Raw genomic sequence first — 56,221 nt, 5'->3', positions numbered from 1 at the left:
TCAAACCTTCAAACCTTCAAACCTTCAAACCTTCAAACCTTCAAACCTTCAAACCTTCAAACCTTCAAACCTTCAAACCTTCAAACCTTCAAATCTTCAAATCTTCAAATCTTCAAATCTTCAAATCTCGATCTAAATCTGCGTATACTATTTTAAAAATATGAAAACTTCGATGATGAAAGATCAGTCTGAACTTGCGCAAAATATTATTGAAGTTTATAAAAAACATGCACGTGCATGGACAGAATTGCGTGGTCAATTTCTTTATGAAAAAGCATGGTTGGATCATTTTCTTTCGCTCATTCCAGAACATTCAACAATCCTTGATTTAGGCTGTGGTTCAGCGAAACTCATTGCAGCCTATTTAATTGCCCAAGGTCATTCCGTGGTGGGTGTTGATAGTTCTGAGGTCATGATTGAAATGGCACAACAAAACTTTCCTGAACAGCGCTGGATTCAGGCAGACATGCGTCAGATAGATTTAGGACAAAATTTCCAAGGCATTTTAGCTTGGGATAGTTTTTTTCATCTGACTCAAGATGATCAGCGAGCGATGTTTTCAATATTTCAGCAGCATACCAAGCCGGGAGCTGCATTGATGTTTACCAGTGGTCCAAGTCATGGAGAAGCCATTGGAGATCTGTTTGGTGAGGCTTTATATCACAGCAGTTTATCGCAAGATGAATATCGACAATTATTAAAAGATTATGGTTTTGAAGTGGTGAAGATGGTCGCGGAAGATCAGGACTGTGCAGGACATACCGTATGGTTGGCAAAGAAAATTGATGAAAAATTCTAAATAAAAATGTGGAACAATAATTAAATAAAGAGCAGTTGGCATGATTAGAATATTATTATTAGGCTACATAACTTTTGGCTTGTTATATTTATTTGTTAAGTTTTGGCCGATTTATTTAGATAAGCCTTTTGATAAAGCACTCCATATATACTGGAATCTAAAGATATTAGATCAACCGTTGAAAGTAAGCTCAATATTTCCTTATAGTGACACCGTTTGTATATTAGGGTCTTATCAAAGTCTCACTGACCCGAAATATCATAAATATTTTTCGAAAAAAATACTCAACGATAACCAAAAGTATTTGGAAAAAACACCCTCCTATCCCGATCAGAGTCTTTACCTAGTAGGCTTTAGAAACAATAAAATTCAGCAAATTTTTAGGTCAAGTTTTTTTGACGCTAACAGTAAAATTCCCTGTATAAAATCTGATGGAAATATTTCTCTCGTTAAAACGAATGATCCAACTATAAGAAAGATAAGAGTCGCCTTAACCGATTAATTTCAGCTAAATCATCCGCTATTTAAAATAATGGTTGTTATATGGAATCCACATAAAAAAACCACCCAATTTTTCAATCAGGTGGCATGGAGAACTTGGTTTTAAGGATTATTGAACTTCTTGCTGTTCCGCTTGAATCGCAGTCAAAGCAATCGTGAACACGATGTCATCTACCAATGCACCACGTGACAAGTCATTCACCGGTTTATTTAGACCTTGCAACATTGGTCCCACACTCACCACATTCGCAGCACGTTGTACGGCTTTGTAGGTGGTGTTACCGGTATTTAAGTCAGGGAAAATAAACACATTGGCACGACCGGCAACAGGTGAGCCAGGTGCTTTGGATTGACCTACGCTTTCAACCGATGCGGCATCATATTGCAATGGACCATCAATCAACAAATCAGGGCGACGCTCTTTAGCAATGCGTGTTGCTTCAGCCACTTTCTCTACATCTGCACCCGTACCAGAAGTACCAGTGGAGTAAGAAATCATGGCAATACGTGGGTCAATACCAAAGGCTTTGGCTGAATCGGCAGATTGAATTGCGATTTCAGCCAGCTGTTCAGCATCCGGATCCGGATTGATTGCACAGTCACCGTAAACGTAGACTTCATCTGGCAACAACATAAAGAACACAGAGGATACCAGTGAGTAATCAGGTGCAGTCTTAATCAGCTGGAATGCAGGACGAACTGTATTCGCAGTGGTGTGTACTGCGCCAGAGACCAGTCCATCAACTTGATCGAGAGCAAGCATCATGGTACCGAGTACAACGGTATCTTGCAGTTGTTCACGTGCCTGTAATTCGTTGATTTTACCTTTGCGCAATGCCACCATCTTTTCAACGTAATTGATACGAATCAGATCCGGATCAATAATTTCAAGATCATGCGGCAATTCGATATTACGTGCTTTGGCAACCTCAATCACAACTTCAGGTTTCGCCAATAAAACACAGTGCGCGATACCACGCGCTTGACAAATTGCAGCCGCTTGAATGGTACGTGGTTCATCACCTTCAGGCAGGACAATACGTTTTTTCGCCGCAATTGATTTTTGAACCAATTCGTGGCGGAAAGCAGAAGGGGATAAACGTGGTTTGTATGAACCATTCAGGATTTGTACCAGCCAATCCAGATTAATGTGACTGGATACGAAACGCGTCACTTGTTCTGCACGTTCAGTATCATCGACTGGAATTTCATTACTTAAATTTGACAAACTTTGAGCAGTTTCAAAGGTGCTTAATGAAGTATGCAGAATCGGTAGGCCATTTTTAATTGCAGCTTGGCAGAACTCTAGAACAGTTGCATTCGGTTCATGGCGTTCTGTCAATACCAATCCTGCTAGGGGAATACCATTGCAACTTGCCAAACTACTTGCCAATAAAACATCAATACGGTCAGATGCGCTAATGATCAGTTCACCGGCCACAAATTTATTCAGTTCATGTTCAATATTTGAAGCAATTAAACTGCTGTGTAATACACGACGCTGTGATGCTTCACCCTTATTAATCCATTCTGCTGAAATATGAGCGGCTAGATCAGAGATGCGCGGAACACTCAGAGTGTTACTAAACGGCACTAAACCAACCACTGGAAGATGTTCAGAACCAATATGCGCATGGGTTTTTTGAATCTCCGCAACAAATTTATTGGTGTCGCTAATTAAGCGGATACTTGGATCAAGCGTGACAGGAATTTGTGCAGAATCTTCTGGCAAACCTTTGGTGCGCATAAAGAGCACACCGGCAGTGCGGTCATTCGCAGCACCGCCTAAATGGCGTAATTGCGTATCCACTTTGTCCGCAGTCGCGACAGGGTGATTCACATCTGCATTGCTCACCACAATAACTTGGGCATCCAAGGCTTTGGCTAAAGTTGCATTAAATTCTGCTGCAAAAGCATCGCGATTGGTCGGGACTAAGCCCATCACAATAATGACATCATGCTGTTTTGCAATTTGGCGATGCAGGCGTACAGCCTCTTCAAGTAACTCATCACTTTCACCCAGACTCAGTCGCTGGATGAGACTTTCATAAGCAATCGGTTCAACCGTTTCGCTATTCGATAAATGACGATACAGCGCTGTTGTACCATCTATTTGTTGATTTTTTTCTTGTGAAAAAGGTTTAAGAAAACCGGCTTTCACACCTTGGCATTCCAAAGCGTAAACTAGGCCTAGACTGGCTGAAGTTAATCCTACGCCTTCCCCGGTTGGAACTAATAAAATTGTTTTCATAGCTTGATTCTAAATAAAAAGGATTCAATGATGAGCATCATAAAATGTGCGATGGCTTAAGCCATCGCAACATCAGCTTCAAACTTTTTTGCAGCGAATTGACTCACCTCATTCACAACATGCTCAGTTTCTTGCGCGATGCGACCTTCTTCATCAGTAGGAACAACCCAGATTTGCGGACCTGTACCTGCATCGATACGGCCTTCCGTTCCGCGTTTCAAGTTGTCGTTTTGTTCTTTGCTTAAGTTGAAACCGAAATGAGGTAAGTAAGCCATGGTTTTTTCGCGGATATAAGCCGAGTTTTCGCCAATACCACCGGTAAAGAACAGACCATCAAGACGTGGCAAGCCACAGCTTAAAGCAGCCAGAGATTTAGCCAGACGGTAGCAGAATACTTCAATAGCAATCGTGGCATCTTCATTGCCTTGTTGTGATGCTTCAATCAGGGTACGCATGTCATTTGAAAGATTGTCTGATAAACCGAGCAAACCACTTTCTTTGTTAAGCATCTTGTCAATTTTGTAGAGATCCCAGCCAAGGTTAGCAGCCAGGAAGCTGTGTAAACTTGGATCGACATCACCGCTACGGGTGCCCATAACAATGCCTTCAAGTGGAGTTAGACCCATAGAGGTATCCACACTTTGACCATTCCAGATTGCGCAAGTCGAGCTACCGTTACCTAAATGTGCTGTTAACCAGCCACCTTGTTTAAAGCTGCCTGCCAGTTCTGAACCGCGTTCAGATACATAGGCGTGACTGGTTCCGTGGAAACCGTAACGGCGGACATTGTGTTCGGTATATAAGAATTTTGGTAATGCATAACGGAAAGCATGTTCCGGCATAGTTTGGTGGAACGCCGTATCAAATACCGCCACTTGTGGTAGGTCTGGGAAAAGACGTTTGGTGGCTTCAATACCCACTAAATGTGCAGGGTTGTGCAGCGGTGCAAGTGGTGTTGCTGCACGGATTTTTTCAATAATATCATCAGTCAATAATTCTGCTTTGGTGAGCGTGCCACCATGTACAATACGATGACCAATTGCGTCAGGTTTATAATTAGCTAAACGCTCTAAACCTACTTCTAACGCTTCTTTATGATCAGCATTCGGAATACGGATATCAACAGGTTCATTGCCTACAGTCACACCTTTAATCCGCGCTTCAGGCGTACCCAAGTTTTCAGCCAAACCATGGATGCGGAATTCTTGATCTTCAAGCAATAATGCAAATTTAATCGATGAAGAGCCGCAATTGATGACGAGTACTGATTTAGGCATGACGTATTCCTTAACTAAAAATTATCGTACTTGAATTGTTGTATTACCCCTGATCGTTGATATTCATTTTGCTAGGCATCATCCGATCTGTTTAATAGTTGTACCATGTTGGTTTTTATAGCCACAAGCTAGACTTTAGGAGATTAGACTTAAGCACTATCGACCAGTAGGATAATAATAATTAAAATTTATCAGCTGATAGATTTCATTTATTAATAAAATAGTACTTAATTGTAAAGCATGTCTTTGTATGAATTTTAAACATAGCATGGATGATCAATTTTGAGCAGAATATAAGTGTAGTTTTAATGCTTAGTTTTGATACTTTATTTCTGACCAGCGTACGATCACATAAGCAATCAGTGCAACCATAAAAAACACCAGCATCATCCAGGCCAAGCCTTGCAAGGTTTCAATAATCGTCCGATAAATTTCCAGTACCCAGCGTTCCTGTGTCAGCTCGATGACAATTTTTTTGTCATTCTCGGTGTAGGTCAGGGGGGTGATGTATTTTTCCATATCGTAAATACGAATCCCGGAAGATGTACCCACGACCATGCCGGCAAATTTGGTGTATTTCGCCCAGGCTTCATGAATCGGATCGTTAATAATTCGAGCCAGAATTTGATTAATAGAATGGGAAAAAATTTTCATTACGGTAAAGGAAACCAGTAATGCCAATACAAAGGTGCAGATCATTAAATAATAAAACATTGCATTTTCCCTTTTATGGTTATTTTTATCATCTTATGAAATTTAGCTTAGAGATATTGTAGTGGCTATGTTCAGCCTCATTTTTGAAGCTGAACACGGAATGCTTTTATTAATTGCAGGATTTATTGGCGAATTTGACCATCACCAAACACGATCCATTTTTGCGACGTCAGACCTTCAAGACCTACAGGACCACGAGCATGAATCTTGTCAGTAGAAATGCCAATTTCTGCACCCAAACCATATTCAAAACCATCTGCAAAACGGGTAGATGCATTGATCATCACTGAGCTTGAATCTACACGGGCCAAGAACTGGCGAGCAAGACTATAGTTTTCAGTAATGATGGCATCGGTATGATGTGAACCATATTTGTTGATATGATCAATCGCCTCATCAATCCCACTGACCACTTTAACCGCCAAAATTGGACCTAAATATTCGGTGTACCAATCTTCTTCGCTGGCAGGTTTCACAGTTGAACCTAGAATGCGCTGTGTTTCACGGCAGCCACGCAGTTCAACCTGTTTCTCTGCATACAATTCAGCAATGTTAGGCAAGAATTCTTCAGCGACTTTTTCATCCACCAACAGGGTTTCCATGGCATTACATACGCCATAACGATGCGTCTTGGCATTCAGCGCAATCGGTAAAGCTTTTTGTAAATCGGCTTGTGCTTCAACAAAGACATGACAGTTGCCATCCAGGTGTTTAATCACTGGAATACGCGCTTCATTGCTCACACGTTCAATCAGCCCTTTGCCTCCACGTGGAACAATCACATCCACATATTCAGACATGGTAATCAGATGACCGACCGCTGCACGATCAGGCGTGTTAATTACTTGTACTGAAGTTTCAGGTAAACCTGAAGCTTTTAAACCATGTTGAATCGCTTCAGCAATGGCTTTATTCGATTCCAGTGCTTCAGAACCACCACGCAAAATAATGGCATTTCCAGACTTTAACGCAAGAGAGGCAGCTTCAAGAGTCACATTCGGACGTGATTCATAAATCATGCCGACGACACCTAAAGGTACCCGCATTTTACCGAGCTGAATTCCGGAAGGGCGGAAGGCTAAATCGGTGATTTCCCCAATTGGGTCAATCAGGCTCATCACATCTTTTAAACCATGCAGCATGCCTTTAAAGCGTGTGGGGGTAAGTTCTAAGCGATCAAGTAATGCACTGTCCAAATTGCTGTTACGACCTTTGATCATATCAATTTGGTTCGCAGCTAAAATAGCAGCTTCACTGTCTTCTAAAGCAGTGTAAATTGCAGATAAAGCATTGTTTTTTGTTTGGGTAGAAGCGCTTGCTAACACGCGAGAAGCTTGGCGTGCTTGTTGTCCTACCGTTTGCATATATTGTTCAATTGAATCTTGCATAGCGGTTGATCACTTAGAAATTACACCTTCGATAGTAACAGTCTGGAACAAGACAATGAAGCATCTATCTGGAAAATTTTTTTGAAACTTTTCAAGCGATTCATATTTTTAAATTGTTTTATTTGTAAATTTAGATAAGTGGTCATGGAATAAGTTGCGTGTCAAATCATCCTCTGTATAGAATAAAAAATAATGACATTGATGTCTGATAATTAAAGCAAATGAATGGATGCAGTGTAGCGCAGAAATTCTATATTTATTTTCTTGCAAAATAACAATAAGGCAAGAATGGAGGAAGGGATATGAATTCCATGATCCAAATGGACTCGGAAGTACAAGAATCAAACACGAGTTTTGGCTTTTTTGATCTTTACCATAGAAACAGTTTTAAAGAGCCTGCACGTACCACGTGGATCAATGGCTGGAAAATTGAATATATGGCGATTACTCAACCTGAAAGGATTCACAATACTCCAATCGTCATTATTGGCGGGGCATTTCAAAATTTCAACTCTTATAAATATTGTGTAGAACAGTTGCTTAGTGCAGGTCCAATCATCCTTATTGATTTACCGTCTATGGGTGCGAATCAACAAATTACCAATCGTGATACCGGCGTTTCTGCAGGAACTTTGGAATTACCGGATTTGGCACGCATGCTCGGTGAATGGCTGGATATAGAAAATTTGTCCAAAGTTTCAGTCATGGGGATGTCGCTAGGTTCCGTGGTCGCTTCAGGCTTGGCACATCAACGCCCTGAATTGATTGATCGCATGATTCTGATGGGCGTGATGCAAAAAACTCGTAAAAGCTGGCGCATGTTGCTGGAAGAGTCCTTGCATTTAATGAAAGAACAACGCATGGACGAGTTCGGTCAAGCGGTGATTCTATATTTGGTCAATCATGCCAAAATTGATCAAACCAAAATGTCACCCACTGCAAAACGTTTGTTTTTTAAACAGATGGCTGAATTTACTGCAACCGAGCAAGATCGCTATGAAATTAACTGTAGCCGTTTACTGCGTTTAACCGATGTGCCAATTCCTGAATGTAAAGTACTGGTCGCATGTGGGCAATATGACAGTTTTACCTTGCCACATGAAAATGCTAATTTTGCCTTGCAATGTCCAGATATGGAATTTGCCATGATCGCCAATGCAGATCATGTACCGCAATTACAGCGCCGTAAGGAAACCATGAATTTGTTTGCAACTTTCTTGCAAGGTCAGTCGATCCACACAGTGGAAGGAGTTATCCCGATGACACGTGCACAGTTACTGACTTTGGAGCGTCGCGGTGAAGAACGTATTGCGGTACAAAGCCCAATGACTGTATTGACCCATCGTTATTCAGAGTTGCAACTGCCAACCCACATTATTGATCTTAACTTCTTTGGGGTTTTACTTGAGTTTGCTGAAGGTCTAACTGCAAAAGTTGAGCAATATCCACGTGATTTGGCTTTGCATCTGGAAGATGAGGAAGGTCAATTCAAGATTGAATGTCTGATTTTTGCCATAGACTCAACACAAATCCGTGCCTTATTTAAACATGGCAGTTTTGAGGTGGCAGAACGCTTATTACGTTATGTACAACGACAAAAAGAAGCAATGTTGGTACTGGAATCAGTCAGTTAAACGCCTTTTTGCAAAGATGAAACAGCGTTAAATACGCTGTTTTTTTATGTTCGCATGGATCATCCAGACCAAATCCCCTAGGTGTTCATCGCTAGGTGATTCATTCGTCGACTGCTCTTGAAAATACTGTTGGGGTTGAACAACGCTGATATTTTCAAAACCTGCTTGCTGGAAAAATTCTTGCGCTTGCTGAGGATGAGTAAAATGAAAGCTAAATGCACTCTTGGACATCCATTTGAGTAGTTTGCTGCTGGCCCAAATAAAATTGGCCAATTTGTTTTTGACCGGTTCCGGATAAATATCGGTCAGGTAATGCAGTTCTTTAAAATTTTGCCCGTAGTGTGTAATCGCTTGCAGCAATTGCAATAGCATGTCTTTATTAAAGTAGTTTATTAAACCTTCACTAATCACCACCAATGGGCGAGTTGGGTCAAATACCTGAAAAGCCTGCTCAAAATCTGCAGTGAATAAATCCACCGATAAAACTTCCGGACTATTGGCATCAATCTGTTTTAGAGCTTGGGTTTTGACTTTTGCCATACCCGGTAAATCAAGTTCACGATAATCGATATTGGGGTATTTTTGTCGAAAGTTCCAACCGCGTGGCGATAGACCACTCGCGATTTCAAGCACCTGTAAATCCGGGTGTTGCTCAATCAGTTGGCTGAGATGCTGATCAATCATGCAGTGACGTTGTTTTAGCGTGGTACGCATACTGCCACCGACAAATTTTTCCGCCCAACTTTCTAAAGGGTGAACCAGTTTGGCGAGCATTTTGCCTTTAGAGGTTGCAAAAACGGGGTGTGAAATTCCCATGGTGTACCAAATATACCCGGTGTAATGTGCAGTAAATGAAATGTGTCGATGTTCTGAAAGCTGTTGTGTCATGTCATCCTGACCTGTATGTTTTTGTAGTTTTAAATGTATAAGTGAGTGTTTGATAGGCTTCTTATAGGACTGATTCGTATCTTTTAAAAGTGAATATCAGCAGATATAGGCAAGAAGTCTCTGACTTTATTTTTAATGATCATAAAGAAAAAGGAACACCTTGTCGTGTTCCTTTTGTCGCATTAATTCAATGAATTTTTAAAGTTTTCGATCGTATTGCGGACTTTTTTCCATTCAGTACCCAAGTCCAGTGTTTCGCCAACCGTAAGTTCAGGAATTTTACCGCGCATACGTTCTAGACGTTCTTGATTCGGTAAAGGCAAGTCACCAATCCCTTCTAAAGCAAGACAAGCCGCTGAACGGTCATTACAGACCAAGCCCATGTCACAACCGGCCTTGAGAGCAGCTTGAATGCGGGCATCTGCACCACCTGCAACACAAGCCGCTTGCATAGTTAGGTCATCTGAAAAAAGCACACCATCAAAGTTCAACTCTTGACGTAAAATATGCTGAATCCAATGTGGAGAGAAACCGGCAGGGTTGGGATCGACCTGATCGTAAATCACATGCGCGGGCATGAGTGCGTCCAGTTGTGGCATCAGCTGAATAAAGGTCTGCATATCTTTATTGTAGATTTCGTCATAAGAGCGTGAATCTACAGGTGCTGCCACATGTGAATCCGCTTTGACTGAACCATGACCCGGGAAATGTTTGCCGGTATTGGCCATACCTGCACGTTTCATGCCTTTCATAAAAGCACTGGCAAGCGGGACAATATCTTGAATATTTTTGGCAAATCCACGATCGCCAATCACATCGCTGACATCGTTTAAGTCCAATACCGGGGCAAAACTAAAGTCGATACCAACAGCGAGGACTTCAGTGGCCATCAGCCAACCACATTGTTCCGCTAAATCAACCGCCTGTTCAGGTTCGGTTAGATAGAGTTCACCCAAACGACCCATGGCAGGAAGCAAGGTAAAGCCCTGTCTTAAACGCTGTACGCGACCGCCTTCCTGGTCCACGGCAATTAAAATATCGGGTCTGATACGACGCATATGATCGGTTAAGGTACGAACTTGTTGTGGTGATTCTATATTTCGCGCAAATAAAATCATGCCACCTACTTGCGGTGTTCGTAATAGTTCAATATCTTCATGAGTAAGTTCTGTGCCAGCGATGTCTAGCATCAATGCGCCAATCATATCGGTGTCCGTGTTGGAATTTTATAAAGAAAAAACAATACCCGAATTCTGCAATGATTTGCTACATTTTGACAGTACAGAATATGATAAAACTACACGACATACACATATTAAGTTGTTTAAGATTTTGAATATACTGCATTCATGTTGAAAAATGACGTTGGAATATTGGTCAAAGACCAAGGAAGTAAGAACTATTTATGAAACTTCAGACATTAGCTTGTGCAGTTGCAATTGCGACTGGAGGGTTTTTCTTTACTCATGTAGTAAACGAGGCAATTGCTGCAAATACGACTGTTGCAGTTTCTCAATCTATACAGCCAACGCAAGAACAAGCGCTGGTATCACGCCAACTGGCTACTTTGGTTGACCGTCAGCATTATTTAAATCAGCGTTTAGATGCGGCTACCTCTAATCGAATTCTTGATTTTTATTTAGATAGCCTAGATGCAGATCATTCATTATTTTTAGCACCTGAAGTTGAACAATATAAGAAAAATTATGGTGCCAATTTTGGTGCTGCACTAAAAGCCGGGGATTTATCGGGTCCATATTTAATTCATGCCCAATATCGTGAACGTTTAAAACAGTTTTATCAGTTCATGTTGGCTGAGTTGAAAAAGCCGCAAAACTTGAAACAAAGCAATGTCTATATTGATACCGATCGCGAAAAAGCACCTTATTTCAAGTCTGCAGCAGAACAACGCGCACATTGGCAAAAAATGCTGGTGTCGCAACTCATCAACTTAAACATTAGTAAAGAAGAAGAGTCTGCGAAGCAAAAAGCGTTAAAAGCTGATCCGGCTTTAGCCAATGGACAGGATTTAGCCAGCCCAGAAGATTTAACCCCAGTTCAAACCTTGACCAAGCGTTATACCCGTCAACTTGAACGAATTAGCCGTGTTAAAAGTGATGATGTCTTAGACAAAACTTTAAATGCGATGATGTTGACTTATGATCCGCACAGTAACTATTTCCCGCCTGTAGATGCAATGGAATTGAACCGTCAAACCACCTTGCAATTAGAGGGGATTGGGGTTTCGATTCGCCCTGAACGCGGTAATGAGGATTACACCAAGATTGAAACCATCGTCGAAGGTGGTCCGGCCAGTAAGTCCGGTCAGATTAAATCGGGTGATCGTATTATCGGTGTTGCGCAAGACGGCGAAAAAATGGTCGATGTCATCGGCTGGGCAAGTAACGAAGTGGTCGGTTTAATCCGTGGTAAGCGTGGAACCAAAGTCAGCCTGCGTTTACTGGGTGCCGGTGCATCAATGAGTCAGGCACGTACCGTGAGTTTGGTTCGTGATGTGATTCAGGAAGAAGATGCCGGTGTACGTTCACGTACGGTTGATATTAAGCGCGATGGTAAAAACTATACCTTTGGTGTGATTGAAATTCCATCGTTCTATTTAAACTATCGTGCGCGCCGTGCAGGTACCGATTATCGCTCGGTTTCTGAAGATACCAACAACGCTTTAAAAGCTTTGGCTGCGAAAAATGTGACCGGGATTATTATTGATTTACGTAATAACCCGGGTGGTTCACTTGAAGAAGTTGCACGCATGTTGGGCCAGGTGATCAAGTCCGGTCCAGTGGTGCAAATTCGTGACGGTAGTGGCAATGTCAGCGTGTTTGAAGATGATGATGGCGGTACACAAACCTATGCAGGTCCACTTGCAGTTATGGTGAACTTAGCTTCGGCATCAGCCAGTGAAATTTATTCTGCGGCTATTCAGGATTATGAACGCGGTATCGTGATTGGTAGTACCACTACCGGTAAAGGTACAGCGCAAGTCCAATTGGATACTTTGGCGCATGGTCAAGCCACCTTAACGCAACGTAAGTTCTATCGCGTTACGGGTGGTAGTACCCAAAATAAAGGCGTAGTGCCTGACATTAAACTGGTGGATATCTACAACGAAGAGTTTGGTGAACGTAAAGCCAAGAATGCCTTGAAATGGGATACCATTCCAACTGCACCATTCAAGCGTGAAGGTTCTGTACAACCGTATGTGCAAAACCTGGCGCAAATGTCACAACACCGTGTAGTGGTTGATCCGCAATTTAAATATCTGGAACAACGTAAAGCGATTGCCAAAAAAACTGAAGAGCAAAAACGAGTCGTTCTTGATATTGATCAGCGTAAAGCGGAGTTGAATGCACTGGAGCAGAAAACTTTAGAGGCAGAGAATCAGCGTCGTGCGGTGACAGGTCAAAAACCTTATGCCAATTGGGAAAGCTACCAGGCTTCTATGGATGCATTGATTGAGTCACGTGCAAAAATGAAGGCAACTCAACGACCTTATTTACCTGAAGAAGAAGCGTTTGTCACAGAGTCTGCCAATATTTTATTGGATTATGCGAAATTACAATCTGGTAAAGCTGCTGCAAACTAAGTTTAATCATTAGGCGTTATCCTTTTAAATATGTAAAAAGCCAGTCAGTTCATCTGACTGGCTTTTTACTTGTCTGTGGATTGGTTTTTTAATTTGAAATAGCTCCCTTTTCAATAAAGGGATAGGCAACAAGATGTAATGTATCCGATTGGATTTTTGCTTGTCATTGGCCGCCAGATTTTTTACCAGCACTGAGTTCTATGGGAAAATATGGAATGCCTTGAACCACAGGAAATATGAACAGTGTGGGGATAATGATCAAAAGTTTGATCTATCTTTAATTAATTAAATAAATAAATTAGTAAAAAAATGAATAGAGTAATAATCACTTGACCAAAATAGAATAGTATTAGATGCTTGTTTTAATTGATTGTTTTTATAAGTACTCTTTAATGAACGAAAAACTTTTGTGAAAGGATAAATGGTATTAATAACGTGGATTAAAACAAGAAAGATAACCTATATGGAAGCTTAATATGGCTCATATAAATTATGATCTTAGCCTCGTGGTAGGTTCAATTATTGTTGCTGTTTTGGCCTGTTATTTTGCAGTGTCGATTGAACAATCATTATTCCGTGGCTTAGGTCAGAAATATGAAAAAATTCTTCTTGTTATAAGTGGTTGCATGTTGGGTGCTGCAATTTGGTGTATGCACTTTATGGGTATGCTCGCCTGTGATTTACCTGCTGAGTACTCTTTTGACTACGGCCTTACTTTCCTTTCTTATGTGATCGCGTTTATCGCATCTACCTTTGCGGTTTGGCTAACCACCCGAGCAACCTTACCATTTTTACGTCTTGTTTTAGGCGCGATCCTGATGGGCTTGGGCATCGCAGGGATGCACTATACCGGGATGATGGGTTTGATCGTTGATCAACATCAAATTTATTATGATCCACACTTAACCATTTGTTCAGTCTTGATTGCCATTATTGGTTCTGGTTTAACGTTTTGGCTGACCTTTAAATATAAAAAGGCAGTACCTAAATTGCCGCATATTAAAACCTCTATTGTTTTCATGATGGCACTCACCATTGTGGGTATGCACTATACGGGTATGGCCTCTGCCGCTTTTTATGCGATTGATGCGAATCCACTGGTTTCAAATGATAAAACTGGACAAGGGTTAATTTTATTTAGCGTAATCTTTGTAAGCAGTTTAATCCTGGTTGCTGCATTTACCGTAGCTTTATTAGAACTACGCTTGGAAGCGCGCAATAAACAGCTTTCTAAAGCCAATCGTGAGCTTGCCAACCAAGCCGTCCAAGATAATTTAACCAAGTTGCCGAATCGCTTATTCCTGGCTGAATATTCACATTTGCTATTTACTGAGCATCGTTATCGAGATGATAAAATTGCGTTTCTTTATATTGATTTAGATCGCTTTAAGGCAGTAAATGATGTATTTGGTCATCATGTAGGTGATCAATTGCTAGTGCAACTCGCTACACGCATTCAGCGCATACTCACAGAAAAGGAAAAACTTCTTCGTATCGGTAGCGATGAATTTTTGATGGTCCTTGAAAGAGCAAGCATTGAACAGGCGATCGAAAAGTCAGAAAAAGTATTGCGGCTGATCCAGGACAGTTTCTTGATTGCCGGCAAAGAAATTAATATTTCCAGTAGTATCGGCATAGCGATGTATCCAAATCATGGAAATAATTTACAAGATTTGCTGATTAATGCCGATGCTGCAATGTTGATGTCTAAATATCAGGGCAGAAATACCTATTCGGTGTTTAATTACAGTGTTGATCAACAAGAAACCAAAAGCCAGACCAAGTTGATCAATGATTTGTACAAAGCGGTTGAAGAGCAACAGTTTATTCTATTTTACCAACCCAAATTTACCACCAACAGCCATGAAGTTTGTGGTGTGGAAGCACTGATCCGCTGGAATCATCCCAGCTTGGGACTGTTGACCCCGAATATGTTTATCGATGGTGCTGAAAAAACCGGACTCATTATTCAAATGGGCTATTGGGCACTCGAGCAAGCGTGCAAGCAGATTCAGATTTGGGAACAAAATGATTCAAATTATTTCCCGCTCGCCGTGAATTTATCGGCGGTACAGTTTGAACATAAGCATTTGTTTTCAACCCTTGAGCGCTTATTCGATAAATATCAAATTCATCCCAATCATTTAGCCATTGAAATTACTGAATCTACCGCGATGCATCATATTGATGCCAGTATTCGCAGTTTTGAGCGCCTGCGTCAGATGGGCATCAAGCTGGCGATTGATGACTTTGGAACCGGACATTCCAGTTTCTTGTATTTAAAGAATTTACCTGTAGATGAATTGAAAATAGATCGAGAGTTTATTCGTGATCTGTGCATGGGTTCAAAAGATGAAATTATTTTGGAAAGTATTATCCAGTTAGCGATTAAATTAGGTTTGGTAGTCACAGCAGAAGGGGTGGAAACGCCAGCGCAGGCAGACATTTTGACCCGTTTAGGTTGCCAGCAATTGCAAGGATATCTGTTAGGAATGCCGGTGAATGTTGATCGATTGGAAGAGAGCAGATACGCGCTGCCTATTTAAGCTTGCTGAGCTTTGAACAAGTTTAGTTCATTTCAAAAGTTTGATGATCTGCTACAATATCGCCAAATTTTTATATTGATCAGTTCTGATCTTTTACACTGCCATTCTGCAGTAGGTATCTTTCATGAGTTTTAAAGACGAATTAGCGGCACAGGTCGCGAAGCGACGGACGTTCGCGATTATTTCCCACCCCGATGCTGGTAAAACCACCATGACAGAAAAACTGTTGTTATGGGGTAAAGCGATTCAGGTTGCTGGGATGGTCAAAAGCCGTAAGTCAGACCGTGCTGCAACTTCTGACTGGATGGAAATGGAAAAAGAACGTGGTATTTCCATCACCACATCAGTTATGCAGTTTCCTTATAAAAAGCATGTAATTAACTTACTTGACACCCCGGGACATGAAGACTTCTCGGAAGATACTTACCGTACTTTAACTGCGGTTGACTCTGCACTTATGGTGATTGACGGTGCAAAAGGGGTCGAAGAACGTACCATTAAATTGATGGAAGTGTGTCGTATGCGCGACACGCCAATCATTTCTTTCGTCAACAAAATGGATCGTGAAATCCGTGAGCCGTTAGAATTGCTTGACGAAATTGAAAACGTGTTAAAAATCCGTTGTGTGCCACTGACCTGGCCAATGGGTACAGGACGTGATTTCGCCGGTGTTTATAATCTTTTAGAAGAAAAATTTTACGTCTACAAAGCCGGTTTTGGTTCAACCATTACCGACATTGAAATCCGTGAGGGGTATGATTATCCAGACTTGCGTGAAAAAGTCGGTGATCTTGCTTTTGCTGCTTTTGAAGAATCTTTGGAACTGGTGCAAATGGCCAATGATCCGATTGATCGTGAGCTATTTTTGCAAGGTAAACAAACCCCAGTCTTGTTTGGTACCGCTTTAGGTAACTTTGCTGTGGATCATGTTTTGGATGCTTTCATTAAGTGGGCACCTGAACCTAAGGCGCATCCAACCAAAGAACGTACTGTAGAAGCGACTGAAGAAGGTTTCACCGGCTTTGTATTTAAAATTCAGGCCAATATGGATCCGAAACATCGTGACCGTATTGCATTCATGCGAATCTGCTCAGGTAAGTATGAGAAAGGTTTAAAAATGAATCATGTCCGTCTGGGTAAAGATGTACGGATTAGTGATGCATTAACTTTCTTGGCGGGTGAACGTGAACAGCTAGAAGAAGCGTGGCCAGGTGACATCATTGGTTTGCATAACCACGGTACCATTCAAATTGGTGATGCTTTTTCATCGGGTGAAAATATTCACTTCACCGGTATTCCACATTTTGCACCAGAAATGTTCCGCCGTGTACGTCTTAAAGATCCGCTTAAATCAAAACAACTGCAAAAAGGTTTGAAAGAGCTTTCTGAAGAGGGCGCGACTCAGGTCTTTATGCCGCAAATCAATAATGATTTGATTGTCGGGGCAGTCGGTGTACTTCAGTTTGAAGTGGTGGCGTACCGCTTGAAAGAAGAATACAAGGTTGATTGTGTTTATGAGCCTGTAAACATTAATACCGTACGTTGGGTTTCATGTGATGATGAAAAGAAATTCAACGAATTTAAGAAAAAGGCGCATGACCAGCTTTCGATTGATGGTGGCGGTCATTTGACTTACCTTGCGCCAAGTCGTGTGAACTTGCAACTCATGCAAGAGCGTTATCCGGATATTCAATTCCGTGCTACACGCGAACACTAAACATAACGAAAAATAAAACAGCTTCTTTATGAAGCTGTTTTATTTTTATTATGTAAAATCATTTATATAGATACATTTATATAGATCAGTCACTTTAGAAAAAGAGTTGTAAGCATGAACGGGAAAATAGTGGGTGCATCAGTGATCGCCATTGGTTTGATACTCAGTGCCTGCGATGCTTCAAAAAAAGAACAACCAGACCCATCACATGAAAAGTCTGAAACTTCTGTATTCAAAACCGAAAATGCAGAAGTTTTGCCATATTTAAATATTCAAGAACAAGATGCAAAAATTGCTTTGCCCTTTTGTGAAACCAAAAATTGTATCGATCTGAGTATTCAAACGGTCCATACCGAAGATGCCTGGTTAAATGACTGGATTGCGAAAAGCCAGGCGCTGGTGATTCAAGATCAAATCGGCATGAAACAAAATATGAGCCTGCAACAAGCTATCGATGCGTATGTGAAAAAGTCGGATGCATGGCAAGCTGAATTTTCCAAAAATAAAGCTTATGAGCTGTCGATGTATACCCGAATTGCCTATCAGCGTAATCAATATGTGTTGATGCAATTAGGCGTAGATACCAATCAAGAAGGCATTAAGGTTAAGGAACGTTATTACTTCTTTGTGGCCGATCGTAAAAAACAGAAAGCGGTCACTTTATTGGATGTGATTGAACCGAAACAGCAAAACAGTATGAATAGCCTTGTGCAGCAGGCTTATCAAAAATGGTTAAAGGAACAAGCGGCTGAAGTGAAGCAGAAGGCGCCGAAAAAACTGTATTGGGGACAAGCCGACTGGTTCTTTGATCAGGAAGGCATTGGTGTACATTATCGTACCCATGAAATTGTGCAGGATGGAGCACAACTGGATATTTATTTAACCCAACAACAAACGCAACAGTTATTGAAAGTTGATGTTTATCAGCATATGTTCTAGTTATCTATTTTAAATACAGACATCTAACAGAAGTCAATTTACCCGATTAAAGTTATAGGTCAGCCTCATGTTAAAAAATAAAACAATATTTACCATCAGTATTCTTGCATCAGCGATTGCATTGAGTGCATGCCAGCCTAAACAGACCGAACCTAAACAGGATCAAACGCCGGCATCTGAAGCGGCTCAAGCTAAAGTATTAAAATTGGCAGGGGATTCTGAAAAGTTAACTTTAGATTTGCCTGAATGTGATGGCAATAGTTGTCCTGAAATTTCGATAGAACGTCTTTCCAGTAACCAGGCCTTTATTGATGAATTTATTGACCAGCAAATTTTAAAACAGCTGGATCATATTTTAGATATTTCACCGAAGTTGGCAAAAGAAAATCAACAGACAACAACAGCAGAAAATTCGAAAGATTCAAAAGCTCAGGATCAAGCTGCTGAACAGGCCGCATCAGTAGCGATTGAAACGCCCAAGCAAAAACTGGAACAACAAGTTGCACCTTATTTAGTGAATTTCTTGTCCTTGGATAAGGAATTGAAGGCGTTAAGCGCCAATCATCAAATTAGTTTAATGATCAAGCCGAAAATCCTAAAAGCAGATTTGCCTTTAGCGACTGTGGTTTTGAATTCGAGTAGTTATTTGGGGGGGGTACATGGTTCAGCATCACAGCGCTACTATAACTTTGACTTGGAAAAGAAAAAACAGGTTGAACTGAATGATATTCTGGCGCCAAATCAAAAAGCCGCTTTGGAAAAGAAAGCCCATGAAGTGTTTAAAACTTGGGTGATTGAATCCAAGTTGGCGAATAGCGTTGATGAATATGAACAGGCATGGAAATTTATCTTATCGGATAATTTCTATTTATCCAGCCAAGGTTTGATTTTGCAATATGGCGAATATGAAATTGGCCCTTATGTGGTGGGATTGCCACGTTTGACCATTCCTTATGATCAATTGCAAACAGTGCTGAAGAAACAGTATTTACCTCAGGTTGAAGCGCCGGCAAGTACAGCTACGGCAAATAAAGCCAAATTTTAATGCCTTATCCACTGTTTGATACCCATACCCATTTTGATGTTCCCGATTTTGATCATGATCGGGAGCAACTGGCGCATGCTGCAAAAGCAGTGGGGGTGGAACGGTTAATTCTTATTGGTTTTGTGCAATCCCGCTTTAACGATTTAGTTCAAAGTCAGCATTTTTTAAATCAATTACCCGATGCCCCAAAAAGCTATTTAGCTCCGGGTCTGCATCCGGTTTATATCGAACAGCATCAAGCATCTCACCTTGCAGATTTAGAGCAACTTTTAAAAACTGAAGCATGCGTGGCGATTGGTGAAATTGGTTTGGATACCTTTTTAAAACAGCACAAGCAAGCAGACGCTTTTCAAAAGCAACAAGATTTTTTCTCTGCGCAACTTGAATTGGCGCGACAATTTGATAAGCCTGTGTTATTGCATATTCGTAAATCGCATGCTGAAACCTTATCTATCTTGAAGCAGCATCAATTTAAATTGGGCGGTATTGCGCATGCCTTTAGCGGTGGAATAGAAGAAGCCAAGGCCTTTATTAAACTGGGTTTTAAAATTGGGGTCACCGGACAAATTACCAATCCCAATGCCAAGAAACTACATGCGGTGGTTCAGGCCATTGGGGCAGACCATCTGGTCTTGGAAACTGATTGTCCAGATATGACACCTTTATGTTGTCAAAGCTCAACCGAGCAGCGAACCCGCAATACCCCGGTCAATTTGCCTTATGTTTTAGCCGGATTGGCACAATCTCTTCATCTTGCACCAGATATTCTTGCCCTACAATTATGGCAAAACTCGCTCAATGCTTTACAGCTTGATGCTTAAAAAACGTTATGAAATAACCTTTTATCTATAAATATTCGTATTTGATTACAGAGTTTGCTATGAATATATTTTGTTGGCTCATCCTGTTTTTATGGAATATTGAAAAGATCCATTTTCTCTGGTTAAAACCTGTCTATACTATTTTAAAAATCTAAATCAAAAATAATGAGTGAATTATGCAAAGTAATAACCCCATTTTAACCCGGGTGGAAACCCACAGTGATTATAACCAAACCATGACTGTGCAAGGCGCGATTCAAAAATCTGTGTTATTGACAGTCATTGCTGCTGCAGTAGGTTTGTCTCTGTTTTTTTATGGCTTCATTACCTTAAATTTATCATTGGCCTATGCGGGTGCAATGGTCGGTGCGGTCGGTGGATTGATCTTGGCACTCATCGCTACATTTAAGCCGAATACAGCACCGGTATTGGCGATTCCTTATGCCTTATTTGAAGGTGCCTTTTTAGGTGGAATTTCAGTGATATTCCAGGTGAAATTTCCGGGCGTCCCTTTACAGGCGTTACTGGCAACCTTTATTACCACCTTGGTGATGTTTGCCTTGTATCGCTTTCAAATTATTCGTGCCACAGAAAAATTTAAAGCCGTGGTTTTGTCAGCCTCTATTGCGATCGCAATTGTCTTTGTGGTGCAAATTGTCATGCGTCTGGTATTCGGTTCGAGTATTCCTTACATCTTTGAAAGCAATTGGCTCGGTATCGGCTTTGCTGCATTTGTTGCTGTAATTGCTTCTTTAAACCTGATTCTCGACTTTGACCTGATTGAATCATCAGCTGCACAATACGCCCCGAAAGCGATGGAATGGTTGTGTGGTATTGCCTTATTAGCGACTTTGGTCTGGATGTATTATTCATTCCTGCGTTTGCTCAGTTTATTACAAGGCGATGATTAATCATCTTACAAGTAAAATGCATCTAAATAAAAATGCTCCCAGATCGTGGGGGTATTTTTTTATGACTTTTACAGAACAGGGTAAAAAAAGGCGCATTATGCAATTTCGCAAATGCTCCAGACTTGGCATTATGCTTGTAAATTATTTTGAGTGAGATTCACATGGCACAAGGACTATTGGCGGGTAAGCGCTTTTTAATCGCAGGTGTTGCAAGTAAGTTATCAATTGCATTTGGTATTGCTCAAGCTTTACACCGTGAAGGTGCTGAATTGGCATTTACCTATCCGAATGAAAAATTAAAAAAACGTGTTGATGACTTTGCTGAACAATTTGGTTCAACGCTAGTTTTCCCTTGTGACGTGGCAGTTGATGCTGAAATTGACCAGGCTTTTGCAGATTTGGCAAAACATTGGGATGGTCTGGATGGCGTGGTTCATTCAATCGGTTTCGCACCAGCGCATACTTTGGATGGTGACTTTACCGATGTTACCGACCGTGAAGGTTTTAACATTGCCCACGACATTAGTGCATACAGTTTTGTTGCAATGGCACGTGCTGCGAAACCTTTACTCAAAGTTCGTCAAGGTTGCTTGCTGACGTTGACTTACCAAGGTTCTGAACGTGTGATGCCAAACTACAATGTGATGGGTATGGCTAAAGCCTCATTGGAAGCAGGCGTACGTTATTTAGCGTCAAGCTTGGGTAGCGATGGTATTCGCGTGAATGCCATTTCAGCGGGTCCAATCCGTACACTGGCTGCATCAGGCATTAAATCTTTCCGTAAAATGTTAGATTTAAATGAAAAAGTTGCGCCACTTAAACGTAATGTCACAATTGAAGAAGTGGGTAATGCCGCATTATTCCTTTGCTCACCTTGGGCAAATGGTATTACTGGCGAAATTATGTATGTTGATGCTGGCTTCAATACAGTCGGTATGAGCGCAGATTTAATGATGGATGGTGAATAAATTCATCTAAAAGCTCCTCCCTTTTTTAAAGGGAGGTTGGGAGGGATTCTGTAATCTCCCCAACCCCTCTTTATCAAAGAGGGGAATAAATGGAAAATAAAAAAGACCGCATATGCGGTCTTTTTTATATCAGGTGGGCTTAAATGATTAAGCCTGACCTTCAGCAGCGGCAACTTGAGCACGTTGCATATTCGCTTCGAATTCAGCATCGAAGTTAATTGGGGTAAGCAGCAATTGTGGGAAGCTTCCTTTAGTTACCATGTCATTTACCGCTTCGCGTAAGAATGGGAACAAAATATTTGGGCAATATGCACCCAAAATATAAGGAAGGCGTTCTTCTTCAACGCTATCAACTAAGAAGATTCCAGATTGTGTTACATCAACGATAAATGCGGTTTCACCTGCGTTATTCGCTTGAACAACAACCTGTAATGAAACTTCATAATGTGTCGCATCAATTTTTTCTGCAGAAGAAGACAGATTGATATTTAATTCAGGCTGCCATTCTTTGGTAAATACTTGAGCCCCAGGTACTTCAAAAGAAATATCTTTAGTATAAATACGTTCAAGTGCTAATTGTGCTTGAGCTTGTTGTTCACTCATTTTTTAATCCTTAATATGAGGGTGACTTAATGAAAGTATTAAGCCAATAATTCGTTGAGTTTTCCTTCACGCTCTAAAGCATAAAGTTGATCAAAACCACCGATAAATTGGTCGTTAATAAAAATTTGTGGAACAGTACGGTGATTGGTGCGTTGCATCAGTTCAACACGTACTTCAGGCGCTTCGTTAGATAAATTAATTTCTTTATATGCAACGCCTTTACGCTCAAGAAGTTGTTTTGCGCGAACGCAGTAAGGGCATACAGTCGTTGAATAAATAGTTACTTCAGCCATTAAAATAATCTCCTTAAGCGAATTACTTGCTTTTAATCAGTGGTAAGCCTTGGACTTTCCAGTTGTTGATACCGCCGTCTAAACGGTAGCTATCAGCATGACCGACCTGTTGCAAAGCTGTACCTGCGATTTGACCGAGGTTACAAATAAACACCAGTGGACGATCCGAAGATTTTAACTCTTCAAGATGGCTTGTAATTTGGCTATACGGAATGTTGCGGCTACCGCTGATATGACCTTCACGGAAGTCTTTGGCATCACGTAAATCAATCAGCATGGCATTTTTAGCTTTGACTAAAATACCCAAAGATTGTGGTGAAATCTTACGACCATGGCGTTGTCCTTCTAAAACGAAGAACAAAACAATGAGAACCCCAAGTGTTCCAAACAAGAAGGGGTGATTCCCCATAAATTCCAACCAACGTTCCACAAGTCACCTAAGTACAATTTTAAATTGCGTAGAGTATAGCTCATAAATATGGCGATCAAAATCACCGCTTCAAGGGCTAAGGGTTAAGAAAAACTAATTTTTTTGCTGAGCTTCAGCAATTTCATCGGTTAAACGTAAATAACTGTCTAAACGACGCTGCAAAATTTCACCCGATTGCGCTGCTTGACGCAAAGCACATTGTTTTTCGTGTTTATGGGTACAGTTACGGAACTGGCAATGTCCAAGCAGATTTTCAATTTCAGGAAAACCTTGCTGAACTTTGTCCGGGTTTAGATGCCATAAGCCAAATTCGCGAATTCCCGGCGAGTCAATCAGTGCTGCACCTTCACCAAACGCAATTAAACGTGTAGAAGTGGTGGTGTGCTGACCCAGTGCCGAGTTTTCCGAAATGATATTGGTCTTTTGTGCTGCATCAGGAACCATGGCATTAATCAGCGAGCTTTTTCCGACACCGGACTGTCCCACAAAAGCCACAGTTTCACCGGCCAAACGATTGGCCAGTTCAGTTAAATCACCACCAGATTGTGTTTGAATGATTTCATAACCTAGTGCCTGATACTCTTGCATAAGGGTCAAGATCGGATCATTTTCTTTAATCAAATCAGATTTATTCAGCACTAAAAGTGCAGGAATTTCTGCATCGGCACACGCCACGATATAACGGTCGATTAAGCTGGGAGCGACTTCGGGAAAGGATGCAAACACAATCACAATCAAGCTGACGTTAGCGGCGACCGGCTTAACTTTATGGTAGCGGTCAGGACGGGTCAGCAGGGATTGACGTGGATGAATCGCAGTAATGATGCCGAGCCCAGTATTTGGATCAGCTTGCCATTTCACTCGGTCACCGGTGACCAAGGCTTCTAAATTGGTACGTGTATGACAGCGCCAGACACTGCCGAGTTCAATCGGCTTCCAAAAAGGTTCTGGTTCACCTGCGAGTACTTCAGGTTTGATCGGATGCTCATCAGGCGTTGATAGGGCTTGAACCTCAAGTTGACGACCATAGTGCTGTACCACCAAGCCTTCTAAATCACTTGAAGTGTCGAGTTCTTCTTGACGTGTTTGATGTTGTTTCTGAATGCGACGTTGCTGCTGTTCAGTTAAACGACGTTTACGAATTAAAGCCATTCATATCCTAAAAAAACCATGAACTAAGGATGTCAAAAATAGCATGAAGCGGGGTGCGAGTTACAGCCAAGATGCAATAAATTTGCTACTATAGCCGTTTTTAAGCCTAATAAGATTGCACATTTATGAGCAGCACTCCTGATACTCGCCTCATTTGGATTGACCTTGAAATGACAGGTCTAGATACAGATAACGACCAAATTATTGAAGTTGCAACAATTGTGACAGACGATAACCTCAATATTTTGGCGGAAGGCCCTGTGCTTGCTGTGCATCAGTCAGATCGCGTACTCAATGCGATGGATGAATGGAATACCCGTCAACATGGACAATCGGGTCTGATTGAACGTGTACGCCGTAGTAAACTCACTGCACAAGATGCCGAACAACAAACCTTAGAATTCCTGAAAAAATGGGTGACGCCAAAATCATCACCAATGTGTGGTAATTCCATCTGCCAAGACCGTCGTTTCTTGCACCGTTTAATGCCAGAAATGGAACAATTCTTCCATTATCGTAATCTTGATGTATCTTCAGTAAAAGAGTTGGCGAAACGCTGGCGTCCAGAAATTATGAGCGGCTTGAAAAAGAATGCCTCACATTTAGCCATGGATGATATTCGTGATTCGATTGTTGAACTCAAATATTATCGTGAGTATTTCTTTATCATGAATAAAGACTGATCCTATAGAATCAATAAAAAGAGGCGCAAGCCTCTTTTTTTATCCTTAAAAATTCTCTTTATTTCATCTTTGATCAGGGCTATTGAATAGACTTAAAGATATAGATTATCGCATTGAGGCGGAATTTGATAAAATGCGCCGGTGTTTTTTAGATACCAGATGACGAATGACTGATCTTCCTGAAGATGATGAATATGAGCGCCGCTTTGCAGGTGTGGAAAAAATTTATGGAGATGAAGCTTTTCGTCAGTATGAACACAGCCATGTAATGGTGATTGGAATTGGCGGTGTCGGTTCTTGGGCAGTTGAAGCTTTGGCACGTACCGGCATTGCTGAGCTGACGATCATTGATATGGATGTGGTTGCTGCATCCAATATTAACCGTCAGTTGCCTGCCATGAGTTCAACCTTGGGACGTGAAAAAATTGAGGTGATGGCTGAGCGCTGTCATTCGATTAATCCACGTATCAAGATCAATCTGGTGGATGATTATTTAACGCCCGAGAATGTCAAAGAACTGTTAGAAAACAAACCTGATGTCGTTCTAGACTGCATTGATGATGTCAAAGCCAAATTGGCCTTAATGCTGCATTGCCGATTTAATAAAATTCCCTTGATTGTATCGGGTGGGGCAGGCGGCAAGTTGGATCCCTTAAAAATTCGTGTTGCAGATTTGTCTAAAACCGAACAGGATCCGATGCTGGCAAAATTACGCAGTCAGTTACGGGCCAAAGGGATTTGTAAAAAGCCCAAAGAGAAATTCGGCATTACCTGTGTGTATTCGATTGATAATCCATTCTCAAGTGCAGATGTATGCCCAAGTGCCGGCTTACGTTGTGGCGGTTATGGTTCAGCCGTAGTGGTGACTTCAAGTTTTGCCATGGTGGCTGTGTCAGAAGTATTGAAAAAGCTGATGCTTAAAAAAGCGAAAACAGAAGCATCAAAATCATGAGCTAAACCCGAGTCTGTTGATCTTTAAGCTGAGCATTAAATACATTTGGATGCTCCTGTTAAATTTCAGCAGACATTGCTGCTATTCATAAAAATTAAAACATTTGAAGCAGAGACATTTAACCAAGTTAAAAATAGTTCAGGTATGTGAGTAACTGTAAAATTTGTCGCTAATTATCCTTTAATCAATCTAAAGATAAATTCGACTTCTTAACTCTCTTTATAAGCAAATTCTTTTTCGTTGTTTCTTATGATCTTTAAGCCAATTTTTTATTATTCAAATGTATAAGTTGAGTAAGATGGGATATCTAAAGTGAAAAATATCACTACTCTAGAGTAAAGAAGCGAATGCATAAAATTAAATAATTTCTTATTTCTAAAGTTTAGCCTCAGGAGTAGAGCAATGACGGATAATCATAATCGCGAAAAATTATGGCAACTGATCAAGGAAGTACGATATGCCATGATCAGTCATACGACTGAAACGCAGGAATTACATTCACAACCGATGACCATGCTGAATTCCGAGAAGACTGAGAAGATAAGTGAAGGTCACAGTCTGTATTTTATCATGAGTGATAGTAATGATCTGGTGAATGCAGTCAATTCTGGGCGTAATAAAATTGGATTATCTTATGCCAAACCCGCTGACAGCATTTATGTCTCGATTAGCGCACATGCCCATATCAGCACAGATGCAACCTTGATTGATAAGATCTGGAATCCGTGGGCTGAAAACTGGTTTGAAGGCAAGGAGGATCCGAGCATACGTATTTTGGTTGCTGAAGCGGTGAGTGCGGAATATTGGAGCGTGACCGACAATAAAGTCACTCAACTTTTTAAACTGCTTAAAGGCAGTCTTACTGGTCATGCCGACGGAGTGGAAACGGATCACAAAAAACTAGACTTATAATCCGCTTAGCATTCAGCTTATTTTAAAGGCTAACAAAAACAAAAAAACAAGAAGAACATGTATAGATAAGAGACGTGTTCTTCTTTTTATAGCTATTGAGCTGAATTTTTTAGCATCTTTATAAAATTTAAAGTCCAAAATAATAAGCCAACAGACAAATCACGATGGTCAACAAAATCAGTTTAATCACCCCCGATGCACCGACTTTGTGTGAAGCAGCTGCTTTGTGGGTTTTTAAATGGGGTGATGTGGGCGGAGTGGCATGTGCACCGTCTAAAGGATTGGCAATTTCTACTTTACTCAGTTTTGCAGACTGATAATGATTGGCAACTTTGACAATAAATTTTGCTCTTAAATCATCCAGTTTTTGCGAAAAGTGACGCAGATTCAGTTGCTCTTCAGCTGTCAGTTCACTGCCATCAGCATGAAACGGATGTTGCAGTTTGTGCTGAATGTAAGTCGATAATGCTTCTAAACGATGTAAGGTGCTATGTGCATAATCGGCTTGGTATTCACTTGGCAGTAAAGGTAGATATTTACTTTCAAGCAAAGGAGAGCCATCGGCATTTTCGGTCTCAGCTTGAGGGATGCCGTAATAAGGAAAATCCCGGTTTGCGGGTTCGCTAAAGCCTTGTGCAAATTTGCTGTCAAATAATTCGTTATCGGTATAGGTCTGAATATCATCCCAATTCGGCTGTTGTAAATCGGCATCTACACGTTTTGCAAGCTTGGGATTTAACTCAAAACGCCAAAATGTTTCCTGACGGCATTGTTCCTGTTGGGGTTTAGGCGCTTCATAGTCATTGTCAGCGCTATACCATTCGGGTAATTCTTTACCAAAAATCCATGCGGTTTTTTTGTTATGTTCATGGCTGACAATAAAATGTGGAATCGCGAGTAGCTCTACATTGGCATTTGGATTTTTTTCATCAATTAAAAGACTTGAACTATGCAAGCTAACGCGGTGACTGCCTTGTTTTTTCAGGCCTTCAAGCCAGATTTGAAAATGTTGCGCCAGTAAATGTTGTGACATGAGATCACGGAAACGCAAGTTATGCTGGTTAAAAATGGAATGCTGGACCCAATGGTTAAAGTTTAAATTCTGGCTGAGATACTCATTACCATACGTTACCAAAGTCAATTGTTGTTTCCAAATTGGATCGAGTGCCATTGTTATTGATCTCATGAATAATGGCTTTATCTTATACTTTTTATAAATCTGGATGCCAATCTAATTTTCCTCTACAGGGAACTTCATCAATACGTTCAAAAACTGTTAGAATATGGGGTTTTATTATATTTTTAAATTGTTGCTTTGAGAGTTACTATGTCACTGGAAGCCCTGACCACTGAAGCGCTCGCTGCGATTGCAGCAGCTCAAGACCTTGCTACACTCGATCAAGTACGAGTGCAATTTACAGGGAAGAAAAGCCAGCTTGCGGAACAATCGAAGGCACTCGGTAAAATGGACCCTGAAGAACGTAAAGTTTTTGGGGCGAAAATTCACGCTGTACGTGAAGCCATTACGGGTGCATTAACGACACGCCAGGCGGAATTACAAAAAGCTGCACTAGAACAAAAACTTGCTAGCGAAATGATCGACATTACCTTGCCAGGTCGTGGTCAAAGCGTGGGGAGTATCCACCCGGTGACTCAAGTGCAAGAACGTATTTGCCAATTCTTTACCAAAGCGGGTTTTACGGTTGCGACAGGTCCTGAAGTTGAAGATGATTATCACAACTTTGAAGCATTGAATATTCCTGGTCATCACCCGGCACGTGCTATGCATGACACCTTCTATTTTGATGTAAATCATTTGTTGCGTACGCATACTTCAGGTGTGCAGATCCGTACCATGGAAACTCAACAACCGCCGATTCGCATTGTCTGCCCGGGCCGTGTTTATCGTTGTGACTCGGATCAAACCCATTCGCCAATGTTCCATCAAATTGAAGGTCTATACATTGCGGAAAATACCAGCTTTGCTGAACTGAAAGGTTTGTTGATTAATCTGTTAAATGAATTCTTCGAAAAAGATTTAACCGTACGTTTCCGTCCATCTTACTTCCCGTTCACTGAGCCAAGTGCCGAAGTGGACATTATGGATGAACGCGGTCGTTGGTTAGAAGTTTTAGGTTGCGGTATGGTGCATCCGAACGTACTTCAAGCAGCGGGCATCGATCCTGAAAAATATAAAGGTTTTGCTTTTGGTCTGGGTGTAGAACGCTTTGCAATGCTTCGCTACGGTGTGAATGACCTGCGTATGTTCTTCCAGAATGATGTGCGTTTCTTACGCCAATTTGCTTAAACGAATTTATTAACCTCTCCCTGACCTCTCCTAAAAGGAGAGGGGTTTTCAATATGAAACAGGGGCCTCTCTTTGAAAAATAGAGAGTTAGAGGGGATTCAAGAAATTAGATTTATAGGTTTTTATAGAAATGAAAATTAGCGAAAATTGGTTACGCACATGGATCAACCCAGCTATTGATAGTGAAAAACTATCTGATCAATTGACTATGCTTGGTCTGGAAGTGGATGAGTTGGCTCCAGCGGCTAAACCATTTACAGGTGTGGTTGTAGGTGAAGTTCTGACTGTAGAACAACATCCGGATGCAGATCGTTTACGTGTAACCACTGTAAATATTGGTTCTGGTGAGCCTTTACAGATTGTCTGCGGTGCACCAAATGTACGTGCAGGCATGAAAGCATCTGTAGCAACCATTGGTGCAGTATTGCCGGGTGATTTTAAAATCAAGAAAGGCAAGCTTCGTGGTATTGAATCACAAGGGATGCTTTGTGGTGCTTCTGAAATCGATTTAGAAGATAAAATCGATGGTTTGTTAGAGCTTCCTGCAGATGCACCTATTGGTGTCAACATCCGTGAATACTTAGACCTTGATGACAATGTCATTGATATCAGTATTACACCGAACCGTGGTGACTGTTTCAGTATCCGTGGTATTGCCCGTGAAATTGGGGTGATTAACCAATTGCCAGTGACTGCACCTGAAATAAAGGAAGTGGCTGCGACCATTTCTGATGAGAAAAAAGTTGTTGTAGATACTGAAGGTTGCCCACGTTATTTAGGCCGTGTCATTAAAAACGTCAATACCAAAGCTGCGACACCAGTATGGATGGAGCGTGCGCTTGCTCGTTCTGGTATACGTCAGCATAGTATCCTTGTCGATATTACCAACTACGTCTTAATTGAATTGGGTCAACCATTACACGCATTTGATGGCGGTAAAGTTCAAGGTTCAGTTCATGTACGCCAAGCAACAGCTGCCGAAAAATTGGTATTGTTAAACGAACAAGAAGTTGAATTGACTGAAGATGTGATGGTGATTGCAGATGATGCAAAAGCCTTGGCGATTGCCGGCATCATGGGCGGTCTATCTTCATCAGTCACCGATGAAACCACTGAAATCTTCCTGGAATCTGCTTTCTTCGCTCCTTTGCACATTGCTGGCCGTGCACGTCGTTATGGTTTACATACCGATGCATCGCAGCGTTATGAACGTGGTGTAGATTTTGAATTGCCATTAATCGCAATGAACCGTGCATCTCAATTAATTGCTGATCTTGCCGGTGGTGAGTTCGGTCCAATTACGGTTGCAGAAAAGGTTGAACTTTTACCAACACGTGATGCGATTGAACTGAATCAAGCTCAAGTGGATCAATTGCTCGGTTACAAAGTTGAATTTGACTTTATTACAGATGCCTTGCAGCGTTTAGGCTGTGTAGTCACTGTAAAAGCACAAGGCGAGTGGAGTGTTGTTCCTCCTTCACACCGTTATGACATGGCCATTTATCAAGATCTGATTGAAGAAGTGGCACGTATACACGGTTATGACAATATTCAAATCAGCCTGCCTGTGATCGATGTGAAATTAGCAAAACATCAAGATCAGTTTGAATTGCCTCAACTTCGTCAAACATTGGTGACTTTAGGTTACCAAGAAGCCATTAGCTTTAGCTTTGCCGATGCCAAACTTGAAAAGCAATTGAATCCTGCGGTTAATCCATTGATGTTGGCAAATCCGATCTCAAGCGAATTGGCTGCGATGCGTTCGACTTTGTTATCAAGTTTGATCCCATGTGTGCAGTACAATATTAACCGTCAACAAAGCCGCGTACGTTTCTTTGAACTCGGTTTACGTTTTGATTATCAGGATGCAAAAAGCATTCATGATCTGAAACAAATCCCGACTTTGGCTTTAATCGCTGTGGGTGCTAAAACCGCTGAATCTTGGCATGGTAAAGCACAGCCGATGGATTTCTTTGATCTTAAAGGTGAAGTTGAGGAAATTTTGACAGCAGGGCGTGTTAAAGTGGAATATGTACGTTCAGAGCGTAGCTGGTTACATCCTGGACAATCGGCTGAAATTCTGGTTGATGGTCAGTCGATCGGTTACCTGGGGCGCTTACATCCGTCTTTGGAAGACGAACTCGATTTGGGTATGACTTGGGTTGCTGAACTGGACCAAAAGGCTGTTTTGCAAACTTATGTATCTAATTTTACAGAATTATCACGTTTTCCATCAGTAAGACGTGATATTGCGCTTTTAATTAATGATAAGATTAATGTTAGCGAAATTCAGGGACTTATCGAAAAAACGGGTGGAGAGCTGCTAGACTCGACATGGTTATTCGATGTGTACACTGGACAAGGAGTAGAAGAAGGGAAACGCTCACTGGCATTTGCACTTCTCTGGCAGCATCCAAACCGTACACTGGAAGATGCTGAAATTAAATCAGGTATGGATAATATCCTTCAAGTGTTGGAAAACACTTACCAAGCGACATTGAGGGCTTCATGACAGCACTAACAAAAGCAGAAATGGCTGATCATTTAAGTGAGCTCACGAGTTTAAACCGTCGTGAAGCTAAACAAATGGTCGAATTGTTCTTTGATGAGATTAGCCAAGCGCTAATCTCAGGCGAGCAAGTAAAACTTTCGGGGTTCGGTAACTTTGAGTTGCGTGATAAACGTCAACGTCCAGGTCGAAACCCGAAAACGGGTGAAGAAATTCCAATTTCTGCACGCCGTGTAGTCACATTCCGTGCAGGGCAGAAATTCCGCCAGCGCGTAGGAAATGAGCAGATCGATTGATCTGCTTTTTTTATTTTAAAATTTGCGAAACTCTATCACTTGAGTGAGGGGGAGGTAGGTTGGCGGCTATGACCTGAAGTAAAGTTGTAGCTGAACATAAGATTGAATAATTTTTATTTTACTGATCTTTATTTTAGCCATAAAAAAAGAGAGCCAAAGGCTCTCTTTTTTTACTTAATAATCGTAAAGATTATTGAGCTTTAGCAGCAGAAGCAGCATCAGTTGCAACAGCAGCAGCATCAACAGCTACAGAAGCAGCAGCTTCAGCAGCAGAAGCAGGAGCAGCTTCAACAGTAGCAGCAGAAGCAGCAGCTTCAGCTTCAGAAGCAGCAGCTACAGCTTCAGAAGCAGCAGCTTCAGCAGCAGGAGCTTCTTCAGTTTTTTTAGCACAACCAACGAAAGCTAAAGTAGTAGCAACTGCAGCAGCAATAGCGATTTTTTTGAATAACATGGCATCACTCTCTAAAATATGAGATTAAAAAAAACCTATGTTAGCCTGTTGAGTGCTTTTATTCTTCCTAATATTTGTTAGGCAGTAACAATGCAAAGGCAGTCTAACTGGTCTGCAAATATGCTATCACTGCATCTTTTGAATTACTACTAGGGAGCGGGCAAAAAATGCAAAAAATGATGAGAAATGAGCAATTTATTAACAGAAAATAACAATCAAGTAGAGGGTTTATATTGGATAAGTACTAAATAACTTGCTAAAAACTATGGTTTTTTTTGTATGAATATTTTAACAATCATAAGCTTGCATAAAAGTTTACAAAGAAAAAGGTCAATTGTAGCGTTATGTAAGTGAAGTCAACCAAATAAAAAGGCTATCGTTATAGATAGCCTTTTATACATAAAATAATAATGAATCGAATTAGCTGGTTGCTTTACGTTTCATTTGATCGAAGAAATCATCATTGGTTTTGGTTTCTTTCATGCGGTCAAGCAAGAATTCCATTGCCGCCAATTCATCCATCGGGTGAAGCAGCTTACGCAGAATCCAAACTTTACGTAAGTTATCTTCACTCATGAGACGTTCTTCACGACGTGTGCCTGATTTCTTGATATTCATGGCAGGGAATACGCGTTTTTCAGAAATACGGCGATCAAGGGTAATTTCCTGGTTACCGGTACCTTTGAATTCTTCGTAGATCACGTCATCCATCTTGCTGCCTGTTTCAATTAAGGCAGTAGAAATGATTGTCAGTGAACCACCTTCTTCAATATTACGTGCTGCACCGAAGAAGCGTTTTGGACGTTCAAGTGCATGTGCATCCAAACCACCGGTAAGTACCTTGCCTGATGAAGGAATAACCGTGTTATATGCACGTGCCAAACGAGTAATTGAGTCAAGCAAAATCACCACGTCTTTCTTGTGTTCGACCAAACGTTTTGCTTTTTCGATGACCATCTCAGCGACTTGTACGTGACGAGCAGGTGCTTCATCAAATGTTGATGCCACCACTTCACCACGAACCGTACGTTCCATTTCAGTTACTTCTTCTGGGCGTTCGTCAATGAGAAGAACGATCAGGAACACTTCAGGGTTGTTACGCACAATCGACTGCGCAATATTTTGTAGCAACATTGTTTTACCGGCTTTTGGCGGTGCAACAATAATTGAACGTTGACCTTTACCAATCGGCGCAACCAAGTCCACTACACGTGCAGTTAAATCTTCCGTGGTACCGTTACCCAGTTCCATCACCAATTGTTCCGTTGGGAATAATGGGGTTAAGTTTTCGAATAGAATTTTGTTACGTGAGTTTTCAGGCGTGTCGTAGTTAATTTGATTAACTTTTAATAAAGCAAAATAGCGTTCGCCTTCTTTGGGTGGGCGAATCGTACCGGTGATGGTGTCACCTGTACGCAGGTTAAAGCGACGAATTTGAGATGGGCTGACATAAATATCATCAGGACCTGCAAGATATGAACCTGCTGCAGAGCGGAGGAAACCAAAACCATCAGATAGAATTTCTAGAACACCATCACCAAAAATCTCTTCGCCATTCATTGCATGGCGCTTTAAGATGGCAAAAATGATGTCTTGCTTACGGTTACGAGCCATTCCTTCTAGGCCCATAAACTCGGCAATCTTGATGAGTTCGCCAATCGGTTTTTTCTTGAGTTCAGTTAAATTCATAGGTGGTCAGATAGAATCAAAATTCTGGAATACAGATGAGGAAAGGGAGCAACATTCAGCCGCGTGCACGCAATAAAAGTAACGTAATTGTATTTGCACAATAACAATTCAGAGGTCTGATTCATTGTTTCGAAGAAAAAAGTGTAAAAACAATTTCTGTTGCCGAGCGGCGATCTTATGTGTTGTGTCTTGTAAGAAAATTGCGGATTGAAAATCCTTTATTCCTTGAACATGCAATATAAGAGAGAATACAAGTTTTGTCAATTTATAGACGAAAAAAATACGCTATCCGGAGATAGCGTATCAGATTAAATTGTACTGTTTTTGAATTAGATGTTTTCTTCAATAAATGCAGTCAATTTAGATTTTGGTGCTGCACCTACTTGTTGAGCGACTACTTCACCATTTTTGAACATTAATAATGCAGGAATGTTACGGATGTTGTAATTCACGGCAGTTGCTTCACAAGCAGTCACGTCAACTTTAACAACTTTAACTTTGCCTTCGAATTCTGTAGAAAGTACTTCTAATACAGGTGCAATGGCTTTACATGGTGCACACCAACCTGCCCAGAAATCGACCAGTACAGGAACGTCAGATTGTAAAACGTCAGCTTCGAAGTTTGCATCAGTTGTGTTTACGATATTGCCAGACATGGATATGCTCCAGATAAAATTTTAAGATAGTTCTATATATCTATAAGTATTACATAGCCTCGTTTAACTATGTAGTGGGATATGTAGATTTTCAAACATTATATTGAGTTTGTCTAATTGATGCTCACGATATTGATAATCGTGTCATGCAATTGTCAATTATAAAAACATAAAAACTGATTCATTTGTGCTGATAAATGGCTTTTAAATTGGATGCATGTGAATTACTCTAAGCATAATTCTTATAGGTTCGTTGAATAATGTCTGATTTTTTGATTGATGAAGAGTTACTTGCTGCCATCGATATGGGGTCGAACAGTTTTCATCTTGCTATTGCACGTGTAGATCATGGCGAAGTAAAGAAAGTTGCTTCAATGTCAGAAAAAGTACAATTGGCTGCTGGTCTGGATGAAAACAAAAACCTGACTGAAGCCGCACAGCAACGGGGTTTGGCTTGTTTGGCACGCTTTGTCGGACGTTTAAGTTCAGTACAGGCGAACCGGATGCGAATTGTAGCGACCAATGCTTTACGTCAAGCCAAGAATGGGCATGAATTTATCCAAAAAGCTGCGGAAATTTTACCCAAACCGATTGAAATCATTGCCGGTCGTGAAGAAGCACGTCTGATTTATTTGGGTGTCTCGCATACCATGGCCAATAGTGGTCGTCGTCTGGTGATTGACATTGGTGGGGGGTCTACAGAGCTGATTATTGGTGAAGAATTCGAGCCAATTCATACCGAATCTTTGCAAATGGGCTGTGTAGCATTTACTAAAGCTTATTTTAGTGAAGGTGAAATTAATCAGAAAAGTTTTGATAAAGCAGTCGTTGCTGCACGTAAAGAACTTTCAGGTATTGCCAACACTTATAAAACAGCGGGTTGGGATACAGTTGTCGGTTCAAGCGGCACCATTAAAGCCTGTCGTCAAATTACCGTCAATATGGGCTGGAGCGATGAGAAGGAGAACTTGACTCGCGAAGGTCTGGAAAAACTCAAAGAAAAATTACTCAAATTTAAGCATATCTCTGAAGTCGATTTTGATGGTTTAAAAGAAGACCGTCGAGCAGTTTTGCCAGCAGGGGTTGCCATTTTATATGCTGTGTTCGATGTACTAGAGTTGAATAAGCTAGTGTATTCCGATGGTGCATTACGCGAAGGGGTGATGTATGACTTGCTGGGTCGTTTCCAGCATGAAGATATTCGTGACCGAAGTGTACAAGCTTTAATGGGACGCTATAACGCAGATCCAAAACAGGCTGAACGGGTGGTGAAATCTGCGCAGTATTTATTTGATGGTGTAGCTAAGGTGCTGAATTTAAACAGTGAAGACAGTGATTTATTACGTCGTGCAGCCTATTTACATGAAATTGGCTTGGCGATTAGTCATGCGGGTTATCACCGTCATGGGGCGTATTTATTACAACATTCAGATATTGCCGGCTTCTCGCAAATTGACCAAAACCACCTTTCACACTTAGTTGCACATCATCGTCGCAAGTTACGCAGTGACGGTCGAGTAGATGTGATGAAGGTGGGCGGTAGCAAATTAGTTTACCTAAGTCTATTGCTTCGTTTAGCTGTTTTGCTAAATCATAGTCGTAGCGATGAGATGCTTCCTGCCATTGAATTAAGTGTCGACAATGAGCAACAATGGCAATTAAGCGTTTCTGGCGATGCCAAACAATGGCCTTTGCTTGTAGCAGACTTGCACGATGAACAAGTGCAGTTCAAGCATTGGGATATTGAATTGAATATTCAGTCGGAACAATTTATCTATTAACAAGTTACTGGTTAACAAGCTATTGTTAGTTTTGGGATAATGGTCGACCTATGAAAAATAAAGCTGCTCAATCTAAGGCATGGACAACGGTTCAAATTGCACGTCATCCGGAACGTCCGCAATTTTTGGATTATGTTGGTGAAATCTTCACTGAATTCGATGCTTTACATGGTGATCGGTTGTTTGGTGATGATGGTGCAATGATCGGTGGCTTGGCACGTTTTAATGGTCAGCCAGTCATGATTGTTGGGCAACACCGTGGTCGCAGCACTCGTGAAAAATTGCAACATAACTTCGGTATGAGTAATCCTGAAGGCTATCGCAAATCACAGCGTTTGCTGGATATGGCTGAGCGATTTAATCTGCCAGTATTTACCTTTATTGATACCATGGGTGCATATCCAGGTGTGGGTGCAGAAGAACGTGGTCAAGCAGAAGCGATTGCAACCAGTCTGGCGCAACTTTCAAGCTTGAAAGTGCCTGTAATTGCAACAGTATTGGGTGAGGGCGGTTCTGGTGGTGCACTGGGTATTGGTGTGGCAGACCGTGTGGTGATGCTGTCTCACAGTATTTATTCAGTGATTTCACCTGAAGGTTGTGCATCCATTTTGTGGAAAACAGCAGAAAAAGCGGAACAAGCCAGTGAAGCATTGGCATTGACTGCTGAAAAACTACAAAAAATGGGTATTGTGGAATATGTAGTGGATGAAGGTGAAGGTGCGCATTTGCAACCTGAACAAGTCATGCAAGCTCTTAAAGATGTGTTACAACAGGCTTTAGAAGAATTGCAATCGATGGATGCGAATGAAAGATGCGAAGCACGTTACCAGCGTTTAATGAAGTTTGGCAGCGACAATTTAGGTCTGGCGTCTTAAATCAAATCCAGTGCTTTCCTCCGGAAAGCACTTTTTTAATTGGATGTAGTGGCGGCATGGATTCCATGCTGCTGCTGCATTTAATGTCTTATTTATACCCTGAAAAAATTCGTGCCATCTATATAGATCACCAGTTGCAAGCAATGAGTGCAGATTGGGGACAGTTTGTATCTGATCAATGTGCTGCGCTGAATGTTCCTTGTATTGTAGAAACAGTCAAGGTACAAGCCGGCAACCTGGAACATCAGGCCCGTAGCGCACGTTATCAAGCCTATTCCAAACATTTAAAATCCAATGAAATTTTAGTTCTGGCGCATCATCAGCAAGATCAGGCCGAAACTTTAATGTTGCGTTTGCTTTCCGGTGCAGGCGTACATGGTCTGGCTGCCATGAAACAGGTCGATGTGCGTGAGCAATTCACCATTTGGCGACCGCTACTGGATCTCTCGCGTGAGCAGATTTGCCAATGGGCAATACAACTCAATGTGCAAAATATTGAAGATCCCACCAATTTAGATACTCATTATGATCGCGCCTGGTGCCGTCATGAATTGTGGTCAGTGCTGCAAAACCGTTATCCTAAAATGCAACAGGCACTCAGTCGCACCAGCTATTTAATGCAAGATGCTGACGAAATTCTACAAGAAGTATTACAACAAGATTTAGCAATTTGCGGATCAGCAACAAAACTTGATTTAAAAAAATTATCCCAATTATCAAACGCGCGTCAAAGACAACTGTTATCCGCCTGGATGAAAGGGACGGATACCTATCGCCCGAGTTTTGAAATGGTGGAACGCGTATTGCACGAAGTGATTGAATCCAAGTCCGATGCACAGGCCGCATTGCACTGGAACCAATATTATTATCTGCGTTATCAGCAAAAACTTTATCGTTTAAACCCTGAAGAATATCTGGCTGAAAAAAATCAAAGCCATATTCCCGAACAAACCGTCTGTCTAGAATTAGGTCAAAAAATGAATGTCCTTTCAGGAGAGTATCTTGCTGAAACAGCAACAATTGGATTGTCAGCCTCATTGTTAGGCAAAGAATTGAATCTGGTGATGCGCCAAGGTGGAGAAAAAATTCATTTGCATGGACGAGTGGGGGCTTGGCCGTTAAAAAAAGCCATTCAGGAAGCACAAATTTTTCCTTGGCAGCGTTATAGAATTCAAATATTAAGCATAGATAATGTTATGCTTGGTGTTTTTACACCGAAAGGGTTTTGGTTGGCTCAATCTGAATATTGTGAAGTCGGTGGTTGGCAACCAAATTTGATCTCTTAGTTAAAAAATTCTAATTCGAGTATGATTCATGAATGCAGCTTTAAATTGTAATATTTGTTTTATTGGTGGCGGTAATATGGCTCAAGCCTTAATTGGCGGACTTATTTCGCGTGGTTTGCCGCCAACACGTATTACAGTTTCTGATCCGGTAGAAAAAGTCCGTCTTTTATTAGAAGAAAAAGATGTACATGTGACCGATGACAATATTGCTGCCATTCGTGATGCCGATATCGTACTTTTTGCGGTGAAGCCACAAGTGTTGGCCAGCGTATTAAAACCGCTTAAAGGTTTATTCGACGGCAAATTGGTGATGTCGATTGTTGCAGGCGCAGAAATTGCGACCATCGCAAATCTGTTAGACACCGATCGAATTGTTCGCGTGATGCCGAATACACCTGCTTTGGTACAAACCGGGGCACATGGTTTGTATGCAAATGACGCGGTTAATGCAAAAGACCGTGAGCTTGCAAGCCAGGTTTTAGCAGCAACCGGTTTAACCCTTTGGGTGAATTCAGAAGCACAGATTGATGCAGTGACTGCAGTGTCTGGTTCTGGTCCCGCATATTTCTTTTATATGATGGAAAGCATGATTCGTGCAGGGAAAAACTTAGGCTTAGATGAGAAAGTGGCGACAGCCCTGACTTTGCAAACGGCTTTAGGTGCTGCACAAATGGCAATCACCAGTGCAAACACACCTGCTGAGTTGCGTAAAAATGTGACTTCTCCAAACGGTACAACACAGGCTGCACTCGAAGTATTTGATCGTGCACAAATCTCTCAAAATATTCAGGCCGCTTTGGCTGCAGCTCAAAAGCGCAGTCAAGAACTTGCTCAAGAGCTAAGTGAAAGTAGCAAATAACTCGTTTTTATTTAGGAAAGTTCCAGTATGGGTGCAAACTCTGCGCTAATTTTTGGCATTATCATTAACGTAGCGATTTTGCTCGTGTTCTTCCGTTTTCTCATGCAGTTGGCAGCGGTGAATGCTTATAATCCAGTGGTCATGTCTACGGTAAAAGCCACGAAAATCGTTGATGTCTTTGGTCGTATTTTTCCCACTGTGGCAAAAGGTCGTGTCAATTTGGCGGCTTTGGCATTGGTGGTACTATTATATTTGCTCAAGATCTTTGGGGTGATGTACCTTTCAGGTGCCATGCCGAATAGTCCTGTACATTTGGTAATTTTGACTTTTGTCACCATGATTCAGGACTTGATCCGTTTCTGCCGTTATTTAATTTTTGCGACGATTATTTTAAGTTGGGTGGTGATGTTTACACAGTCGCGCTCACCTTATATTGAAGTAATTCAAGAACTGGCAGAACCATTATTGGCACCATTCCGTCGTATTTTGCCGAATATGGGGATGATTGACTTATCTCCAATCATTGCATTTTTGACTTTGTATATTGCTGAAATCATCATGAATCAAGTGGCGATTGTGCTTTTGACAGGGCTTTAAAATTTGCTCAATAAAAAAGGACTCGATGGAGTCCTTTTTTATGGCTTATTGATATGCTATGTGGAAAATATTTACTGTTCATCTTCCTCGGTGAGATGAGTAGCACTGCTACGCAAGAGAGGGCATTAAAAATTAACCTCTCCCTAACCCTCTCCTATAAGGCATAGGTATCTACACATCTTTAGGTACCTAATGCAATCGCAGCAATCTCATTCAGTTCATCTATTGAATATTCCGAAAGTAGTTGAAGAGTGTTCAGTAAAATCGAAAGTCCTGCCAATATTGCAGGTGCACTTTCCAACTTGCCCCTTTTCTGCTGCCTGCCTGAAAGACGGGCCAGAAATATACGGATTTTCTGATTTTGTTCATCTGTACAGCGCTGTATTCTCCAAGTTACTACACACGCCATGCAACTAATCAGCAATCGTCTTAAAATCGCTTCGGGGGTAGTTTGAAGCCATGATTCAATGTCATGACCTGCTTGCTTGAGCAGCTTGAAATAACATTCAATTGACCAACGCCAGTAATACCAAGTCGTTAGTTCTATGGTACTGATTTCAGGAGGTACATTGCTAATCAGTGACCATCTTGCCAGTGTCTTTCCCTCACAGTCTTTAACTACTGAAATAATGAGCCTTGCTTCAATGGCATCACCTTGCTGAGATGTAACCATTTGACCTGTATGATCTTTCCTTTTCGGTTTAGCTGCACGAGTCATCCGAATATTGGTTTCTCCGACATGAAGCGTATGTTGCTTCCCCTTATATGAAATGGGTTTCACTTGCTGTGTTTCTATACATTCAGCAACTTCTGAAACTTTACATATTTCGCCCTGATGTTCAATCCGATGACCTTCCTTTGCTCGAATCAGCCATTGAAAACCATGGCTGTTTAATTCCCTCAAGTGAGCGATAGAATCACCTTCACGATCAATGATATGTACGCAGGTTTTCTTAATAGGCAACTGCTCAATCATTTGAATTTGTTCAACAAGGAAGTCTAAATGAGTTTTACGCTCAGTATATTGGTCATTAAATGTTGAATAGCAACCTGAGGCATCTGAGAGTGTTTGAGCCAATGGAGCAATAGGAAGACCTGAAGCTGCATCGACAAGCAAACTCGTTTGTAGCTCATAGCCCAAGTCGTATTGATGTGTTCTTTTCAATCTTTGAGTCTTATTACGATGTGTCACATATTGTAATTGAGACCAATCATGAATGACTAAAGCATAGCGATGCTGTGATGCACTGATGTCTTCACAAGCATGTTGCTGAATAGGTTCATTTAATTGTTTAAAAGAGACTTTATCATTATTTAAGAATCGCCAAACTGCCTGTGTGGTTGCGAAACTCGTTTTTTGGGCAGAGGCAATATCTTTAATTGCAGGAGCAAGTGAAGCTAGAGGATTCATATTGAGCTTTACAAGGCTATTGTAGCGTTTAATAAGACGCAGATCTAAGCCAGAGATGTTAAATTGAAGAGCATGCTCCTCAATTTAACGCAAAACATGAGAATTGTGTAGATACCTATGCCTATAAGGAGAGGGGACTCTCTACTTCTTTAGTGTGCCTCATCCCAGTTATTGCCTTTACCGACTTCGACAATCAGCGGTACTGAAAGTTTTACTACCGATTGCATCACTTCAGCCAGTTTCGGTGCCAGTTCATCGGCAATGTCGGCATCGACTTCAAAGACCAATTCATCGTGTACCTGTAACAGCATTTTAGCCTGATCTTTCGGTAACATTTTATCGACTTCAATCATCGCCATTTTAATGATGTCGGCTGCACTGCCTTGTAGCGGTGCATTGATTGCAGCACGTTCAGCGCCTTTACGGACCATCATATTGCGTGCATCGATATCCGGTGTATAAAGGCGACGACCTAAAATCGTTTCAACAAAACCTTGTTCCAAAGCCACCTGACGCGTACGTTGCATATACTCGTAAATGCCCGGATAGCGGTGGAAATATTGCTTGATATAGTCTTGCGATTCTTGGCGGGTAAAGCCCAGTTGACGAATCAAACCAAATTCCGACATACCATATAAAAGACCAAAGTTAACGGCTTTGGCTTGACGACGCTGGTCATTGGTTACGTCTTCAAGCGCAATTCCCAAAACTTCAGCCGCAGTACGGCGATGCACGTCTTGACCATGCATAAAGGCATCGACCAAGGCTTCATCCTGAGAAAGATGCGCCATTAAACGCAATTCAATTTGTGAATAATCGGCTGCAAGCAGTACACGGCCTTCAGGTGCAATAAAGGCTTTTCGAATTTGACGACCAATTTCTTCACGCACTGGAATGTTTTGCAGGTTAGGATCAGTCGATGACAAACGGCCTGTTGCCGTTAAAGCCTGATGATAACTGGTATGCACACGCCCGCTGTCATTGTTGGCCTGTTTTTGTAGACCATCGGTATAGGTGCTTTTCAGTTTAGAAAGACCGCGGTATTGCAAAATCAGATCGGTAATCGGATGGTCAATTTTTTCCAGGATACTTTCACTGGTACTGTATTGGCCAGTCGCTGTTTTCTTGCCACCTTTGAGTCCAAGCTTGTCAAAGAGCACTTCACCGACCTGCTTGGGTGAGCTGACATTAAAGCTTTGTCCTGCCAATTCGGTAATTTGGTTTTCGAGGTTTTGAATGGTATTTGAAAATTCTACACCCAACTGATCCAGGAATTTCAGATCCAGCTCGATGCCATTTTCTTCCATAATAGTCAGAACACGCGCAACCGGCATTTCAATATTGAGCAAAATATTGTTCAGCTCAGGGATGGCCTGTAACTTTTTAGACAAGACTTCGTATAAGCGATAAGTGACATGTGCATCTTCAGCCGCATAATGCGCAGCTGTTTCAATTTCGATTTGATTAAAGGTTTTTTGTTTAACCCCTTTGCCGGCAACTTGTTCAAAGGTTGTGGTCAAATGACTCAAATATAAACGCGCAACATCATCCATGCCGTGACGGGTCGCCACAGAATTTAAAACATATGAAGCCAGCATGGTATCGAAATACCAGCCTTGTAATTCAATGCCGTGATTTTGCAAAATATGGGCATCATATTTTAAATGATGTCCAATTTTTTGGATTGAATCATCTTCTAAAATCGGTTTGATTTGTGCAAGGATGGTTTCACGATTCAGCTGTTCCGGTGCATCTTCATAGTCGTGTGCCAGTGGAATGTAATAGGCATCGTTAGCATCAAAAGCCAATGAAAAGCCGACCATTTCAGCAACACGATAATCCAGACTGGTGGTTTCAGTGTCAAAGGCAAAACGTTTGGCGCTGTTTAAGCGCTGGAAAAGCTGCTCCCAGTCTGCTTGAGTTAAAATGGTATGATAATTGGCTTTGCCAAGTTGATCATCTACACTGGTGATATCTGCCTGATCTTCAGTTTCAATGACGACTTCTGAATGCGCAGTTTTTTCAATCACTTTAGAGGTTTGTTTATAAACTGAATTATTCGGATTGTTGGGATGATCCAGAGACTGTAACTGGTTACGGAATTCGAGTTCGGTATACAGGCGACGCAGTTCTTCGACATTGGGATCAAGAAGTTTAAGATCTTCATAAGTGAGGCCCATATCGAGGTCGCAAACAATACTGGCTAATTGATGATCCAGAGTAATGCCTTCAACATTGTCTTTAATATTTTGACCGACTTTACCTTTGATTTGATCGACATTTTCTAAAATGCCACCAATTGAGCCGTATTCAGTCAAAAGTTTAGCAGCAGTTTTAGCGCCCACGCCCGGTACGCCACGAATGCCATCCGAGGCATCGCCCATCAGGGTTAGATAATCGATAATTTGATTCGGCCAAACTCCGAATTTTTCAAACACGCCATCGACATCCATTGGCTTATCTTTAAAGCTGTCTTCCAGGGTCACTTTGTCGGTGACCAACTGCGCCATGTCTTTATCGCCAGTCGAGATCAGTACTTGATAGCCTTTGGCTTCAGCACGTTTCGCCAGTGTTCCAATCACGTCATCTGCCTCAGCGCCTGGAAGGGTATACAAAGGAATACCCAAAGCACGGATCAAGTTGTGAAGATAGGGAATTTGCTGAGACAGTTCATCCGGCATACTTGGACGGTCGCCTTTATAAATCGGTGACAGCTGATGACGGAAAGTCGGTTCAGGGGTATCAAAAATAACTGCCATATGGGTCGGTTGAATCCGACGCATCAACTTTTGAATCGCAGAAATGGCACCACGAATTGCGTTGGTCTGTAAACCAGTCGAAGTGGTTAGTGGTGGCAGTGCATGGTATGCACGAAATAAAAAATATGAGCCATCGACCAAAACAAATGGTGGCATTGAAGGATTCCTAATTCAAATATCGGGCTTATTGTACGTGATTTTGCACATCAACATAGCCACATCATCAAACAAGCGTGTTACCGAATATCTGATGAATGCTTAAAAATCAAAGTCCGAGCTGTTGTATGATCGGGTCAAAAGGATTGAGATAAAGAAAAGATGCACAAAGGGCAGAGCGAAATCCGGATGATTTGGCTGATGGTATTGATTATTGTCGGGGTGGGGTCTTGGTTTTTAGAGGTACGCATATTCACCTATTTATGTGGCTTAGCCTTTGTCATGAGCGTGATGCAATATGTCGATGCCATTCAGACACCGGCAGTAAAAATTGCTGCAGAAACAAATTCTTCGATTCAAGAAAGCTCTAAAGTTCCTTTATATGTTTGTTCAATTATTGCCCTTGTCGGTGGGGCAATGGAATGGCATTTTGTCGTGGGACTGGGCATCACGGCGTGGATTTTTTTCTTTCTGAGATGGTTGCGCCGTTTAGAAGGTTTATTAAGCCAAGTACAAACGCGATTACATCAGACGCCAATAAACCTATCTTCTACTGTTGAAAATCCACCCCCTCAACTTCCTGAATCTCAAACTTCTTCACCTTCATTAGAACTGATTGATCAGTTAAAACAGTGGATCTTTCAAGGAAATCCTGTTTTAAAAGCGGCAATATTGGTGCTGGTGATTGGCATCGTATTATTACTGCGTTTTGCTACCGAACATTGGCAACTCAGTCTTGCACTGAAGCTGGCGATTGTTGCCAGTGTTAGTGCTGCAGTGACCGGACTCGGTTACCGGATGCAGACTAAAAACCGCAGTTTTGCACTGGCTTTAGAAGGCTTGGGTTTAGCTGCATTATTTTTGACCCTGTTCTTTGCTTATTACAATGCCGTGATTCTTACTCTAGGCATGGCTGCATTGTGCTTTGCCGTCATTATGGGTGTGACACTCGCGCTAAGCTTAAAACAACAATCAATTGAACTGGCACTGATGGCGCTGATCATTGCCTATATTGCACCCTTTACCTTGCCGGTTCGTAATGCCACCGCTATTGAACTGATTGCTTATTATGTGGTGATCAATCTTGCCGTTGTCGTGTTAAGTACATTACGTCCCTGGAAAATCCTCAATCAAATTGCCTTTTTAATGACGGTGATTGTCGGGGGAGGCTATGCCTTTTATCAGGGTGAAGAACAAGAACGCAATACTTTAACGTTGTTGGTTATTATCCATACTGCCATATTTGTCTGGCTGAGTTTTCGTTTTAGTCAGTTGATTGCCAAAGATGATCTGACCCAATTCAAACTCAAACCTGCTTTAGATATTGCCCTGATTTTTGGTGCACCGATTGTCGGTTATATTTTTATTTATTTAATGTATTTCGATGAAATGCTGCGACAAGCGGGTGCAAGTCTGGCTTTTGCAGCCGTTTATGCAGGTTTGTATCAACTGTCGAAACGCAATCAGGCCGTGCAGCTAATTTCACAAAGCTATTTTAGTTTAATGCTGATTTTCCTGGCTCTGATTCCACCAATTCTTTTACACAAACAATGGAGTGTCATTGGCTGGGCAGTGGAAGGACTGATTATTTTTACTTATGCCTTGTATCGCAAGTCGGAGATCAGTCGTTATCTTGCAATGGGCTTGCTGATTGTTGCCGGATTATCCAGTTTGTATTACTTGGTGGAGCTGAATGAATTTCCACGAGAGATGTATTGGGGGCTATGCCTAAGCTATTTTGCCGTGGTCTTGGTCGCCAATAGCCGAGAATCTTTTAGAAATCAGCTGACCAATTCAACCATCGCTTTTCATTGTTTACAGATGTTGTCTGCAACCACGATGTTCATTGTGCTGTTGCTGGATGAAATTGACAGTCCTCACCAGCTGGTGATGAGTCTGTTGATTGTCAGTGGATTATATCTGCTGATGAATGAAGTCATGTTACGTTGCAAAGCCACATGGTCATGGTTATTTCCGAAATGGCTGGGCTTAATTCCTGTCTTTGTTTTTGCCCTCATTATCGTGATTGATCAGAGTAAGCAGGGAATTATTGTTTGGTTGTCTATGTTTGATCGCATTGGTTTTGCACTCTCTGGCTTGATGATGACTGCATTATGGTTGCGTCCGATGTTGGGTGTGCGAACTGAAAAAGAGTGGGTCAGTTTTGGGACGTTAACCAGTCTCGCCATGACCAGCTTAACCTTGCTTCCGAACATGCCTTATATCAGTGTGGTGATTTTGCCTTTACTGTTCTGTGCCTGGTGTTATTGGCAGGTGAATAATCCGGACTGGAAAATGTTCTGGCAAGCACGCAGTACTTTGCTGCTGATGGCGACATGGATTGTCTGTTCGCAACTTTTTACCCAACAGGCTTTCCAAGGCTATTTTCTACCGATTATTAATCCATTTGATCTGGTGAGTATTGCTATGCTGGCGTGCTTTATCTGGATGCTGTCCTTACAGCTGAAATCGGGACTGGATCAAGGCATTGTCGCGGTGCTGATGGTACTCAGTTTACTTTGGCTCAGCAGTTATATCGTGCTGCGTGCGTTACACATGTATTTGGGCACGCCGTTTAACGAACTTGCTTTATGGGAAGATGGTACGGTTCAACTGAGTCTGACTTTGCTGTGGGTGGGTTTGGCCTTTATGACCATGAGTCTGGCCAGTCGAAAACAGTTGCGTTCCGTCTGGATTCTAGGGGGCAGCATTTTGGTAATTGTGACTTTGAAACTGGTGCTATTTGATTTATCGCATATCGGGACTATAACCCGGGTGATTTCATTCTTGGGCGCAGGTTTTGTGATGTTGCTGATTGCCTATATTGCCCCGATTCCGGAAGGGGAAAAAATTTAACATTTTTACCTCTCCCTAACCCTCTCCTAATAGGAGAGGGAATTGTTTCCTTCTCCCTTTGGGATGAGGAATATATTCCGCAAGGGAATGAGGGTTTATCAAAACTATTTTAACCCCGCCTCACGCTTCACTTCTTTAGCATTGGCATACTGATCAATATCTTCTTCATTTAAAGGCTGAACATTCGCAGGTCGATCAACAAAGCCCATTTTCGGCACAGGAATTTCAATTTGATTGTCCAAGAAACCATTACGAATGCGTTCCTGCATTTCGTCACGAACTTTTAAAAAGTTTTCACGATCACACCAAATCGCAAATAACAGTTCAATGGATGATTCACGGAAAGCGGTGACGGTAACGGCAGGTTTGGGATCAGCCAGAACCAGGGGATATTTATTGGCAACATCTAATAGCACTTCACGAACTTTAATGATGTCTTCATGAAAGTTGATGGCTAGAGTAATTGGAATACGCCGAATGGGGAACTTGGACAGATTATAGACGGGTGCACGAATCAGTTGTTCATTCGGAACACGCACATAGACATTGTCCTGAGTCAGCAGTTTGACCGAGAGCAAGTCAATCGAAATCACTTCACCTTCAATGGTATGTCCGCGAATCAAGGTCATTTGCACGGTATCGCCAATTTCAAAAGAACCTTCACCAATCAGGAACAAGCCACTGATTAAGTTGGAGGCAGAAGTTTGTGAAGCAAAACCCAAGGCTACCGTCAAAATACCGGCAGCACCTAAAAATACACTCAGTTTAAAGCCAGCTTCTTTAAGGCTTGCCATCACAAAGATCAGGAAGATGAAATAGAAAATACCGCGTCGCCAGACCAGACTTTGATGCGCATTAAAACGTGAGCCAATGGTGCGAATAAAGGCATTCGAGACAAAGCGGGCAATCAGGAAGCCAATCAGCGATAAGATCACGGCCACTAAAATTTCAGTGAGGCGTTCCGTATTGATATTGGTAAAAATGCTTTTGACGCTTTGGGTAATTTCTTTCGGAATATTTGAATCTGCCATATTACCCCCTAGAAAAATGAATCAAACATATTAAACAAAGCACTGGCTGGAGCACGTGGCGGATGCAGATACATTACTTCACCTGCATGCGGTGGGGTACGGTTTTCAATCCGAATTCGCGGCGGTCGATCCGAACCTTCATGCAAGACTTTAATTTGTGAAGTCCATAACCGTCCGGTACTTTCACTATAGAATAGGGGGAGTGCTGAAACTGGCACATTCATCCGGTCAAAACGTAATTGTTGATGACTGGTATTGTGAAATTCAATCGGGGTGACCGCACGAAAAGCCCGTGGTTTTAACTGATGCAATTCAGTCCGACCATCGACCGAAGTGGCATAACAGATTTCACCGGTACGATGATTCGGTCCAAACCAGGTGTCTTTAGGCAGAATGACCGGGATATCAAACAGTGGGTCTTTTTGTCCTTCGACAAAACCGGCAATCCATAACGGTGTACTGATATACAGCGTCCCACGTTGTCCGGCAGGAATATAAATCGGATCAACCGGTTTGATTACCACGGAACGATCCGCCAAGCGCGGCATAAGCTGCAACTTGTTTTGTGTTGACTTGAACATATAGCGTTCTACTTTGACCGGTTGTGGAAAACCGAAATTGGGATCTTCAATTTCATGCCACTTTTGTTCATAGTCGTACTGAACTGGAGGGCGATGGTATTCCATGCGCCATTCTTGTAAACCGCGGGTAAGACGAAATAACAGTGAACCAAATTGCCATGCTTTGGGCTGATTCAATTCAAAAGTGTGTTCACCCCACCATTTTAAATTCGGGTGCTCTGGTTCGATCAATTCATTGCTTTTAGACAACGGCACATTTCCTTTATTGCTTAATCAGTAAAAACAGACTTCACGCTGTCTTATGCTTAGAGTACACTCAAATCAATTTATTCATCATTATAAACTTTGATGCAACTACTTAAACAATTACAAATACCCTATAGTTTTGCCAAGCGTCATGGCGTATTACTTCGATACGAGGGTGATCAGGCCTTTATTGTGCGCCGTGAAAATACCCCCTTGCTGGCGATACAAGAAGCACGTCGATATTTAGGCCATGCTGCACAGCATCAATTATGGAGCGAACAAGAATTTCATCAATTGCTCAGTTCAAGCTTTGCCGGAGATACCGGCGAATCGCAACAAGTGGCTGCAGGTCTGGAAGATCATCCCGATTTACTCAGTTTGGCAGATTCGGTGCCTGAAGCTGAAGACTTAATGGATCAGGAAGATGATGCTCCGATTGTACGTTTGATCAATGCATTATTGTCTGAAGCGATTCGCGTCTGTGCATCTGATATTCATATCGAATCTTTTGAAAAAAAATTATCGGTGCGTTTACGGGTCGATGGTCAGTTGCGAGAAATTGTCCAACCTCGTCGTGAACTTGCGCCACTTTTGGTGTCACGTATTAAAGTCATGGCAAAATTGGATATTGCTGAAAAGCGCGTTCCGCAAGATGGGCGTATGTCTTTAAGACTGGCAGGTCGTGAAGTGGATGTGCGTGTATCGACTTTGCCATCGTCACATGGTGAACGTGTGGTGATGCGTTTGCTGGATAAGCAAGCTGGACGTCTCAATATGACCCATTTGGGTTTGATGCAATCGGATTGTGAACGCTTAACCCATCTGGTGCATCGTCCACACGGCATTATTCTGGTGACCGGACCCACCGGTTCGGGTAAAACGACTACTTTGTATGCGGCATTATCCGACCTGAATGATGGTTCAAAAAACATTTTGACTGCTGAAGATCCGATTGAATATCAATTGGAAGGCATTGGGCAGACTCAAGTGAATACCAAAGTGGATATGACCTTTGCCCGTGCTTTAAAAGCCATGCTGCGACAAGATCCGGATGTGGTGATGGTTGGTGAGATCCGTGATCTGGAAACAGCGGAAATTGCCGTGCAAGCATCTCTTACTGGCCACTTAGTCTTATCTACGCTACACACCAACACGGCAATTGGTGCAGTGACGCGTTTAAAAGATATGGGCATTGAACCTTTCTTACTGGCCAGTTCTTTAATTGGTGTAGTTGCCCAGCGTTTGGTTCGAACTCTGTGTCCACGCTGTGCCACATGGCATGAGGCAGATTCTTTTGAAACCGAAATTTTCAAGCATTTACAAATTCATACTGCTCTAAAATTACCGCAACCGAAAGGATGTGATCACTGCTCGCATACCGGTTTCATGGGGCGTACAGCGATTTATGAAATTGTCCCTGTTGATGATCAAATGCGCCGTCTGATCCATGGCAATGCGGCCGAATATGAACTGGAAAGCTATGCACGTAAACAGTCGGGTTCAATCCGAGATGATGGTTTACGCAAAGTTTTGGCAGGCAAAACCACCTTGGAAGAAGTACTTCGTGTGACTAATGAAGCAGCGGACTAAAACCAAGTTCTGTTTACTATTTATGATTTGATAAATTGCTGAACTTAACAAAGTTCGGCAATTTTTTTCATCAGTTGAGCGCGAAATGGGGCAGTCGGATGACTAGAATTGGCGGGGCTCCATTTTCATAAAACTTTTACTAAGTTCAAATCATCTCTAAAGTAAAAATATCTTAGATTTTGAGCTTTTTATATCTGTTAATGATGCTGTTAAGACTTTTTCTCAGCAAAGCATTTCTTAATAAAAATTGTTAAGTTTCATGTGGTTTGGAGGGAGTCCCTGAATGGCTAGATTCACCTGAAATTTATCTGGCTTTTCTGATTGAATCAGATCAGTAGGTATAGCTTATGTCGATGAGAGTGTTGAGTGGTGATCAATAGACTCTATCCTAAAATCACCCGATTCATTTTAGGATAGATTTTACTTAGGTAATCACATTCAAAGTCACATTAATATTGCCACGTGTTGCATTTGAATAAGGGCAAACAATATTCGCAGCATCGACCAGTTTTTGTGCTTCGGCATGATCCATACCTTCGAGATGAATATTCAAGGTTACTTCAATCCCAAAACCAGTTGGAATAGGGCCAATTCCGACTTCGCCTTCGATATAGGCATCTTTAGCGATATTGAGTTTATCGCGGTTGGTAACAAACTTCATTGCACCAAGGAAACATGCTGAATAACCGGCTGCAAAAAGTTGTTCCGGATTGGTACCACCACCCGCACCACCCATTTCTTTAGGTACGGCTAATTGGACATCCAAAATTCCATCGGATGAGATTGCACGCCCATCACGTCCGCCGGTTGCTTTCGCTTTTGCTGTATAGACTGCTTTTTCTAAAGGCATTTTTATGATCCCTGAAATTTTGATATGAGCTGTTATCGTGTGGGATTTTGATGAAAGAATAAGCAGTGATTTTGTAATTTTTATAAAGCAGAAATTTCAAGTTTAGAGCTGAATTGAATTAGAAATTAATAATTTTACGGTGCTGAATTAAAGGCATAGATGCACGAACAGCCTCTTGTTCAGTAAAGTCAAAAGGAACAGTAATTAAACTTGCACCTTCGCTATTAATGATATCTAAAATTTGACCGCGACTATTGCTTGCACCGGCATGTCCCCAAGTTTGACGCTTTTCACCATGCCAGCCTTGTTGAGCTGCACCTAAGACATGACATTGGCTATCGATCGCACGTGCTTGCAACAGTAACTGCCAATGCATTTGACCGGTGGTGTAGGTAAATGCCGCGGGTGCAGTCAGGATATTTGCACCTTGACTACGTAAAGTGAGTGCCAGTTCAGGAAAACGTAAGTCATAGCAGACCATCAGACCAATATTACCGAAGGGTGTTTTTGCAACAACGACATCTGTGCCCGGTTCAAAGAATTTAGACTCCTGATATCCGCCGACAGCATCACCCACTTGTACATCAAACAAATGAATTTTGTCATAACGCGCTTCAGTACCTTCTGGACTAATACATAAACTCACCGTACGTACACGACCATCAGTAATAACAGAGCCATCTGGACGGAACGGGCATGGGAGAGTGCCCGCCACAATCCAGATTTGATATTGATGGGCAAGTTTTTCCAAGCGCTGTTGAATCGCTTCGAATTGCATTGCCGTCTCGCGTTGTTTTCCACCAGCAAAACAGACAAAGTTTTCAGGGAAAACAATTAGCTCTGTACCATCTGCTTTACTTTGTTGTATCAATGACTCGATCATGATGAAATTGGCTTCAATATCATTTTGGGAATTCATTTGTACAACAGAGAGTAAAGTCATGTGGTGGCTCTAAATAATATTTTTATACGTTTTGCTGAGACACTTGTTCTAAGGTGTCTTGTTCTTTTTGTAATTGTTTCACCAAAGGCTCAAACATATTTTGGTTACTTTCATTCAACTTCATCAGTGTTTTATGTGCATCTAAAACAGTGGTTAACATTGCATTATGAGGAATGTGTTCTTCAATTAATTCGCGGGTACATACTTTTGGATCACCGCAGTAATTTAAGATCACAAAAACCTGACCCAAGCCCATGCTATTGGCCAAGGTAGTAATATCTGGATTGGTGGATAACATGACTGCCTGAATTTGGTGAGTCTGTTTCAGCTTTAAACCAAGCTTGGCAAGTACACCTAAAACAGTGCTGTCAATAAATGTAGTTTGGGTTAAATCTACGATTGCCCCAACGACATTTGATTGCTGTTCAATTTTACTAAGGAGTTTGTCTAGACTGATACAAGATTGGGCACGCACTTCGCCAATAAGCTTAAAAATATGCGTTCCATTCAAGCTTGCATATTCAACATGACCTGTTGACATATAAATGCCATTTGCAGAGAAGGATCGTAAAATTATCACATAGGGCTACTACAGACTCAAGTGCTCAAGAGTCGTATATCGCTTAGTTGAAAGTTAACGTATTGATTATATGATTAATTCATTCGACGTAAACTTAGTATTGCAATATCGTCGGCAACATGTTCAGGGGCTTGGAAGGATTGATTCTGTAAATGGAAGACTAATTTTTCAAATTGTTCATTCAGACCACCATCGTAAGGTTCAAGTGCACCATCTGAACAAATAATAAACCGGGCCTGACGATTCAATACACATTCAAATTCTTCAACTTCAAGATCTTCAGTGAGTCCTAAAGGGAAACTGCTAGTATTTAAAATGCGCGGTGGTTGGTTCGGTTCAAAGATAATTGCAGGTGGGTAATGTCCGGCACTGGACCAACGTAGCTGATGCGTTTCTAAATTTAAAACCCCGGCAATCATCGTAATATGCTTTTCGATATTCTCTTGAACCAGCATTCCGTTGAGCTTTTTAATTAATTCGCGCGGTGTTTTAGAGCGACCATGAAAGGCAGCCATCCAAGAGGTTAATAAACTGCTGGTGACCCCGTGCCCAGAAACATCAGCCAGATAAAACATAATTTCTTTATCGCTGATTTTCCAGTAATCGTACCAATCACCTGACAGGTATGCAGAAGGTTGAAACAAGGTTTCAACCTTATAATTCATCAGTTCGATCGGATTAGGAAGTAGGCACTGTTGCAAATGTGCAGCTGAGGGAAGGTCGCGACTATCTTGATTACGTTTATATTGCGCATCAATTTTGAGTAACGAAGCTTCGGGATCGCTAGGCAATTTGTTCCAGATCCAACCGGCTAAAGCACCCAGCTCCCAGGCTTGGGCTAAAGCTGTGCCTTCATTTTCAAAAGCCAGCACAATCGTGGGGAGTGACCATTGATAAGTCAGATAGTCTTGTACGTCTGCAATCGCTAAAATTGTGGGATCATACAAATCAATATCATCTATGTGAATCATCTGCACACTTGGAAGTGTACTTAGAACCTCATCTAAATAAGGAATATTGCGAGTCGGTTGAATGAAATACATAAAGAAATTGTATAATCCTTAAGGTAATAACGTATAGCTGTACTATAACAAGCTAATGATCAGCAAAGAAAGACACTCTGCTGATCATATTTTTAATAAATGGCAAGACTTATTTGGTGGTTGTGTCTACATCATCCTTCTGCATTTCATCTGTGTTGTTATTTTGATTATCTTCTGGCACGTCATCTTCAGTGCTATCGAGATCATCTTCAATGAACAGGCTTTCAGATTCTAGTCCTTTTTTTTCTGCAATTGCGAAATTTTTACGTTGCAAGTAAATATCACGAATTGCAGCATATTTATCACCTTGCAACACATCTTCTATATCTAAAAGTTGTGAGCGGGCATCAATGCCACCTAAAGCTTGGTCAGCCCAATAAATTCCGTCATGATCTTCCAGAAGGTATTTTTGTGGGCGGGCTTGACTGTCTACTAGGGTACCCAATCCATCACGAAATGTACTTGGACCGAAAACGGGTAACACTAAATATGCCCCAGAAGGGATACCGTAATAGCCTAATGTGGTACCAAAATTTTCTTCTTCAGCAGTTAATCCCATACGTCGAGCTGGATCCGCAAAACCTAAAGTAGTGATGGTATTAATCGTAAATCGTCCTAAAGATTCTGCAGCACGAAGAGGACGACCTTGAATGAGCTGATTTACCACATTCCAAGGTTCGCCCAAGTTTTTGCGAAACTGACGATACGACCCACGTACATCAGTGGGTACTTTTTCCTTATACTGAACGGCCAAAGGGCGGGCCACATGACGATCCAAAACATCATTAAAAGCAAAGATCTGTCTATTCAAGGGTTGCAAGGGATCTTTTTGACTTTCAGGTTGGGTTGCATTTGCATTTACTTTTAAATCTTTCGCTTTAATATTTTTTAATTCTTTCAAGGCTTCAATACGAGGATTTTTAGCCGTTTGGATTTGTTTTGTGGATGTTTCTACGTTTTCAGTTGCAGTAGATTCAGAATTTTCTATCGAATCATTTGCGAATACAGGGGAAGTGAGTCCAAAAGAGAAAAGGCTAACCCAAACATAATGAAAGTGACGCATAAAAAATCCTAGAGCTTTATCGTAAGCTGGTGCTTAAAGCTAAAAATACCTAATTAAGTATATTAACAGTTCTTTGAGAGAGGGTATTAAAACAAATTTGATCAAAATATGTAGGAAAAAAGATAAAGTGATTAAAATATACTCGTATGAGAAGTAAAGTTGAAAAAAGGGGTTGCATAGTAAAATAAATCCCCTATAATGCACATCCATCGGCGGTGATGTTGATTAAAACTTGTTGAGAAACAAGGATTTAGCCTGAGTGGTGTGAATCTGGAAGTCTTGGATGAGTTTAAAAATAATCAATAAAACCTGTTGACTTTTTAGAGATAGAGAGTAATATAGCCGACCTAGCTTGCTGCTGACGAAGTAGCAAGAAGATCATTAAGAGATTATGAAGAACAACTTGTGTGGATTTTTACCGGTTGATCGATCGAAATTATTTTCATTGATTGATGGTAGAAATTACTCGAAGTTTATTTGAGAAATATTTGTCAGAAAATTGATGAGCCAAGATTGGTAGCCATAAGCTACTACTGATTTTAAACTGAAGAGTTTGATCATGGCTCAGATTGAACGCTGGCGGCAGGCTTAACACATGCAAGTCGAGCGGGGAAAGGTAGCTTGCTACCTAACTTAGCGGCGGACGGGTGAGTAATGCTTAGGAATCTGCCTATTAGTGGGGGACAACATTTCGAAAGGAATGCTAATACCGCATACGCCCTACGGGGGAAAGCAGGGGATCTTCGGACCTTGCGCTAATAGATGAGCCTAAGTCGG

At 41.5% G+C, this 56,221-nt stretch carries 47 protein-coding genes and 1 rRNA gene; 25 read left to right on the top strand and 23 right to left on the bottom strand.

Features of this window, described 5'->3' with window-relative positions:
- Positions 1 to 175: 175 nt before the first annotated feature.
- Complete coding sequence (locus tag E0409_RS09990; RefSeq protein WP_131290345.1) at positions 176 to 799, top strand: class I SAM-dependent methyltransferase; 624 nt, start codon at positions 176 to 178, stop codon at positions 797 to 799.
- A 40-nt stretch (positions 800 to 839) separates the two neighbouring features.
- On the top strand, positions 840 to 1,301 hold the full coding sequence (locus E0409_RS09985; protein WP_131290342.1) for a hypothetical protein: 462 nt from the start codon (positions 840 to 842) through the stop codon (positions 1,299 to 1,301).
- Between the two features lie 108 nt (positions 1,302 to 1,409).
- Here E0409_RS09985 and pta read toward each other — a convergent pair whose 3' ends face one another.
- The 4 genes from pta to E0409_RS09965 all read right to left on the bottom strand — a co-directional run bounded on the left by pta (position 1,410) and on the right by E0409_RS09965 (position 6,930).
- Complete coding sequence (pta, locus tag E0409_RS09980) at positions 1,410 to 3,551, bottom strand: phosphate acetyltransferase (RefSeq protein WP_131290339.1); 2,142 nt, start codon at positions 3,549 to 3,551, stop codon at positions 1,410 to 1,412.
- A 56-nt stretch (positions 3,552 to 3,607) separates the two neighbouring features.
- A complete protein-coding gene (locus E0409_RS09975) occupies positions 3,608 to 4,828 on the bottom strand; it encodes an acetate/propionate family kinase (RefSeq protein ID WP_131290336.1) in 1,221 nt (406 codons plus the stop codon).
- A 312-nt stretch (positions 4,829 to 5,140) separates the two neighbouring features.
- Positions 5,141 to 5,542: a hypothetical protein gene (locus E0409_RS09970; RefSeq protein WP_131290333.1), complete on the bottom strand. Its 402-nt coding sequence runs from the start codon at positions 5,540 to 5,542 to the stop codon at positions 5,141 to 5,143.
- 122 nt (positions 5,543 to 5,664) lie between these two features.
- Positions 5,665 to 6,930 carry a glutamate-5-semialdehyde dehydrogenase gene (locus E0409_RS09965; protein WP_131290330.1) on the bottom strand — a complete coding sequence of 422 codons (1,266 nt, stop codon included), beginning with the start codon at positions 6,928 to 6,930 and terminating at the stop codon, positions 5,665 to 5,667.
- 302 nt (positions 6,931 to 7,232) lie between these two features.
- On the opposite strand from E0409_RS09965, the gene E0409_RS09960 reads away from it, so the two are divergent.
- The gene (locus E0409_RS09960; RefSeq protein WP_131290327.1) at positions 7,233 to 8,564 is read left to right on the top strand and encodes an alpha/beta fold hydrolase; all 1,332 of its coding nucleotides are present in this window, start codon (positions 7,233 to 7,235) and stop codon (positions 8,562 to 8,564) included.
- 27 nt (positions 8,565 to 8,591) lie between these two features.
- Here the strand turns inward: E0409_RS09960 and E0409_RS09955 are convergent, their stop codons facing one another.
- Together E0409_RS09955 and nagZ are read right to left on the bottom strand one after the other, a co-directional pair.
- Complete coding sequence (locus E0409_RS09955; RefSeq protein ID WP_131290324.1) at positions 8,592 to 9,452, bottom strand: class I SAM-dependent methyltransferase; 861 nt, start codon at positions 9,450 to 9,452, stop codon at positions 8,592 to 8,594.
- A gap of 182 nt (positions 9,453 to 9,634) precedes the next feature.
- Positions 9,635 to 10,657: a beta-N-acetylhexosaminidase gene (gene nagZ, locus E0409_RS09950; protein ID WP_131290320.1), complete on the bottom strand. Its 1,023-nt coding sequence runs from the start codon at positions 10,655 to 10,657 to the stop codon at positions 9,635 to 9,637.
- Between the two features lie 200 nt (positions 10,658 to 10,857).
- Between nagZ and E0409_RS09945 the strand changes: the two genes are divergently transcribed.
- The 8 genes from E0409_RS09945 (at position 10,858) to E0409_RS09910 (ending at position 22,003) form a co-directional block, all read left to right on the top strand.
- Positions 10,858 to 13,056 (top strand): carboxy terminal-processing peptidase, encoded by a 2,199-nt coding sequence (locus tag E0409_RS09945; RefSeq protein ID WP_131290317.1) that lies wholly within the window; start codon positions 10,858 to 10,860, stop codon positions 13,054 to 13,056.
- 476 nt (positions 13,057 to 13,532) lie between these two features.
- Positions 13,533 to 15,602: a bifunctional diguanylate cyclase/phosphodiesterase gene (locus E0409_RS09940; RefSeq protein WP_131290314.1), complete on the top strand. Its 2,070-nt coding sequence runs from the start codon at positions 13,533 to 13,535 to the stop codon at positions 15,600 to 15,602.
- 124 nt (positions 15,603 to 15,726) lie between these two features.
- Positions 15,727 to 17,319: a peptide chain release factor 3 gene (locus E0409_RS09935; RefSeq protein WP_131290311.1), complete on the top strand. Its 1,593-nt coding sequence runs from the start codon at positions 15,727 to 15,729 to the stop codon at positions 17,317 to 17,319.
- A 114-nt stretch (positions 17,320 to 17,433) separates the two neighbouring features.
- Positions 17,434 to 18,258, top strand: coding sequence for a hypothetical protein (locus E0409_RS09930; RefSeq protein WP_131290308.1), 825 nt, complete (start codon positions 17,434 to 17,436; stop codon positions 18,256 to 18,258).
- A 67-nt stretch (positions 18,259 to 18,325) separates the two neighbouring features.
- Positions 18,326 to 19,303: an RsiV family protein gene (locus E0409_RS09925; protein ID WP_131290305.1), complete on the top strand. Its 978-nt coding sequence runs from the start codon at positions 18,326 to 18,328 to the stop codon at positions 19,301 to 19,303.
- The gene (locus tag E0409_RS09920) at positions 19,303 to 20,124 is read left to right on the top strand and encodes a TatD family hydrolase (RefSeq protein WP_131290302.1); all 822 of its coding nucleotides are present in this window, start codon (positions 19,303 to 19,305) and stop codon (positions 20,122 to 20,124) included. The genes E0409_RS09925 and E0409_RS09920 overlap by 1 nt, the downstream gene beginning before the upstream one ends.
- A gap of 176 nt (positions 20,125 to 20,300) precedes the next feature.
- On the top strand, positions 20,301 to 21,035 hold the full coding sequence (locus tag E0409_RS09915; protein ID WP_131290299.1) for a Bax inhibitor-1/YccA family protein: 735 nt from the start codon (positions 20,301 to 20,303) through the stop codon (positions 21,033 to 21,035).
- Positions 21,036 to 21,196: 161 nt separating this feature from the next.
- Complete coding sequence (locus E0409_RS09910) at positions 21,197 to 22,003, top strand: enoyl-ACP reductase FabI (protein ID WP_131290296.1); 807 nt, start codon at positions 21,197 to 21,199, stop codon at positions 22,001 to 22,003.
- Between the two features lie 147 nt (positions 22,004 to 22,150).
- Here E0409_RS09910 and secB read toward each other — a convergent pair whose 3' ends face one another.
- The 4 genes from secB to rsgA all read right to left on the bottom strand — a co-directional run bounded on the left by secB (position 22,151) and on the right by rsgA (position 24,481).
- Positions 22,151 to 22,606, bottom strand: a complete 456-nt coding sequence (secB, locus tag E0409_RS09905) for a protein-export chaperone SecB (RefSeq protein WP_131290293.1) — start codon at positions 22,604 to 22,606, stop codon at positions 22,151 to 22,153.
- Between the two features lie 38 nt (positions 22,607 to 22,644).
- On the bottom strand, positions 22,645 to 22,899 hold the full coding sequence (gene grxC / locus E0409_RS09900) for a glutaredoxin 3 (RefSeq protein ID WP_086175788.1): 255 nt from the start codon (positions 22,897 to 22,899) through the stop codon (positions 22,645 to 22,647).
- Positions 22,900 to 22,921: 22 nt separating this feature from the next.
- On the bottom strand, positions 22,922 to 23,329 hold the full coding sequence (locus E0409_RS09895; protein ID WP_131290290.1) for a rhodanese-like domain-containing protein: 408 nt from the start codon (positions 23,327 to 23,329) through the stop codon (positions 22,922 to 22,924).
- A gap of 93 nt (positions 23,330 to 23,422) precedes the next feature.
- Positions 23,423 to 24,481: a small ribosomal subunit biogenesis GTPase RsgA gene (rsgA, locus tag E0409_RS09890; RefSeq protein WP_131290287.1), complete on the bottom strand. Its 1,059-nt coding sequence runs from the start codon at positions 24,479 to 24,481 to the stop codon at positions 23,423 to 23,425.
- Between the two features lie 125 nt (positions 24,482 to 24,606).
- On the opposite strand from rsgA, the gene orn reads away from it, so the two are divergent.
- The 3 genes from orn to E0409_RS09875 all read left to right on the top strand — a co-directional run bounded on the left by orn (position 24,607) and on the right by E0409_RS09875 (position 27,028).
- Entirely contained in the window at positions 24,607 to 25,164 is a 558-nt protein-coding gene (orn, locus tag E0409_RS09885) for an oligoribonuclease (RefSeq protein WP_131290284.1), read from the top strand.
- 166 nt (positions 25,165 to 25,330) lie between these two features.
- On the top strand, positions 25,331 to 26,116 hold the full coding sequence (locus E0409_RS09880; RefSeq protein ID WP_131290281.1) for a tRNA threonylcarbamoyladenosine dehydratase: 786 nt from the start codon (positions 25,331 to 25,333) through the stop codon (positions 26,114 to 26,116).
- Positions 26,117 to 26,518: 402 nt separating this feature from the next.
- A complete protein-coding gene (locus E0409_RS09875) occupies positions 26,519 to 27,028 on the top strand; it encodes a pyridoxamine 5'-phosphate oxidase family protein (protein ID WP_131290279.1) in 510 nt (169 codons plus the stop codon).
- A gap of 127 nt (positions 27,029 to 27,155) precedes the next feature.
- Here the strand turns inward: E0409_RS09875 and E0409_RS09870 are convergent, their stop codons facing one another.
- The gene (locus tag E0409_RS09870) at positions 27,156 to 28,199 is read right to left on the bottom strand and encodes a hypothetical protein (RefSeq protein ID WP_131290276.1); all 1,044 of its coding nucleotides are present in this window, start codon (positions 28,197 to 28,199) and stop codon (positions 27,156 to 27,158) included.
- 156 nt (positions 28,200 to 28,355) lie between these two features.
- Here E0409_RS09870 and pheS point away from each other — a divergent pair, with 156 nt between their 5' ends.
- From pheS to E0409_RS09855, 3 genes are all read left to right on the top strand, one after another.
- Positions 28,356 to 29,336, top strand: coding sequence for a phenylalanine--tRNA ligase subunit alpha (pheS, locus tag E0409_RS09865; protein WP_086175782.1), 981 nt, complete (start codon positions 28,356 to 28,358; stop codon positions 29,334 to 29,336).
- A 130-nt stretch (positions 29,337 to 29,466) separates the two neighbouring features.
- Positions 29,467 to 31,848, top strand: a complete 2,382-nt coding sequence (pheT, locus tag E0409_RS09860) for a phenylalanine--tRNA ligase subunit beta (protein WP_131290273.1) — start codon at positions 29,467 to 29,469, stop codon at positions 31,846 to 31,848.
- Positions 31,845 to 32,141 carry an integration host factor subunit alpha gene (locus E0409_RS09855; RefSeq protein ID WP_004649746.1) on the top strand — a complete coding sequence of 99 codons (297 nt, stop codon included), beginning with the start codon at positions 31,845 to 31,847 and terminating at the stop codon, positions 32,139 to 32,141. Before pheT ends, E0409_RS09855 begins: the two co-directional genes overlap by 4 nt.
- A gap of 190 nt (positions 32,142 to 32,331) precedes the next feature.
- On the opposite strand, the gene E0409_RS09850 is transcribed toward E0409_RS09855, so the two are convergent.
- The 3 genes from E0409_RS09850 to trxA all read right to left on the bottom strand — a co-directional run bounded on the left by E0409_RS09850 (position 32,332) and on the right by trxA (position 34,937).
- Positions 32,332 to 32,592: a hypothetical protein gene (locus E0409_RS09850; protein ID WP_131290270.1), complete on the bottom strand. Its 261-nt coding sequence runs from the start codon at positions 32,590 to 32,592 to the stop codon at positions 32,332 to 32,334.
- Positions 32,593 to 33,012: 420 nt separating this feature from the next.
- The gene (gene rho / locus E0409_RS09845) at positions 33,013 to 34,281 is read right to left on the bottom strand and encodes a transcription termination factor Rho (RefSeq protein ID WP_131290267.1); all 1,269 of its coding nucleotides are present in this window, start codon (positions 34,279 to 34,281) and stop codon (positions 33,013 to 33,015) included.
- Between the two features lie 329 nt (positions 34,282 to 34,610).
- Positions 34,611 to 34,937, bottom strand: a complete 327-nt coding sequence (gene trxA, locus E0409_RS09840) for a thioredoxin (protein WP_086175779.1) — start codon at positions 34,935 to 34,937, stop codon at positions 34,611 to 34,613.
- Positions 34,938 to 35,197: 260 nt separating this feature from the next.
- Between trxA and ppx the strand changes: the two genes are divergently transcribed.
- The 5 genes from ppx to E0409_RS09815 are packed head-to-tail and all read left to right on the top strand — an operon-like array spanning position 35,198 to position 40,335.
- Positions 35,198 to 36,718, top strand: a complete 1,521-nt coding sequence (gene ppx / locus E0409_RS09835; protein ID WP_131290264.1) for an exopolyphosphatase — start codon at positions 35,198 to 35,200, stop codon at positions 36,716 to 36,718.
- A gap of 50 nt (positions 36,719 to 36,768) precedes the next feature.
- On the top strand, positions 36,769 to 37,593 hold the full coding sequence (locus E0409_RS09830; protein WP_131267058.1) for an acetyl-CoA carboxylase carboxyltransferase subunit alpha: 825 nt from the start codon (positions 36,769 to 36,771) through the stop codon (positions 37,591 to 37,593).
- Positions 37,530 to 38,879, top strand: a complete 1,350-nt coding sequence (gene tilS, locus E0409_RS09825; protein WP_131290261.1) for a tRNA lysidine(34) synthetase TilS — start codon at positions 37,530 to 37,532, stop codon at positions 38,877 to 38,879. Before E0409_RS09830 ends, tilS begins: the two co-directional genes overlap by 64 nt.
- A 28-nt stretch (positions 38,880 to 38,907) precedes the next feature.
- Positions 38,908 to 39,738 (top strand): pyrroline-5-carboxylate reductase, encoded by an 831-nt coding sequence (gene proC / locus E0409_RS09820; protein WP_131290257.1) that lies wholly within the window; start codon positions 38,908 to 38,910, stop codon positions 39,736 to 39,738.
- Between the two features lie 27 nt (positions 39,739 to 39,765).
- Positions 39,766 to 40,335, top strand: coding sequence for a YggT family protein (locus tag E0409_RS09815; protein WP_067721822.1), 570 nt, complete (start codon positions 39,766 to 39,768; stop codon positions 40,333 to 40,335).
- 181 nt (positions 40,336 to 40,516) lie between these two features.
- Here E0409_RS09815 and E0409_RS09810 read toward each other — a convergent pair whose 3' ends face one another.
- Both E0409_RS09810 and polA read right to left on the bottom strand, forming a co-directional pair.
- A complete protein-coding gene (locus E0409_RS09810; protein ID WP_131290254.1) occupies positions 40,517 to 41,746 on the bottom strand; it encodes a transposase in 1,230 nt (409 codons plus the stop codon).
- A gap of 149 nt (positions 41,747 to 41,895) precedes the next feature.
- Complete coding sequence (gene polA, locus E0409_RS09805; protein ID WP_131290251.1) at positions 41,896 to 44,661, bottom strand: DNA polymerase I; 2,766 nt, start codon at positions 44,659 to 44,661, stop codon at positions 41,896 to 41,898.
- Positions 44,662 to 44,823: 162 nt separating this feature from the next.
- Here polA and E0409_RS09800 point away from each other — a divergent pair, with 162 nt between their 5' ends.
- Positions 44,824 to 47,517: a DUF2339 domain-containing protein gene (locus tag E0409_RS09800; protein ID WP_131290248.1), complete on the top strand. Its 2,694-nt coding sequence runs from the start codon at positions 44,824 to 44,826 to the stop codon at positions 47,515 to 47,517.
- A 104-nt stretch (positions 47,518 to 47,621) separates the two neighbouring features.
- Here the strand turns inward: E0409_RS09800 and E0409_RS09795 are convergent, their stop codons facing one another.
- Together E0409_RS09795 and E0409_RS09790 are read right to left on the bottom strand one after the other, a co-directional pair.
- Complete coding sequence (locus E0409_RS09795) at positions 47,622 to 48,548, bottom strand: mechanosensitive ion channel family protein (RefSeq protein ID WP_131290245.1); 927 nt, start codon at positions 48,546 to 48,548, stop codon at positions 47,622 to 47,624.
- An 8-nt stretch (positions 48,549 to 48,556) separates the two neighbouring features.
- The gene (locus E0409_RS09790) at positions 48,557 to 49,378 is read right to left on the bottom strand and encodes a DUF432 domain-containing protein (RefSeq protein WP_131290242.1); all 822 of its coding nucleotides are present in this window, start codon (positions 49,376 to 49,378) and stop codon (positions 48,557 to 48,559) included.
- 99 nt (positions 49,379 to 49,477) lie between these two features.
- On the opposite strand from E0409_RS09790, the gene gspE reads away from it, so the two are divergent.
- Positions 49,478 to 50,965 carry a type II secretion system ATPase GspE gene (gspE, locus tag E0409_RS09785; RefSeq protein ID WP_131290239.1) on the top strand — a complete coding sequence of 496 codons (1,488 nt, stop codon included), beginning with the start codon at positions 49,478 to 49,480 and terminating at the stop codon, positions 50,963 to 50,965.
- A gap of 424 nt (positions 50,966 to 51,389) precedes the next feature.
- On the opposite strand, the gene E0409_RS09780 is transcribed toward gspE, so the two are convergent.
- The 5 genes from E0409_RS09780 to E0409_RS09760 form a co-directional block, all read right to left on the bottom strand.
- Positions 51,390 to 51,815, bottom strand: coding sequence for an organic hydroperoxide resistance protein (locus E0409_RS09780; RefSeq protein WP_131290236.1), 426 nt, complete (start codon positions 51,813 to 51,815; stop codon positions 51,390 to 51,392).
- A 118-nt stretch (positions 51,816 to 51,933) separates the two neighbouring features.
- The gene (locus E0409_RS09775) at positions 51,934 to 52,758 is read right to left on the bottom strand and encodes a carbon-nitrogen hydrolase family protein (RefSeq protein ID WP_131290233.1); all 825 of its coding nucleotides are present in this window, start codon (positions 52,756 to 52,758) and stop codon (positions 51,934 to 51,936) included.
- Between the two features lie 22 nt (positions 52,759 to 52,780).
- A complete protein-coding gene (gigB, locus tag E0409_RS09770) occupies positions 52,781 to 53,299 on the bottom strand; it encodes an anti-anti-sigma factor GigB (protein ID WP_131290230.1) in 519 nt (172 codons plus the stop codon).
- A gap of 113 nt (positions 53,300 to 53,412) precedes the next feature.
- Positions 53,413 to 54,381, bottom strand: a complete 969-nt coding sequence (gene gigA, locus E0409_RS09765; RefSeq protein WP_131290227.1) for an RsbU family protein phosphatase GigA — start codon at positions 54,379 to 54,381, stop codon at positions 53,413 to 53,415.
- A 109-nt stretch (positions 54,382 to 54,490) separates the two neighbouring features.
- Positions 54,491 to 55,444, bottom strand: a complete 954-nt coding sequence (locus E0409_RS09760) for an MlaA family lipoprotein (protein WP_131290224.1) — start codon at positions 55,442 to 55,444, stop codon at positions 54,491 to 54,493.
- 541 nt (positions 55,445 to 55,985) lie between these two features.
- Here E0409_RS09760 and E0409_RS09755 point away from each other — a divergent pair.
- Positions 55,986 to 56,221: ribosomal RNA gene (locus tag E0409_RS09755) — 16S ribosomal RNA — on the top strand; the annotation flags it as partial.

Origin of the sequence: Acinetobacter sp. ANC 4862, from assembly GCF_004336635.1 — a bacterium.
Taxonomy (GTDB): Bacteria; Pseudomonadota; Gammaproteobacteria; order Pseudomonadales; family Moraxellaceae; genus Acinetobacter.
The sequence above is the reverse complement of the archived record's forward strand: the minus strand, read 5'-3'. Positions and strand labels throughout refer to the sequence as shown.

Excerpts from the sequence above, each read along its gene's own strand:
- E0409_RS09815 (WP_067721822.1), top strand. The coding sequence starts at position 39,766 with ATGGGTGCAAACTCTGCGCTAATTTTTGGCATTATCATTAACGTAGCG.
- E0409_RS09920 (WP_131290302.1), top strand. The coding sequence starts at position 19,303 with ATGCCTTATCCACTGTTTGATACCCATACCCATTTTGATGTTCCCGAT.
- E0409_RS09985 (WP_131290342.1), top strand. The coding sequence starts at position 840 with ATGATTAGAATATTATTATTAGGCTACATAACTTTTGGCTTGTTATAT.
- E0409_RS09955 (WP_131290324.1), bottom strand. The coding sequence starts at position 9,452 with ATGACACAACAGCTTTCAGAACATCGACACATTTCATTTACTGCACAT.
- polA (WP_131290251.1), bottom strand. The coding sequence starts at position 44,661 with ATGCCACCATTTGTTTTGGTCGATGGCTCATATTTTTTATTTCGTGCA.
- E0409_RS09960 (WP_131290327.1), top strand. The coding sequence starts at position 7,233 with ATGAATTCCATGATCCAAATGGACTCGGAAGTACAAGAATCAAACACG.
- trxA (WP_086175779.1), bottom strand. The coding sequence starts at position 34,937 with ATGTCTGGCAATATCGTAAACACAACTGATGCAAACTTCGAAGCTGAC.
- ppx (WP_131290264.1), top strand. The coding sequence starts at position 35,198 with ATGTCTGATTTTTTGATTGATGAAGAGTTACTTGCTGCCATCGATATG.
- gspE (WP_131290239.1), top strand. The coding sequence starts at position 49,478 with ATGCAACTACTTAAACAATTACAAATACCCTATAGTTTTGCCAAGCGT.
- E0409_RS09760 (WP_131290224.1), bottom strand. The coding sequence starts at position 55,444 with ATGCGTCACTTTCATTATGTTTGGGTTAGCCTTTTCTCTTTTGGACTC.
- E0409_RS09975 (WP_131290336.1), bottom strand. The coding sequence starts at position 4,828 with ATGCCTAAATCAGTACTCGTCATCAATTGCGGCTCTTCATCGATTAAA.
- gigB (WP_131290230.1), bottom strand. The coding sequence starts at position 53,299 with ATGTCAACAGGTCATGTTGAATATGCAAGCTTGAATGGAACGCATATT.
- proC (WP_131290257.1), top strand. The coding sequence starts at position 38,908 with ATGAATGCAGCTTTAAATTGTAATATTTGTTTTATTGGTGGCGGTAAT.
- E0409_RS09965 (WP_131290330.1), bottom strand. The coding sequence starts at position 6,930 with ATGCAAGATTCAATTGAACAATATATGCAAACGGTAGGACAACAAGCA.
- E0409_RS09915 (WP_131290299.1), top strand. The coding sequence starts at position 20,301 with ATGCAAAGTAATAACCCCATTTTAACCCGGGTGGAAACCCACAGTGAT.
- E0409_RS09850 (WP_131290270.1), bottom strand. The coding sequence starts at position 32,592 with ATGTTATTCAAAAAAATCGCTATTGCTGCTGCAGTTGCTACTACTTTA.
- E0409_RS09925 (WP_131290305.1), top strand. The coding sequence starts at position 18,326 with ATGTTAAAAAATAAAACAATATTTACCATCAGTATTCTTGCATCAGCG.
- rsgA (WP_131290287.1), bottom strand. The coding sequence starts at position 24,481 with ATGGCTTTAATTCGTAAACGTCGTTTAACTGAACAGCAGCAACGTCGC.
- E0409_RS09880 (WP_131290281.1), top strand. The coding sequence starts at position 25,331 with ATGACTGATCTTCCTGAAGATGATGAATATGAGCGCCGCTTTGCAGGT.
- E0409_RS09855 (WP_004649746.1), top strand. The coding sequence starts at position 31,845 with ATGACAGCACTAACAAAAGCAGAAATGGCTGATCATTTAAGTGAGCTC.
- E0409_RS09780 (WP_131290236.1), bottom strand. The coding sequence starts at position 51,815 with ATGCCTTTAGAAAAAGCAGTCTATACAGCAAAAGCGAAAGCAACCGGC.
- pheT (WP_131290273.1), top strand. The coding sequence starts at position 29,467 with ATGAAAATTAGCGAAAATTGGTTACGCACATGGATCAACCCAGCTATT.
- E0409_RS09775 (WP_131290233.1), bottom strand. The coding sequence starts at position 52,758 with ATGACTTTACTCTCTGTTGTACAAATGAATTCCCAAAATGATATTGAA.
- pta (WP_131290339.1), bottom strand. The coding sequence starts at position 3,551 with ATGAAAACAATTTTATTAGTTCCAACCGGGGAAGGCGTAGGATTAACT.
- pheS (WP_086175782.1), top strand. The coding sequence starts at position 28,356 with ATGTCACTGGAAGCCCTGACCACTGAAGCGCTCGCTGCGATTGCAGCA.
- tilS (WP_131290261.1), top strand. The coding sequence starts at position 37,530 with ATGCGAAGCACGTTACCAGCGTTTAATGAAGTTTGGCAGCGACAATTT.
- E0409_RS09795 (WP_131290245.1), bottom strand. The coding sequence starts at position 48,548 with ATGGCAGATTCAAATATTCCGAAAGAAATTACCCAAAGCGTCAAAAGC.
- E0409_RS09830 (WP_131267058.1), top strand. The coding sequence starts at position 36,769 with ATGAAAAATAAAGCTGCTCAATCTAAGGCATGGACAACGGTTCAAATT.
- E0409_RS09945 (WP_131290317.1), top strand. The coding sequence starts at position 10,858 with ATGAAACTTCAGACATTAGCTTGTGCAGTTGCAATTGCGACTGGAGGG.
- E0409_RS09990 (WP_131290345.1), top strand. The coding sequence starts at position 176 with ATGAAAGATCAGTCTGAACTTGCGCAAAATATTATTGAAGTTTATAAA.
- E0409_RS09910 (WP_131290296.1), top strand. The coding sequence starts at position 21,197 with ATGGCACAAGGACTATTGGCGGGTAAGCGCTTTTTAATCGCAGGTGTT.
- gigA (WP_131290227.1), bottom strand. The coding sequence starts at position 54,381 with ATGTATTTCATTCAACCGACTCGCAATATTCCTTATTTAGATGAGGTT.
- E0409_RS09810 (WP_131290254.1), bottom strand. The coding sequence starts at position 41,746 with ATGAATCCTCTAGCTTCACTTGCTCCTGCAATTAAAGATATTGCCTCT.
- E0409_RS09800 (WP_131290248.1), top strand. The coding sequence starts at position 44,824 with ATGCACAAAGGGCAGAGCGAAATCCGGATGATTTGGCTGATGGTATTG.
- E0409_RS09935 (WP_131290311.1), top strand. The coding sequence starts at position 15,727 with ATGAGTTTTAAAGACGAATTAGCGGCACAGGTCGCGAAGCGACGGACG.
- orn (WP_131290284.1), top strand. The coding sequence starts at position 24,607 with ATGAGCAGCACTCCTGATACTCGCCTCATTTGGATTGACCTTGAAATG.
- nagZ (WP_131290320.1), bottom strand. The coding sequence starts at position 10,657 with ATGATTGGCGCATTGATGCTAGACATCGCTGGCACAGAACTTACTCAT.
- E0409_RS09875 (WP_131290279.1), top strand. The coding sequence starts at position 26,519 with ATGACGGATAATCATAATCGCGAAAAATTATGGCAACTGATCAAGGAA.
- grxC (WP_086175788.1), bottom strand. The coding sequence starts at position 22,899 with ATGGCTGAAGTAACTATTTATTCAACGACTGTATGCCCTTACTGCGTT.
- secB (WP_131290293.1), bottom strand. The coding sequence starts at position 22,606 with ATGAGTGAACAACAAGCTCAAGCACAATTAGCACTTGAACGTATTTAT.
- E0409_RS09940 (WP_131290314.1), top strand. The coding sequence starts at position 13,533 with ATGGCTCATATAAATTATGATCTTAGCCTCGTGGTAGGTTCAATTATT.
- E0409_RS09930 (WP_131290308.1), top strand. The coding sequence starts at position 17,434 with ATGAACGGGAAAATAGTGGGTGCATCAGTGATCGCCATTGGTTTGATA.
- rho (WP_131290267.1), bottom strand. The coding sequence starts at position 34,281 with ATGAATTTAACTGAACTCAAGAAAAAACCGATTGGCGAACTCATCAAG.
- E0409_RS09870 (WP_131290276.1), bottom strand. The coding sequence starts at position 28,199 with ATGGCACTCGATCCAATTTGGAAACAACAATTGACTTTGGTAACGTAT.
- E0409_RS09970 (WP_131290333.1), bottom strand. The coding sequence starts at position 5,542 with ATGTTTTATTATTTAATGATCTGCACCTTTGTATTGGCATTACTGGTT.